Below are 55844 nucleotides of genomic sequence, written 5' to 3'. Positions count from 1 at the left end.
GGCGCTGGCGGGCGGCCTGCTGTGGTCGCTCAACGCGACCCGCATGGGCCGCGCGATGCGCGCCGTGTCGATCGATCACGAAGCCGCGATGCTGCAAGGCATTCCCTACAACACGATCGCGTTTCGCGGCTTCGTCGTCGCGACGGCGCTCGGCGCGATCGCGGGTGCGCTGATCGCACCGGTCTCGATCGTGTCGCCGGAGTTCGGCGAAAGCTATCTCGTGAAAGGCTTCATCGCGGTGGTCATCGGCGGTCTCGGCTCAGTGCCCGGCGCGATTCTCGGCAGCGTGTTCATCGCGCTCATCGAAAGCTTTGGCGGCTACTACTTCGATCCGTCGAGCGCGAATCTCGCGATCTTCGTGCTCGTCATGCTGGTCCTGCTGGTGCGTCCCAAAGGAGTGCTCGGTCATGCGTGACAAGTCTTTCGCGCTGTGCGCGCTCGCGTTGCTGGCGATCAGCGCCGCGAGTCTTCTCGCCGGCAACGGCTATGCGGCCAATCTCGTCGTGTGGTGCGCGATTGCGGCCTTGAACGCGTCCAGCCTGCGCTTCGTGTTGCTGATGGGCGAACTGAACTTCGCCACGGCGGCGTTCTTCGGCATCGGCGCCTACGCGGCGGGCGTGTCCACGACGCTGTGGGACTTGCCCTTCGCGATCGCGCTGCTGGCGAGCGGCGTGCTCGCCTGTGCAATCGGCGCGGTCTTCGGCTTCATCACGCTGCGCACCAAGGGACCGTACTTCCTGCTGATCGGCTTCGCCTTCTCGGAAGTGATGCGCATCGTCTATACGCGCTCGGACTGGCTGGGCGGCAACTCGGGCATGGTCGGCATCTTCCCGCCGGCCGCGTTCGGCGCCGGCTTTCCCGCGTTCGTCGTGTTCGTCGCCGGGTTGCTGATGCTCGCGCTGTTCGTGCTCGAAACCTCGCAGTTCGGCAAGCTGCTGATCGCCGTGCGCGACAACGAGAGCGTGGTGCGCTCGGTCGGCATCCGCGTGCATGCGGTGAAGATCGCGTGCTTCTGCATCTCGTGCTTCGTCACGGGCATCGCGGGATCGCTGCATGCGTTCGCCAACAATGTCATCAGCCCGCTCGATTTCGGCTTTCTGTTGTCGACGCTGGCGCTCGCCTATCTGAAGGTCGGCGGCGAGCATCACCCGCTCGGGCCGGTGGCGGGCGCGGTGCTGCTGGTGTTGCTCGGCAGCGTGACGCTCAGCTTCGGCGCGAGCGAGCATATCTTCTACGGCGCGGCGATCGTCCTCGCGATGCTGCTGCTGCCCGGCGGCATCATGGGCTTCGTGCAGGGCGGCATCACGCGCGCGAAGTCACGCCGCGCGGCGCTCATTCGCTCGAACGGAGGCGCATGATGCAGAGTTCCGCCACCCGACCCTTGCTGGAAGCGCGCGACATCGCGCGGCGTTTCGGCGGACTGCTCGCGGTCTCCGACCTGAGCTTCGAGATTCGCGAACGCGAAGTGCTGGGCCTGATAGGACCGAACGGCGCCGGCAAGAGCACGACCTTCAATCTGATCAGCGGCTTCATCGCGCCGACGCGCGGCACGCTCGTCATCGAGGGCGAGAACGTCACCGGCAAGTCGCCGGAACGCATCAACCGCAAAGGCCTTGCGCGCACCTTCCAGCACGGCAGCCTGATGCGCAGCATGAGCGTGGCCGACAACATCCTCATCGCCACGCTCGGTGCGGTGCCGCGTGCGCAGCGCCTGGAGCGGGTGCGCGAGACCGCGCGTCTGCTCGGGCTGCAAGGCAAGCTCGACGACATCGCCGGCACCTTGCCGCACGGCCTGCAACGGCTCGTGAGCATTGCGATCGCGTTCGCGTCGCGGCCGCGCATCCTGTGCCTCGACGAGCCGCTCACCGGTCTGAACCAGACGGAAGTCGCCGCCACACTTGAGGTGTTCGAGCGCATCCGCGACGAGTTCGGCAGTTCGGTGCTGCTGGTCGAGCACAACATGAAGGCGGTGATGCAGGTCTGCGACCGCATCGTCGTGCTGCATCACGGACGCATGCTGGCGACCGGCACGCCGCAGGACATTCGCCGCGACCCGCGCGTCATCGAAGCGTATCTCGGAGCCGAGCATGCACATTGAGACCAGGCAGGACGACATCGTGCTGGACGTGTCCGGCGTATCGATCAGTTACGGCGCGGTGCCGGCCGTGCGCGGCGCGAGTTTCCAGGTGCGCGGCGGGCAGATCGTGACGCTGATCGGCGCGAACGGCGCGGGCAAGTCGACGCTGATGAAATACATCGCGGGACTCGTGCCGGCGCAGGCGGGCAGTCTGACGCTGCACGGCGAGACGCTGGACGCGGCCTCGGCGGATGCGCGGGTGCGGCGCGGACTGTGTCTGGTGCCGGAAGGGCGACGCCTGTTCGGCAGCATGACGGTGCGCGAGAACCTCGAACTGGGCGCGTATTGCCGCGACGACGCCCGCGCGGTCAGCGCCGATCTCGAACGCTGTATGGGCTATTTCCCCGATCTGGTCGCGAAGCTCGGCGCGCCCGCCGGCACGTTGAGCGGCGGCCAGCAGCAGATGGTGGCGGTGGCGCGCGCGCTGATGGCCGCGCCGCGCGTATTGCTGCTCGACGAACCGACCATCGGACTCGCGCCCGCCGTGGTCGAGCAGATCGCGCGGGTGATTCACGTAATCCGCGATTCGGGCGTGGATGTCCTGCTGGTCGAGCAGAACGCGGAGGTCGCGCTGCGCATCGCGGATCACGCCTATGTGCTGGAGGGCGGCGGAGTCGTGCAGCATGGCGACGCACGCACGCTCGCCGGCGATGAGCGGGTCCAGCGCGCCTATCTGGGCATGTAGGAGAAGCGTGCTTGCGGGATAACCGGGCGAAGGATCGCCCGGATGGCTCAGGCGATCACACGATCTTCCGCGAGCGCAACTCGGCGACCTTCTGCGCGTCGAGGCCCAGTCCCATCAGAATCTCATCGGTGTGTTCTCCGGTGAGCGGCGGCCGCGTGTGGATTTCCGGAGGCGTGCGGGACAGCGACACCGGCGTGGCGAAGATGGGCACCTTCTTCGGCGCGCCGGGATAGTCCATCCAGCGGATCACGTCGGCGGCGCGGACCGTCTCGTCTTCCAGCACCTGACGCGGCGAGTTGACCGGGCTGGCCGGAATGCGCGCCTGCTCGAGCGCGCTCAGCGCCTCGGCCTGGGTCTTGTCCATGCACCACTGGCTCATCAGGTCGCTGAGCACCTCGCCATTGATGCCGCGCTGCGTATCGTCGGCGAAACGCGGGTCGTCGAGCAGCTCCGGGCGGCCTATCAGGTGCGTCCAGCGCTTGAACATCGCGCGGCCGATGACCTGGGTGATGAACCATCCGTCGGTGGCCTTGAAGATGTCGGAAGGGGCGTAGCTGGACGCGCGGTTCAGCGTGGGCTGACGATCCAGGCCAAGCAAAGCTTCCTCGATCAGCGCGCCGCTGGCCATGTTGAGCCCCGTGCACAGCAGCGACGCGCTCACTTCCTGACCCATGCCGCTGCGCTGGCGCTCGTACAGGGCCAGCATGACGCCGAGCGCGCAGGAAAAGGCCGTGGCGAAGTCGACCACGGGCACCATGGCCTTCTGCGGCCGGTCGGGCGTACCCGCGATGTACACCGCGCCGCTCAGCGCCTGGCCCACGCCATCGAACCCGACGCGGTCGCGCACGGCACGGCTGTTGCCGAACGCGTTGGAGGCGACGAGGATGATGTCGGGCTTGATCTCGCACAGGCTGTCATAGTCGAGCCCCAGGCTCTTGAGCGTGCGCGGCGGCATGTTGGCGATCACGACATCGGCATCGGCGACCAGCTTGCGCACGATCTCGCGTCCCTCCGGACTATCGAGGTCGAGCGTCATGGAGCGCTTGTTGCGATTGACCTGCAGGAACAGCGCGCCTTCACCCTGTGCGGTCACGGGCACGATGAAGCGGTCCTCGCCGCCGCCCACGCGGTCGATGCGGATGACGTCGGCGCCATAGTCGGCCAGCAGCGCCGAGCAGAACGGTCCGGCGATGAAGCGTCCGAAATCCAGGACCTTGATGCCGTCGAGTACTTTCATGTTCTTGTCCAGGTGTAAGTCGTTGGCGCGCGATCGAGGTTCGAACCCGTAGCGGTTCCGGCTGCGCTCCATGCACGCGCATTCGTCGGCGTTCGAGCGGACCCGGCATTGCCGGCGCGTGGCCCGGTTGCGAACCTGCCCGTTCCCAAGGTCAGGCGTCGTCCGGGTCAGGCCGAAGTCGCCGCCGCGCGCACATCGTCGAGCGCGGCAGGATTGTCCAGCGACGACAGATCGCCCGGCGGCAGCCCGCAATACACGCTGCGGAGCACCCGCCGCATGATCTTGGAGCTGCGGGTCTTGGGCAGCTGCGCGATCGAATGCACCTGACCGGGCCTGAAGGGGCGTCCGAGGCGCTTGCCGACATGGTCGGCCACGAGCGCCTCCAGATTCGCGCCCGCGATGCTCGCGCCGGGCCGCGCCACGACGAACACCACGAGCTTCTGGCCCTTGTCGGCATCGGCCACGCCGATCGCGGCGGCTTCGGCCGCGTCGGGCAGTTCCAGCACGACTTCCTCGACTTCGGCGGGACCCAGGCGCTTGCCGGCGACCTTGAGCGTGTCGTCGGAGCGGCCCATCATGAAGTAGTTGCCGTCGGGCGTGCGCAAAGCCAGATCGCCGTGCACCCAGAGCCCCGGAATGGTCTGCCAGTAGGTTTCCAGATAGCGCTGGTCGTCGCGCCAGAACGATTGCGTCATGCCGAGGAAGGGCGCCCGCAGCACCAGTTCGCCGACTTCGCCGGTCACGCTCCGGCCTTCGGCGTCCACCACGTCCGCCGCGACGCCGGGCGAAACGGTGTTGAAGCCGCTCGGCGGAATCGGACGGATTGGCACGCTGGCAAGCAGCGCGCCGGACGCTTCGGTGCCGCCCGTGTAGTTGATGACGGGCGCCGTGCCGTCGCCGAAACGCTGCATGAACCAGCTGCAATGCTCGGGCGCGATGCTTTCGCCCGCGGTGATCAGCAGGCGGACCGTCGAGCGGTCGCCCTGGAGCGCGACGTCCTCGTTGCTGGCCATCCCGCGGATCAGCGTGGGCGCTGAGCCGAAGTGCGTGATCCTGTGCCGTTCGACGACGCGCGCCATGCGCGACCAGTCGGGATAATCGGGGGCGCCGTCGTAGCACACCAGCGTCGCGCCGCGCAGCAGCGCACAGCCGAGCACCAGCGAGCCCGCGATCCAGCCCATGTCGGCGGGCCAGCAATAGACGTCGCCGGGATGCACGTCGAAATGGATCAGCGAGTCGTGCGCCACCTTGATCGGAAAGCTGCCATGCGTGTGCACCACGCCCTTGGGCCGGCCCGTGGTGCCCGAGGTATAGATCACCATGAACGGCGTATCGGGCGTGACGGTCACCGGCGCTTCGCCCAGGCCTTGCGCCCGCGTCGCGGTGTCCTGCCAGTCGAGATCGCGCGGATCCTGCGCCGTGTCGCCTTCCGCCCGTTTCCAGATCACGTGTTCGAGCAGCGGCAACGCGCGCCACGCATCGCGCAGCGCGCCTTCCACGTTCACGCGCCGGCTGCGCCGCGCGAAGCCCGTGGTCGCGATCACCATGCGCGCCTCGGCGGCCGACAGGCGCGCGATGATCGCATCGACGCCGAAGCCGCTGAACAGCGGCACGACCAGCGCGCCCAGATGCACGATGGCCAGCAGCGAGACCGTCGCCTCGACGCCGTTTTCCATCAGCAGGCCGACACGGTCGCCCTGTCTGACGCCGTGTTGCGCGAGACCCGCGGCGAAATCGCGCGTGCGTTCTTCCAGTTGGGCATAGGTCAGCGTGCCCACGCTGCCGTCCTCGTGCTCCGCCACCACGGCCCTCTGCTGCGCGGTGGAAGGCTCGCGGCCCCATGCGTAGATCGTGTTGACCCAGTTGAGCCTGCCGCCGGGGAACCAGCTCGGAAACTGCGGTCCGCGCGACAGGTCCGCATAGCCGGTGGGCGGCACGTCCCAGGCGATCGCGCATTCGCGCATCACGATGGTCCAGTAGCGCTCGGGCTCCTCGATCGATACGCGCATCAGTTCGTCATACGAAGACACGTCGAGCGCGCGCATCAGCTTCACGATGCCGGCGTTCTGCAACTCGCGCTCACCCGGATGCCAGACCTTGCCGGTTTCGACATTGCTCATGATCGGTCTCCTGGGTGGCTGCGAGCCGGCCTGCACGAGAGGGAGAGGGGAGGGGTCATCCGGTAATCGACTGGGAGCGGCATGATGAAGGTGACGTCATTGGATCCGAGTTCGTACGATGTGACGGCGCCGGTTGTGGGTCAACCTGTGCGAAGACTCTGTTCCGTACCTTGGTAAGGCCGCGGTTCGTGCCGGATGCGGTACGCCGACGGGTTCGCGCATCGGTCTCATTCCAGAATACGGAACATTTGCACGCTTTGCTTTGACTCGTTTCCGTGCGGCGCGTGTAATGCCCTGCATGAGATGAATGCTTGTCGCGTGCCGCCTGGCTGCCCGGCGCGCCGCGATGAACGATCGGTCCATGCCATTCGGGGTCGCTCATGGAATCGGGACAACACGGAGCAATCGATGCCGCCGCAGGTCAACCTGACAGCGTCGCCCTTGTTCGGGCAGGAAGACGCGAGCTGGTACCACGCTTCGATCGGAGACAGCGGCGCGGCGGACGGCGGTCCGGCATCGCGAGGCATGGTCGTGCCGCTGGCGCGGAGCCTGGCGATCCTCGCCGCCTTTTCACCCCACGAGCCCTGGCTGGGCAATCAGGAACTGGTGATCGAAACCGGCATTCCCGCGCCGACGGTTTCGCGGCTCACGCGTTCGCTCGTCGCGCTCGGCTATCTGCATCACTCCACGCAGCGCCGCAAGTATCGGCTGGCGGCGCCGGTGCTGTCGCTCGGTTACGCGGCGATCGCGCATTCCAGCGTGCAACTGCTCGCGCAACTCGAAATGCAGGCGTTCGCGAACACCAACGGCACGCATGTGATGCTCGGCACGCGGGACCGGCTCGAGGTGATCGTACTGGAGAGCTGCGCGGGCAAGCCAGCCTCGATCGACCTGACGCTGTACGCGGGGACGCGGCTCGGCATCGCGTCGTCGCCGATGGGCTGGGCCTTGCTGGCGGCCTTGCCCGAGCTCGAACGCTTCTATCTGCTCGGCAATATCGAACGCCGTGCGGGACGTGACTGGCCCGGCCTGCGCCGCCGCATCAGCAAGGGCATCTCGCAGGTGCAGAACCTCGGCTATTGCGTGTCGCTCGGCGAATGGGAACCGGACCTGACGATTCTCGCCGTGCCGCTGGTGCTGCATGACCAGACGCCGCTGGTGCTCGCCTGTGTCGGGCACAGCGTCCGGCTGGGGCGTGCGCGCGTCGAACGGGAACTCGGACCGCGGCTGGTCGCGGCCGCGCGGCATCTGCAGGAACAGGCGGTCGTCATCGAATGACGCGGACCCGGGATACACGGGAGCGAGTGGACGGGGCGCCGGTTGCCGTCATCGGATGCCCGGGCAGACACTTCGTTTTTCCAAAGGAGACGTGAAATGGCAAGGCTGGAAGGTAAGGTTGCGTTCGTGACCGGCGCGGGTGGCGGCATCGGCACGGAGATCTGCAAGCTTTTCATCGCCGAGGGCGCGCGCGTGCTCGCCGGCGACATTCACGCGCATCTCTCGGAAGCGGCGGCCGATGCCAGCGGCGGCGGCGACCGGATCATTCCGGTGCGCCTCGACGTCACCGACAAACAGAACGTCTGCGACGGCCTCGCACGCGCGGCGCAGGCGTTCGGCAAGATCGATGTCCTGTGCAATGCCGCGGGCGGATCGACGCCCGCCGACGCACGCGTGACCGAGGCGCCGGAAGATGAGTTCTGGCGCGCCATCAAGCTCGACTTGTTCGGCACGTTTCTCGTGTGCAAATACGGCATTCCTTATCTGCAGAAGACGGGCGGCGGCTCCATCATCAATTTCTCGTCGATGGTCGCGCTGATGGCGCTGGCCGAGCGCGACTGCTACACGGCGGCGAAGGGCGGCGTCCATGCGCTGACCCGGTCGATGGCGCTGGAATATGCGCCGGCGCGCATCCGCATCAACGCGATCGCGCCAGGGCTGACGCTCTCCGAGCGCGTGCGGCATCTGGTCGACGAGCGCGAGGAACTGCGCAAACTGGCAGCCGATTGCCTGCTCGGTCCGTGCGAGCCGGTGGACATGGCGCATGTCGCCGTCTATCTGGCATCGGACGAGTCATGCCGCACCACCGGACAGATCATTCCGGTGGACAGCGGCGTCACCATCTATTGACCGGATGACCGGCATTCGCGGGCGGCCTGTCGAAGTACGGAACAACGTGCGCGGCGTGCGGCCATGGCCTGCGCATCCGGCGTTCAATGCCGGAGGCGGCCGCGCTTCCCGACGGCTGTCACGCTCGCGAACAAAACGGGGGAGACGGGAATCACCATGGACATGAAACTTGCAAACCGGCGCGTCCTGATCACCGGCGCATCGCAGGGCATCGGCGAAGGGCTCGCCCGGGCATTCGCCGCCGAGGGCTGCCACCTCGCGTTGACGGCACGTTCCGCCGACAAGCTGGACACACTGGCAGCCGCCCTGCGCGATGCGCACGGCGTGCAGGTGGAGGTGCTCGCACTGGATATGACTCAGTCCGGCGCGATCGCGGAACTCGCGGCCTTCGCGGGAGACGTCGACGTCCTCGTGAACAACGCCGGCGCGATTCCCGGCGGCACGCTCTGGGATGTGGATGAAGACGCGTGGCGGCGGGGCTGGGAATTGAAGGTGTTCGGCTACGTCAACCTCACGCGTGTGATCTACACGCGCATGAAGGAGCGGGGCGGCGGCGTGATCCTGAACAACATCGGCAACGGCGGCCAGAACTTCGACTTCAACTACATCGCGGGCTCGACCGGCAATGCCGCGCTCATGGCCTTCACCTGCGCGCTGGGTGGCCGCAGCCTGGAGGACGGGATCCGTGTCGTGGGCGTCAATCCCGGTCCGGTGAGCACCGAGCGGATCGCCAAGGTGCTGAGAAGTCATGCGCAACGGCTGCTCGGCGACGCAGCGCGGTCCGCCGAACTGATGGCGGCTTATCCGCTCGGGCGTGCCGCGACGGTGGAGGAAATCGCTGACCTGTTCGTCTATCTCGCGTCGCCCCGCTCGGGTTACACGAGCGGCACGATCTTCACGGTGGACGGCGGCATTACCTCGAAACGGTCGGTGGCCTGAGCTTCGGATCATCGCGGGCCAATCACCCTTCTCGTGAACCGATGGAGATGCTCCATGCGCCATCCTGATGTCGGTCAGGCCGGTGTCACGCCGGATGTGGACGTGATAATCGTCGGGGCGGGATTCGCGGGCCTCTATGCGCTGTACCGGTTCCGCAAGCTGGGCTTGCGGGTGCGGGCGTTCGAAGCGGGCAGCGGCATCGGCGGCACGTGGTTCTGGAACCGCTATCCCGGCGCGCGCTGCGACGTGGACAGTCTCGAGTATTCGTATTCGTTCTCCGACGACCTTCAGCAGGAATGGGACTGGCCGGACCGCTTCTCCACCCAGGCCGACATTCTTCGCTACATCCATCACGTCGCCGATCGTTTCGATCTGCGCCGCGACATTCAACTGGACACGCGCGTGCAGTCGGCGGCCTTCGACGCGTCCGGCAACCGCTGGCGCATCACCACCGCCGAAGGGCAGACCACCACCGCGCGCTTCTGCGTGATGGCGACGGGCAATCTGTCGCTGCCGCGGGTTCCGGACTTCGCGGGACTGGAGTCCTTCAAGGGCGACTGGCATCACACGGGCCGCTGGCCGAACCGACCGGTCGATTTCACGGGACGCCGGGTCGGCGTGATCGGCACCGGCTCTTCGGGCATCCAGCTTATTCCGATCATCGCGCAGCAGGCGAGCGAGCTGATCGTGTTCCAGCGCACCGCCAACTTCACGCTGCCGGCGCGCAACCGTGCGCTGTCGGCCGACGAACGCGACCGGCACAAGACGCGCTACGGATTCTGGCGTGCCGAGGCGCAGAACACGCCGTTCGGCATAGCAGGACATCCGGCGCCGACGAAGAACGCGCTCGACGACACAGCCGAAGCGCGTCTCGCGAAGTTCGAAGAGAAATGGCGCAACGGCGGCAGCATCAGCTTTCTGTATTCGTACACGGACCTGCTCACCAGCAAGGCCGCGAACGATACGGCCGCCGAATTCGTGCGCGGCAAGATCCGCAGCACGGTGAAGGATCCGGCGACCGCCGAGTTGCTCGTGCCGAAGGATCATCCGATCGGCGCGCGGCGCCTGTGTCTCGATACGGGCTACTACGAGACGTTCAACCGGCCGAACGTGAAGCTGGTCGATACGAAGTCGGCGCCGATCGTCGCGATCACGGAAACGGGCGTGCAGACCGCCGCGGCCACTTACGCGCTCGATACGATCGTGTTCGCGACCGGTTTCGACGCCATCACCGGCGCGCTCGCGGATATCGACATTCGCGGGCGCGACGGCCTGACCCTCAGGCAGAAATGGGCGCACGGGCCGCGCACCTATCTCGGGCTAATGACGGCCGGATTCCCGAACCTGTTCATCGTGACGGGGCCGGGCAGCCCGTCCGTGAAGGCGAACATGGTGTGCGCCATTGAGCAGCACCTGAACTGGATCGCCGGATGCGTCGCGATGCTCGACGCGCGCGGAAGCCGGACGATCGAGCCGGATGCGGACGCGGAAACGCGCTGGATCGAGCATGTCAACGAAACGGCCGATGCCACGCTGTATCCGCTGGCGGAGTCGTGGTACACGGGCGCGAACGTGCCGGGCAAGCCGCGCGTGTTCATGCCGTACGTGGGCGGCTATCACCGGTACAAGGCGATCTGCGAGGAAGTCGTGCGCGACGGCTATCGCGGCTTCGTCATCTCCGGCTTGCCGACGCTGGCGGTGTGAGCGTCATGGCGCTCGATCCCGACATTGCCGCGGTTTTGAAGACGCTCGAATCCGCGCCGCCGATGGAGACGCTCTCCGTCGACGCACTGCGCGCGAGTCTCGCCTTTCCGCCGCTCGAACGGCGCACGCCGGTGGGCGAGTCGGTCGCCCTGTCCATCGCGCTTGACGGCCGCGTGCTGGCCGCGCGGCTGTACCGGCCGCAGCGTGCGCGAAGCCAGGGCATCACGGTGTTCTTTCACGGCGGCGGTTTCGTGATCGGCAACCTCGACACGCACGATCACGTCTGCCGCGACCTGTGCATCGGCAGCGGCGCGGCCGTGATCGCCATCGACTACCGGCTCGCGCCCGAGCATCGCTTTCCCGCCGCCGTTCACGATTGCCTCGACGCAGTGCGCTGGGTCGAACGCCATGCGAATGCGCTCTCGGTCGATCCGGCGCGCATCGTCGTGGCAGGCGATAGTGCCGGCGGCAATCTCGCCGCGGTGACGGCGCTGCGTATCCGCGACGAAGGCGGGCCCGGGTTGCGCGCGCAGGTGCTGGTCTATCCGGTGACCGGCTACCACACGCCGCCGACGCCTTCCTATCTCGACAACCAGTCTGGCTATTCGCTGACGCGCGCGGCGATGATCCGCTTCTGGGCCGACTATCTCGCCGACGAAATGGACGCAGCGGACCCGCATGCTTGTCCCTTGCGTGCGACATCGCTCGCGGGCGTGCCGCGGGCGCTGGTCGTCACCGCCGAATTCGATCCGCTGCGCGACGAAGGTGAGGCCTACGCGCGCCGCCTTTCGGAGGCGGGCGTGGCAACCACGCTATGGCGTCACGACGGCCTGATTCACGGCTTTCTCCGCATGGGCGCCGTGTGCGCGCGGGCGCAGCAGGCGCTGCTCGACATCGCGGCGTGGATCCATGAAGCACAGCGGTAAGCGCTCAGGCTACGGCTCGTGGCGCACGTCGCGCAATTCCGTTTCGAGTTCGAGCGCAGCCTGTTTGAGCGCCGGCACGACGCGCTGCCTGACGGCGTCGATATCGCGCTGGAACCGGATTGCGCCGCAACTCAGCGACATCGGCACGGCTTCGCGGCCGATGCGGACCGGCAAGGCAATGCCATAGGCATCGCGCTGGAACTGGCCGAACGACATGCACACGCCGTTGCTGCGCAGATCGTCGAAGGCGCTGTCGATTTCGCTGCGTAGGCCTTCACGCTGCGGGCCCGCGGCCTCCAGCAGACGGGCCACATAGTGCTGCCGCTGCGGTTCGGACAGCCCCCAGAGCCATGCGCGCCCGATCGCGGTGAGGCCCATCGGCAGCAACGAACCGACGCCCAGCCGCAACGTGGCAATGCGCGCACTCGTGCGATGCGCGACATACAGCATGTCGAGCCCGTTGGGTGCAGCGAGCGCGACGGAGACGTCGAGCCGGTCGGCGAGCCGCTGCATCAGCGGATGCGCGAGCCGCGTGACGGGATTGCTCACCAGATATGCATGACCGATGCCGAACACGCCGCTCGCCAGTTCGAAGCGGGAACCGCCCGCGACACGACGAAGATAGCCGAGCTGTATCAGGGTCGAGGTCAGGCGCGAGACGGCTGATCGGGACATGCGGGTGCGCTGCGCCAGCTCGCCGTTGTTCAGCGGCGCACGTTCGGCGTGGAACGCGCGCAGGATCTGCAGGCCGCGATCCAGCGTGAGCGTGACGGGCGTGACGGGCGCGTGCGTCATCGTGAGCGGGCGGATTCAGACCGGCACCGGTACGCGGCCACGCAAGGTCTCGGCGATCGCGACGAGCCGCGGCCCCAGTTCGCGTTCGAGCCGCGCTTGCGCGAGACGGGCGGTGCGGCCGACGCAGCCCAGCACGAGCGGCGGCCGATCGGGCAGCGGCACCGGCGCGGCGACGCACGCGAGCTCCGGCTCCCATTCGCCGTGCAGCATGCCGAAGCCCAGTTCGCGCACCTGGGCGATCTTTTCGTGGGTCCGGCGGCCGATGGTCGGCCAGTTGTCGTCGGGGCGCCGTTCGAGTTCACCCAGCAGATACGCGCGTTCCGAATCCGGAAGCGCGGCGAGCAGCGCCCATCCCATCAGCGAATACGCGATATGCATGCGCATGCCGGGCCGCAGCCGCAGATCGAGCACCGCGCGGCTGCCGATCCGCGTATCCAGAATGAGAATGTCGAGCCGGTCGCGCGTGCCGAGCAGCACATAGGTATCGGTGGCTTGAGCGAGCTTCTGCATTTCAATGCCGGCGAGCCGCAGCAGATCGGGATCGGCGATGGCCGCGTAGCCGAGCGCCAGCGACGCGGCAGCCAGCGAATACTTGCGGCTTGCCTTGTCCTGATGCAGGTAGCCGAGCGCGAGCAGCGACTTCAGGAGGCGCAGCACGGTCGGCGCCGGAATGCCGGTGGCCTGTGCGATTTCCAGATTGCCCAGCCACGGCTTGTCAGGGGTGAACTCGGCAAGAATCGAGAGCCCGCGCACGAGCGGCGTCACCATCGCGCCGCCCGGCGCGCGTTCGCCGCGCGGCATTTTGGGCCACGCGGTGTCGAGGCCATGCGGACCGTTATCGGACCGGGCATCGACGTGAGTCGGCAAGGATCTGCCGGGTTGCATGCGGGTCTCCGTCGTTGGTTTGCTGTTGAGGCGCCAGGGCCGGCGCGGTGCGCTGAGTATCCCGGATGGTACAACTGCCGTGCCGGAGGCAACGCTGGGGCATGCCCGGGGTGCCGGCGGCGTCAGCGGGCCGGGCGCGCAGTCACGCTGCGAAGCCGGTCGCAGATGAAGCGAAGGCCGTCGCGGCTGCCGGGCAGCACGCCGATCATCATCAGGAAGCCATGCATCTGGCCTTGCGCGCGAAGATGATGAACCCGCACGCCGGCCTGTTCCAGCCGCAGTGCATAGGCCTCGCCCTCGTCGCGCAGCACGTCGTGCTCGGCGGTGACGACGATCGCCTCCGGCAGGCCGGAAAGATCCGGCTCGCGCAACGGCGCGGCGAGACTCGACGCCCGGGCGGATCCGGCCGGCGCGTAGTGCTTCCAGTAGGCCAGCATCGCGTCGCGCGTCGTCAGCAACTGGTTATCCGGCGCGACATACGAAGGTCGATCGAAATCGCAATCCGTCACGGGGTAGACGAGCAGCTGGGCGGCAATCGACACCGTCCGCTCGCGGCGCGCAAGCAGCGTCACCGCGATCGCGAGGTTCCCGCCCGCGCTGTCCCCGCCGACCAGCAAGGGCAGCTCGGCGCCGAGCAGCGCGGCCTGTTGTGCGGCGAGCCAGCGCACGGCCTGCCAGGCGTCGTCGACCGGTCCCGGGAACGGATGTTCCGGCGCCTTGCGATACTCGACGAGCGCCACCGCGACGCCCGCGCCCGCGGCGATCTCGCGGCACAGCGGCGTGAATTCGTCGATCCCGCCGACGACCCAGCCGCCGCCGTGGAAATACACCAGTAGCGCGTGAGGCGCTTCGGCGGGCACGAACAGGCGGGCGCGGAGCGTGCCGCCATCGACCGGGATCTCGAGCGGCACGGTCGCGCGCACCTCGGCGCCGGCGGACAGCAGCGTGCTGATGCGTGCGAACGCGCTGCGCGCTTCGTCCGGCGTCAGCAGATGGCGCGGCTTCGTCGCCGCCGCGGCGAGCGTGTCGACGAACGCGCGGGTTTCGATGTCGAGGCTCATGACGTTCGTCTCCTGATCGATTGCGTCTATCGTTGCGGCTGCAATCCGGCCAGCACGGTCTCCACGCCGCCGAACAGGTTCCAGCCCAGCGTGGCGCTCGCACCCGCATCGACGACGAGGTTCGTGCCGGTGATCGCCGCGGCGGCATCGGACAGCAGAAAGGCAATCGGCCCGGCCAGTTCGCCCGGCGAGATCACGCGACCGAGCGCCGTCTGCCGCGCCATGACGGCGGGATCGCGCTCGCCGCGCGCATAGCTGGCTTCGATCACCGGTGTGCGCACGGGCCCCGGCGAAACGGCATTCACGCGCACGCCTTGCCGCCCGAGATAGACGGCCAGCGCGCCCGCCAGGTTGATCATCGCGGCCTTCGACGGGCCGTACGCGAGGTGCGGCGTCGGCATCATGCCGGCGAGCGACGCAATCATCACGATGCTGCCGCGTTCGCGCGACGCCATGCGCAATCCGACGAGGCGGCTCACCGCATAAGCGCCGCGCGCGTTGATATCGAGGATCGCGTCCCAGACCGGCGCATCGACCTGCGCCGGACCTTGCGCCGGCGGAATCACGCCCGCCGCGAAGACGAGCCCGTCGATGTCGCCGCATTCGTGTTCGATGGTAGCGATGCACGATTCGATGGCAGCGACGTCGCCGACGTCGAGCCGGTAAGCCCGTCCGCCGGTTTCGGCGGCCACGCGTCCGGCGGCGTCCGCGTCCCGGTCGACGACGATCGGCGTCCAGTCCGCCGCGAGCGCCGCGCAGCACGCCGCGCCGATCCCGCCGGCGCCGCCCACTACGAGCGCGTTTCTGCGCAATGTCATGAATCCTCCTGCAGGGTGTCGTGTTCGTCCGGAAACCGGCCCGTCAGATCAAGCCGATTTCCGCCCTTGCCGCGAACACCGGATCGTGCGGATCACGGCGGCCGAGCGTCCAGGCCGGATCGAGCGAGTTGTCGGCGGCATCGACGAGTTGCGACTCGATGGCATCGAACACGGTACGGCGCTGCGCGATCCGCCAATCCTCGTTGCGCTTCTCGAAGCGGTCGACATAACGTCCCGACACCTGAACCCGGCTGTTCTGCGCGCTCCCGGCGTGCTGCGCGGCCAGCATCGACCGGTGCGCGCCGGCGTCCGGCGTCAGTTCCAGCCGCGCGATGAAATACGTTTCGACCGCGGCGACGGTATCGGACGCGAATTCCACGAGGCAGTTGCCGAGAAAGTGCGTCGATTTGAGGAGGCTCGGCGCATCGTGACGTTGCCTGACCCAGGCGATGAACGCGTCCCGCGTGCCTTCGAAGTCCGCATGATCGTCGCGGGCATCCTCGAAGAAGGCGGCGCGGACGAGCTCCCAGTCCCGACGATCCACGCCGCGTGCGTAGCGCAGCAGCACGTCGCGAATCAGATCCTTGTCGATCAGGCGTTGCAGGGCAGTGGACACGGCATCGCACTCCTTGGGGTTGGATGACATCCACGATGCCGAGCCGGCCAGTGCCGCGTCAACGCCCGCGACGCGAGTCTGCCGTACTTTGAAACGGGCGGCGGCTGCACGGAACGGCGACGGGCCTGACATGCCTGAACCCGGCTCCGTACCGATTTCAATGTACGGGATAAGGTTCACGTCCCGATTGATGCCTGCCGCCGTGCGGCGATTCAATGGACTCCTGCGAAGAACGATTCATTTCCCAGGAGACGATTCAGATGAACCCACACTCGAACGACGTACTGGACGCCGTCGTCGTCGGCGCCGGTTTTGCCGGGCTGTATGCGATCAAGCGTCTCACCGATGCGGGCTTCCGCATCCAGGCTTTCGAGTCCGGCGACGGCATCGGCGGCACGTGGTACTGGAATCGCTATCCCGGCGCGCGCGTGGATCTCGAGTGCTGGGACTATTCGTATTCGTTTTCGCCCGAGCTTCAGGACGAATGGGACTGGCCGGAGCGCTATCCGACGTCGGCGGAATTGATGCGCTATCTGAATCACGTCGCCGATCGTTTCGACTTGCGCCGGCACGTCCGCTTCAATACGAAAGTCGAAGCCGCCGAATTCGACGAGCAGCGCAATATCTGGCGCGTGACGACCTCCGACGGAAAGGTCACGCATGCGCGCTTCTTCGTGCCCGCGACGGGCGTGCTGTCGGTGCCGAAGCCGCCCGAGATTCCGGGGATCGGCACGTTCGCCGGCGAAAGCCATCACACGGGCCGCTGGCCGCATCACGAGGTGAATTTCGAGGGCAAGCGCGTCGGCGTGATCGGCACGGGCTCGTCGGGCATTCAGGTGATTCAGGCGCTCGCCGGAGAGTGCCGGCATCTGACGGTGTTTCAACGCACCGCCGTCTATGTGGTGCCGGCGAAGAATCATCCGCTGACGCCGGAGATGCGCGCCCGCGTGCGCGCGATCTATGCGGAACGCCGCGCGGTCAGCCGTCTTACGCGCTTCGGCATTGCGGTGCCGTTTCCGGTCGAATCGGCGCTCGACGCGACGCCGCAGGAGCGCCTGAAGAAGTACGAGAACGCATGGGAGAACAGCCAGTTGCTCGGTTTTCGCATGTGTTATGGCGACATCCTGTCGAACGAGGCCGCGAACGAGACGGTCGCCGAGTTCATTCGCGGCAAGATCGGCGAGACCGTGAAGGATCCGCAGGTCGCGGCGAAGCTGATGCCGCGCGGTTTTCCGTTCGGCACCAAGCGGCCGTGCCTCGGCGACACCTACTACGGCGTCTATAACCGCGCCGACGTGACGCTGGTCGACCTGAAGCAGACGCCGATCGATCGCGTGGTGCCGGAAGGCATCGTGACGAACCACGGCCTGCACGAACTCGACGTGCTGATCTACGCGACCGGATACGATGCGCTGACCGGCGCGCTCACGCGTATCGACGTGCGCGGCATCGATGGGCGCACGCTGACCGACAAGTGGTCGGGCGGCGCGAAAACCTATCTCGGCCTGATGACGAGCGGCTTTCCGAACCTGTTCACGGTGACGGGGCCGGGCAGTCCGGGGCCGCTCGCGAACATGTCGATGAGCATCGAGCAGCATGTGGACTGGATCACGCGCTGCATGATCGACCTGCGCAAACTGGGCGTCGAACGCATCGACGCCGATGCGCAGGCCGAAGAGGACTGGATGCAGCACGTTCAGGAGGTTGTCGCGAAGACGCTCTATCTGAAAGCGAACTCGTGGTATGTCGGGGCGAATGTTCCGGGCAAGCCGCATGTTTTCCTGCCCTATCTCGGCGGCCACGGCACCTATCGCAAGAAGTGCGACGACGTCGCGGCGGCCGGCTATACGGGCTTTCTGCTGAGCCGCGCCAGCACGCGTGAAACCGACGCGCGCAGTGCCATGGTCTGAGACGGAGCGATCCCGCCGGCGGGATCGTTCCCGCCGCGCGACGCCGTTCAGGCGGTAATGCTGCCTTTCTCGATCATGTATCGGCGGTTGCAGATCAGGTCGGTGAACTTCACATTCTGTTCCGCGATGAGCATCGCCACGCCGCGTTCGAGCAGCCGGCGCAATGCGTCGGCCAGCCGCAGCACGATGATCGGCGCCAGGCCTTCGGTGGGTTCGTCGAGCAGCAGGAGTTTCGGCTCGAGCAGCATCGCGCGGCCCATGGCCACCATCTGGCGCTCACCGCCCGACAGCTTGCCGGCGTTGCGTTCGCGCAGTTTCTTCAGCTCCGGGAACAGCTCGAAGACCGGCAGCAGGTCGTTCCCGGACGGTCTCGTCAGGCCTATCGCCAGATTCTCCGCGACGGTCAGATTCTTGAAGAGCCGTCCGCCGCTCGGAACGATCGCAATGCCGCCCTGAACGCGGCGATGCAAGGGAAGGGCGGCGAGTTCGTGACCTTCCAGAAGAATGGAACCCTTCGTGCTGTCGATCAGCCCTGCAATCGACGAGATGAAAGTGGTCTTGCCCGCGCCATTGCGGCCGACCAGCCCGACCACTTCGCCGGCCTCGATGCTGACATTGGCATTCCGTACGATCGTCACGTTGCCGTAGCCGGCGTCGAGTCCGCGAACCTGGAACATCGGCTCAGAGATTTTCACCAAAGTAGACCTCGCGGACGCGCTCGTTTGCCCTGACTTCGGCCGGGCTGCCGTTCATGATCACTTCGCCCGCCGCCAGCACGACGATCCGCGTGGCGAAGCTGAACACGATACTCATGTCGTGTTCGACGAAGAGAATGGGGATATCGTTCTTGCGCGTGATCGCGCTGATATGTTCCAGGCACTCCGCCGATTCCGCTACGCCCATGCCGGCCGTCGGTTCGTCCAGAAGCAGGATTCTCGGGTTCGACGACAGGGCGACCGCCAGTTCCAGCGAACGTTGATCGCCGTGAGAGAGCTTGCCAGCCGGAAGATGCATGCGATCGGCGAGACCCACTTCCTCAAGCAGCGCCGCCGCATGATCGCGATGCCGGCGCACCGCGAGGCCGAACGGATGCCAGGCCTGACGTTTCGCGAGCGCGATGCCGAGCTGCACGTTTTCGAGCGCGCTCAGCGTCCCGAACACGCTGCTGACCTGGAACGAGCGCGCCAGGCCCAGGCGCACCCGCCGCCAGGGCGGCATGCGGGTCACGTCCTTGCCGAAGATGCGGACCGTGCCGCTGTCCGGAATCTTGCGCCCCGTGAGCAGATCGAAGAAGGTGGTCTTGCCCGCGCCGTTCGGACCGATGATCGCCACCACCTCGCCGCTGTGGATATCGATCGAGGCGCCGCGCACCGCCGTGAAGGTGCTGAAGGACTTGGTCAGACTGTCGGCGGACAGAACCGGCTGCGCGAGTGCGGAAGTCATGCGCGCACCTCGTCGCGTGCAACCCGCCGTGAAGTCTTCAGCCTCGTGAAGACCACGCGCAGGGCGGCGCCGATGCCTTCCGGCAGGAACACCGCGCAGCAGATGACGATCAGCCCCACGGCCAGATCCGCGTGATCCGAATAGCGCTGGATGTTGGAACGGGCCAGTTCCAGCAGGATGGCGCCGGTGATCGGACCGAGGAAGGTCGAGCGGCCGCCGAGCGCCACCATCACCAGCAGTTCGGTTCCCGTGGTCCACGAGACGATGTTCGGCTCGACCGAGCGGTTGATCGCCGCGGCGACGATGCCGAGCAAGCCGCCGATCACGCCCGTGATGACGAACGCGCTGAACTCGTAGAGCCGCGGATTGCCGCCCAGCGAGGCCACCCGGTCGGCGTTGTCGCGCACGGCTCGCAAGGTCGCGCCGAACGGCGACGCCAGCAGCACCAGCAGCGCGAGGCAGATGGCGGTCGTGCTGCACACGACGAGCAGGTATTGCGCGGCTTCGCTGTCGAGCCAGGCCGGGATCAGGATGCCGACGAGGCCGTCGTCGCCTCCTGTCAGGTTGTAGTTGCGCGCCGCGAGGACATAGAACACCTGCGCGATCGCCAGGGTGAGCAGGGCGAAGAACAGCGAGCGCGCCCGCAACGCGACGGCGCCGGCGAGACAGGCCAGCACCAGCGAGATCGGGACGACGAGCAGGGCGGCCTGCCCGAACGGAATATCGAACTTGATGTTGGCGATCGCGACCGTATAAGCGCCGATTCCCAGGAACATGCCCTGGCCGACGGAGATCAGTCCCGCGTTGCCGATCAGCAGGTTCAGGGACATCGCGGCGCCGGCGAAGAGTGCGACGCGGGCGATGGAATGCAGCCGCACTTCGGGAATGACCAGCACCAGCGCGGCGCAGAACGCGCCAATGGCGAGGATGAGCACGATCTGCCGGAGGGAGAGGCGTTCCACGGGGCGTTCCTCAATGCTGAATGATGGTGCGAAGTCCGGAAGGCTTGACGACGAGAACCAGCACCATGAGTGCGAAGACGACGATTTCGCTGCCCTGGTCGATGAAGATCGTCGACACCGCTTCCGCGACGCCGACAACGATGGCGGCCGTCAGCGCGCCCCACACTGAGCCGAGTCCGCCGATGACGATGATCGCGAAGGCGATCACGACCATCTGGACATCGAGGGTGGCATTGACGGCGCCCCGGGGCGCGGCGACGACACCCGCGACCCCGGCAAGCAGGGCCGAAAGCGCCATGACCTTGGTGCGCAGCACTTTCACATCGACGCCGACTGCACCGAGCATGGCCGGATCGTCGACGGCCGCCCGGATCAGCCTGCCGGTCCGGCTCCTGGCGAGCAGATACCAGAGTCCGCAGGAGACGATGGCCGTCACCACGATCACGGCCACCTGATACTGCGCGATGCGAATCCCGCCGACTTCGACAAAGCCGCGCAGCAGATCGGGCGCCGCGACCGAGCGGGGCAGGGAGCCGAACATCCAGCGGATCAGGTTGTTGATGACGAGAACCAGCCCGAACGTCAGAAGCAGCTGCCCCCAGATGCCGCCCGCATAGACTCGTCTGAAGAGCGAGACTTCCAGCGCGGCGCTGAGCACCACCATGATCACGGGCACGACCAGCAGCGCGACGGGCAGCCCGAGGTTCGGGCCGAGCTGCATCACGATGGTGGTGGCGGAGAACGCCGCGATCATGAAGAACGACCCGTGCGCGAGATTGACGACGCCGAGCGCGCCCCAGACCAGCGTGAGCCCCGACGCGACGAGGAAGTACAGCGCGCCGGTGGCGATACCGGTCAGGATTTGAGCGAAGAACAATTGCAGGGACATCGGCCGCTCCTCGTCGAGTCGTGATTACTTGCCGCGCATGGATCGCAGGGCCTCTTCGGTCGGACGGACCGTCTGGCCGGGGATGATGTCCGTGATGTTCAATACGGGCTGACCGAATGCGGGATCCTGCGCAACGGTGCCGATATAGATCGGCACCTCGGCCTGATGATCGAACTTGCCGATGCGGAACGCGCCTCGTACCGACTGGAATTCGCCGTCGTCGAGCGTCTTGATGACGTCGGCCGGTTCGATCGATTTCGCCCGGGTCGCGGCTTGCGCCCATGTCATCACGCAGTCGTAGGCCAGCGTCGTCCAGTCGGACGGGTACGAGCCGTACACCTTCTTGTAGCCTTCGATATAGGCCTTGCTCTCCGGCGACGACGTGAGGAGCAGATTGGCCGGCGCTCTCTGGAAGCCTTCGGTGCCGACCGCGGCATCCGCGCCGAGGGCTTTCAGCGTGTTGCCGTCATAGAGCGCCATGAACTTGTTGTCGATCTGCTTGAAAAAGCCCAGCGCACGGGCCTGCTTCGTGAAAGTGATGAGATCGGAGCCGAACAGGAAGGTCCAAACGTAGTCCGGCTTGGCCGCCAGAATCTTGTTCAGCGACGCGGAGTAGTCCGTCGCCCCGAACTTCGGATATTCCTCGACGACGATCTCGGCCTTCGGATTGAGTTCCTTGATCGACTGCTTGAAGCGGTTCGCGCCCGAGCGCCCGCCGGCGTAGTCCGCCGAGACCACGGCGTAGCGCACGTACGGCTTCTTGGCGAGGCGCGCGGCGAGGGCGCGCGCTTCCATGTACGAACTCGCGCCGATCTGGAACACGTAGGGATGGAAGTCCTTGATCGTGATGTCGTCCGAGTTGGCCGAGTTGGCGCACATCGGCACCTTGAAGCGGGCCGCCACAGCCTTGCTCACGGCGATGGCGCTCGCGGACGATTGTGGCGAAGTCAGGAATTTGGCGCCGTCGCGCACGAGGCTGGTCGCCTGATCGACGGCGCGCTGCGGATTGGTGCCGTTGTCCTGATAGCGCAGATCCAGCTTCTGGCCGAGCACCCCGCCGCGATCGTTCACCACCTTCACCGCGTATTGCGTGCCGTTGAGGACGTCGCGTCCGACATCGGCGGCGGCGCCGCTCAGGTCGAAGGAACCTGCAATCGGGATCGTGCCTTCGGCGCGCACCAGGTTCGGAGACGCGAATCCGCCCATCACCGTCAGCATCGTGAAACATGCAATGCGCATCCTGCTCATGGTGTCCCCTTCCTTTTCTTGTTCAAGCTCTCGTACGCAGCAGCGTCGACGCTATCGGTTGTGCAGCGAGCTTTCCGTCACGGTCCGGAACACATGAGCATCCGGGTGAACGCATTACATAGGCGAAGCCGGCGACAGACAACACACGGTGCGCAACTGTTCCGCGATGCGAAAGTGCGCCCGATGCCGCTACGTCACGCGGCGGACTTCCGCTCCGCCGCGTTCCTCGATCAGCTTGAGAATCGACGAGAAGTCCCGCTCGCCCCAGCCTTTCTGCGCGGCCTCGTCCCAGATCTGCGCGGCGGCCTGCATGACCCGGGCCGGCACGCCCAGCGTGGTGGCCTCGTCGAGGCCGAGATGGACGTCCTTCTCGACGATCGAAAGTCGTGCGCCGAAGTCGAAGCTGCGCGGCAGCGCCACGCGAGCCAGGATGTCGTCCGCCGAGGCGCTGTGTCCGGTTCCGGCGCGCAGCACCTCGAACATGACGGCCGCGTCGAGCCCGGCCTTGGCGCCCATCACGAGGCCCTCGGATGCGGCGACGAGATTGGTGGCCATCAGCGTGTTGTTGATGAGCTTCATGAGCTGCGCCTGGCCGGGCCGGTCGCCGAGCACGTAGACCTGCTTGCCGATGCGCGCGAGCCACGGCGTGACCTGCGCGACAGCCTGCGCCGGACCTGCGGCCATCATCGCGAGCCTGCCTTCGCGCGCGGCCGGCGGGCCGCCGCTGATCGGCGCGTCGACGGTCTGGATGGATCGTGCGGCCAATCCATCGGCAATCGATTCGATGCAGGTCTTGCCGATCGTCGACATCTCGACATGGACGCGGATCGCGCTGCCCTGCGCGACGCCTTCCGGACCCAGCGCGACCGCTTCGGCGACTTCGCGGCTCGGCAGGCAGGCGAACACGATCGCGGCGGCGTCGGCGACCTGGCGCGGTGAATCATGTGCGATGGCGCCCCGGGCGACCAAGCGGCTGGCCGCCGCCGGAGAAGGGTCGTGGATATGCAGGGCGACATCGTCGGCGAGGAGGCGCTCGGCCATCGAGCCACCCATCTGACCGAGCCCGATGAAGCCAATTGCTGTCTTGTTCGGCATGGGAATCCTGATTCTGGATGCGCGTCGTGTGCTGCCGGGGGGCTGCGGGGCCGCAGGGCCGCACGTTCGGTTGATCCGGCGGAACTCAGTCCGGGTAGTAGTGCATCTCGAGCAGGACGCATCCGCCCTCGGAGCGGATCGGTCCGTGGGGTGTGCCGGGCGGCCGGCGCACGAATGCCTGTTCGGTGAACGTGCCGAAGGCCGCAGCCTGCCGGATGCCGTGGACATCGCCGGAGAGCAGGAACGTCTCTTCGAAGTAATCGTGAACCAGCGGGTCCCGGGTTTCGACGCCCGGGGCGAACCGCACGAGGCGCGTGCGCCGGCCCTTTTTGCCTGGTTCGTCGAAATCGCTGGCGAGCGTGAGCACTTCGACGCCTTCGAAGCCGGCCAGGGGTTTCCACCCGGTGGAATCGATGAGGCGGAGGGTATCGGTGCTATTGCCTGGCGTATCCATGTTCCTTCCTGTTACGCGTGTTCGATCCGGTTCATCGCGCGTTGGCCGTGACCGCGCTTGCGCTGACATCGCCGCGCGGGCTTGAAATGCCTGATCTGCTGTGTCGATGGTAGGAAGGAGCGGAAATCGCGGTCAACCGGGCGGCACGATGAGTTCCGTACATTGGAAGCTGGCGCGGTCGCGGGGGGAAAGGACGAACCGCTGCGTCGGCCTTGTCCGGAAGTCGACATCTTCCGCCGTTGTCCGCGCTCATATGACGCCGGACAATTGAGTCCGTGATCGAGTGGTTCGCGGCCACGTCCATGCCCGATGTGCGGCTTGGAGCAACGTCCTCCGGAGCCGAGCTGAAGATTCAACAGGAGTATTCGATGTCCGTATCACGCACGCCAGGATTTTGTGCCCTTTGCAAGTCGCGTTGCGGATCAGTCATGGTGACGGAAAACGGGAAATTCATCGGACAGGAGCCGAATCCCGAACACCCGACCGGCGTGGCCTTGTGCGTGAAAGCTTCACGCGTGATCACCGATCGGCCGTGAGACAACTTCTCGAAGACAGTGTGCAAGGCTTCTCTCGTCGTCGGTGAAGTCGAGCCGGCCATTCACTGCGCCAGATCGGCAGCGGCCATCTCGATGATCCAGTCGACGAACGTCCTGATCGCCACAGTGGCACGGCCTTTGGGATAGACAATCGAAACCGGCACCGGACGGCATCGTGCCTGTGCGAGCACTTCCTTCAACCGCCCGCTTTGCAGAAACGGCGCTACCGCGAACTCCGAGACCTGGATCAGACCGAGTCCTTCGAGACCGCACTGAACGTAAGCCTCGGTGTCATTGATCGAGAAGCGGCTGCGGAGCGTCATGCTCATATCCTTGCCGTCCACGCTGAAGCGCCAGTCGAGCGGCCGGCCGGTCGCGTTCGACAGGTAGTTGACGATACGGTGAGCGCTCAGCGCGGCCACGGACTCCGGCTCGCCATATCGCTTCAGATAGCGAGGCGCAGCGCAGGTCAGCCAGGCGAGCCTGCCTAACGGTCGCGCGATGAGACCCGAGTCCGCGAGCGACCCGGTGCGAATCACGCAATCGATACCTTCGTGGATGAGATCGGAAGGACGATCGCTTAAGCCGAGCACCAGCTCGATGTCGGGAAAGCGAGTTTCGAACTCATGCAGGCGAGGCAACACGATTGAACGGCCGATGACCCCCGGCATATCCACCCGAACCCGCCCGCGTGGTCCGGCGGCGGTTGCCGAGAGCTGGCTTTCCGAGTCGGCGACCTCGGCCAGAATGCTCTGGCAGGAAGCCAGGTAGCGCGCGCCCGCCTCGGTGAGGCTGAGACTTCTCGTGCTTCGGCGCAGCAGGGCGGTGCCGAGATGCGCTTCGAGATTCTTCACGATCGTCGTCACCGATGATCGTGGCATCGCCAGCGTTTCCGCCGCCTTGCTGAAGCTTCGTGCTTCGACGACTCTCACGAACGTTGCCATTGCCAGAAGTTTGTCCATGAGCGGTCTGCGCAGCGAATGCCGATAACGCTTCCATGTTACCAACCCTGCGCGCTGCTCGCGCCATCGCTTTCTGTATTCACACGCGACGAACAATGAATAGCGCTTGCACACCTACACTCCGAAGCGTTCAAGGCTCATCTTCATGCGATGTCATGCGTCGCGGAGCCGTTTTCACCACGTCACGTATTCTCATCAGGTAATGCATATGTCGAACGACAACTCGATTCTTGTTCTGGGCGCCGGCGAACTTGGCATGGCGATGCTGCGAAGTCTCTCCGGGCAGATCGGGCACGCGGACAATGTCTCGCTCGCCGTGTTGCTACGTCCCTCGACGATCGCGTCCGACAATCCAGGCAAACAGAAGGACATAGCCGAATTGCGCGACCTGGGTCTCGAATTCGTTGCGGCGAATCTCGCCACGCAAACGCGCGCCGAACTCGCCGCCATCTTTCGCCGGTTCGATACGGTCATCTCATGCACAGGCTTCGCAGGCGGCCCGGGCGTGCAGCTCAAGATTGCGCACGCGACGCTGGATGCCGGCGTCAGGCGGTATTTCCCGTGGCAGTTCGGCGTGGACTACGACATCATCGGCAGGGGCAGCGCCCAGGATCTGTTCGATGAACAACTCGATGTGCGCGACCTTCTGCGCGGCCAGTCGCAAACCGAGTGGGTGATTGTTTCGACGGGCATGTTCACGAGCTTTCTGTTCGAGAAGTCGTTCGGTGTCGTCGATCTGGATACGCATACCGTGAACGCGCTCGGAAGCCTGGACAATGCGGTGACCGTGACCACCGCCGATGACATCGCCGCGCTGACTACGGAGATCCTTTTTGCGACGCCGTCGATCTCGAATCGCGTCGTGCATGTCGCGGGCGATACGGTGACGTATCGAGAGGTAGCGGATACGGTTGACCGGCTGCTGGGCATCAAGGTCCAGCGCAAGGAATGGACCGTGCCGGAACTCGAGCGGCAGCTGGACGAGGCGCCACATGATGGATTGCGAAAGTACCGCGTGGTGTTTGCTCAGGGGCGCGGGGTGGCGTGGGACAAGCGACAGACGTTCAATGCGCAGCGCGGTATCCGGGTGACGTCGCTGGAAGAGTGGGTCAGGGAGACGATGACGGAGGTATGAGGCGTACGTGGGAATGCGTGGAGCGCCGGTCGTAAATGAAAAGCAGCTTATAGCGTTGTCACTCCGCGCTGTCCGGATGTCGGGTTTGTTCTTCAGGTTGGTCTCGCGCGGCCGAAGGATCGGGCTTGAACGAAGCGGGGCGCCTCGCCCCGATGTGTGCGGTAGGTGCCTGCCGATGCGCCGATTGTCCCGCTCGGCCTGGAGCGCCTGCGCCAACTCCAACGCATGACCCAGTTGACGCTCAACACCTTCGACATGCGCGCCGAAGGGAAAACCGGTCTGCCCTTCCGCGAATGAGCCTTGATGGGAAGCGTGTCACGCGACCGGCAATCCCTGGCGGAAGCGCCGCATTCGCGTCGCGCCCGTAATCCGGACAGCACCGGGTGACAGTCGCTTGTGGAAGAAAGTCGTCCCACAAAGCTTGCCATCAGGCGTGTAGCCGCAGTCTGGCACTTCGCCGACCCGCTGCCAGCCCGCGCGTTCGTAAAGTCGTTCTGCGTCGCTGCCTGTCTCCGTATCGAGCAGCAGGACCGATTTGGCAGCCTCGCGCGCGACATCTTCGACTGCCGCCAGCAAGCTCGCAGCGACGCCTTGCCTTCTCGCATCGCGACGCACCAGCATCTTCGAAACATCCGCGCGCTGGGGTTGATTCTCAGGAAAAGAGGTAATCAACTGCACGGTACCGACGATTCGGCCATCGAGATCTTCCGCAATCAGCAAGACTCGCTCGCCGCGAGCCACATTGCTCGCGGCCCGCTTCCAGAACTCGATTGCCTTGTGCCTGGCAAGCGGCAACATGAAGCTGACTGCCGCCCCGCCTTCAACGCAGTCGATCAGGACATCGGCAAGAGGTTCGACATAGGCCGTGACTTCGTCCGTTGAGAGCATTCTCACGCGTGCTGCACCACTCATCCTGGACTCCTCGAATTCATCAATGACGTCGGGCTTTCAATGGAAGCGACGCGGCGAGTAGGGCGCCGGATCGATGGACGGCTGTCTGGACGTAATGAGATCGGCCAGCATGCGCCCGCTCGGCGGTGCCGCAGTCATCCCGTAGGTCCCATGCCCGAAGCAAAGCCAGAGTCCCGGCTGTTCGCCTGCCGCGCCGATCGCCGGCAGACTGTCCGGCGTCGACGGCCGCTGTCCGGTCCAGATTCGATGCGGCGCTTCGATCAGTGCGGGGAACAGTTCCCGCGCCTGCTGCAGCGCGTGCAACGCGCGCTGTTCGTTCGGCATGCCGTCGACGCCGCCGAATTCGACGCTGCCCGCGATGCGCAGGCCGTCGAGCATCGGCGTCAGGCCGATCGCGCGACCACGATGAATGAAAGGCACACCGATCTTCACCCGTTCGGTGTCGACCATCACGTGATAGCCGCGCTGGCTCTCGAGCGGAATGCGGATGCCGAGCGGCGCCAGCAGCTGCATAGACCATACGCCGCCCGCCACCACGACGTCGCGTGCGCGGTGATTGCCTGTCGAGGTGAGGATCAGCCATTCGCCGTTTTTGGGAATCAGCTTCAGCACCTTCTCCCGATGAAACGTCCCGCCGTGCTCGACGATCCGTTCGGCTAGCGCGCGATTGAGTTCCGCCGGGCTCACGGTATGTGCGTTCCCTTTCTTCAAAACGCCGAACCGCACCGCTGCGTCTATTCCCGGATAAAGACGCTCGATGTCGGCGCGAGAGAGGGTCTCGACGTTCAACCCGTAGCGCTCGGTCAACTGCCGCTCGACGTCGGCGGCCGATCCCTGCGGCGGTACGTCGCTGAGAATCGCCTCGCCATCCTCTCGAATGTAGCGGCAATAAAGCTCGTCTCCGAGCAGGCGACGCCATTCGATCAGCGCAGGGGCATGCAATGCGTGCAGGCTCTTCGCGAGGGTCGTCATGCGGTCGATCTGGCCGGCTCGCAGCCACTGGATGAACCACGGCAAAGCCTGTGGCGCATAGGCCGGATGGATGGTGAGCGGACCAAGCGGGTCGCGCAGCCAGCCCGGCACCTTGCGCAGCATGCCGGGTTGCGCGCCCGGCATGAAGCTGTCAGGCGAGATGAAGCCGCCGTTGCCGAACGACGCGGCGCCCGGCGACGGCAACGGATCGACGATCGCGACCTTGCGTCCAAGCAATTGCAGATTGCGCGCCACAGACAGTCCGGCGACGCCGCCGCCGATTACCATCACTGTATCGACCATTGCAAGAAGCCCCGTTCCAAAGCTGTAAGTGCGGCCATCAGGCCAGCAGCCGATCGAGGAACGATCGGGTTCTGTCCGTCTGCGGATTCGAAAAGATCTGCCCGGGCGATCCGTCCTCGATGATGCGGCCACCGTCCATCACGACCACGCGATCGGCGACCTCGCGCGCGAAGCCCATCTCGTGCGTGACGACCACCATCGTCATGCCGGACTTCGCGAGGTCCTGCATCACCTTCAGTACTTCGCCGACCAGTTCCGGATCGAGCGCCGAAGTCGGTTCGTCGAACAGCATGATCTTCGGCTGCATCGTCAGCGCCCGCGCGATGGCGACGCGCTGCTGCTGGCCACCCGACAATTGCGACGGATAATGCTGCGCCTTGTCGGCGAGACCGACCCGCTCCAGCAGCGTGAGCGCGTCTTTCTCGACGCGCGCCTTCGAGCGCTTCAACACGACCTGCGGCGCGAGGCACAGGTTTTCGAGCGCGGTCATGTGCGGAAAAAGATCGAAATGCTGGAACACCATGCCGATGTCGCGACGCCGCAAACACACTTCGCTCGGCTTGAGCTCGTAGATCCGGTTGCCGTCCTGCCGATAACCGACCAGTTCTCCATCGACGAAAAGGCGTCCGGCGTTCACGTGTTCGAGGTGGTTCATGCAACGCAGCAGCGTCGACTTGCCCGAGCCGGACGGACCGATGATGCAGACCACCTCGCCCTGATGGACGCGCAGGTTGATGCCGCTCAGCACTTCGAAGGCGCCGTAATGCTTGCCGACCTCGCGTGCCTCGACCATCACCTTGCGGCGCTGCGCAGCGGCGTCGGTGTCTGGAATGGCATTCATCATTTCTCCTTCTTCATCACTTTCACCGACTTGTTCAGACGCTTCTCGATCCGGCTCTGGACCAGCGTCAGCACGGTCGTGATCGCGCCGTACCAGATCACCGCCACCATCAGCAGGGGAATCTGCTCGAAGGTGCGCGCGTAGATCACCTGCACGGTCGTGAGCAGTTCGGTATAGGCGATCACGCTGACGAGCGAAGTCGCCTTGACCATCGAGATCACTTCGTTGCTGAGCGGCGGGATCACCACGCGCATCGCTTGCGGAAAGATGATGTGACGCATTGCGCGCAACGGTGTCATGCCGAGCGCGAGCGCCGCGCGGCTCTGTCCCGCCGACACCGACAGGATCCCCGATCGCACGATCTCCGAGACGTACGCGGCCTGCGCGAGACCGAGGCCGATCACGGCCGCCGCCATCTGCGTGATGACCTTGTTGGTGGCGATCAGCTTGATCGACGGGCCGAACGGAATGCCGATGGACAAGGTCGGCACCAGCGCAGAGAAGAAGTAGATGAAGAGGATCATCACGAGCGGCGGAATGCCACGGAAGATCCACGTGAAGCCGGCGCTCGACCACGACAGCAGCGGATTCTCGGATAACCGCATGATCGCCAGCAGGATCCCCAGACCGATGCCGACGATCTCGGCGAGCACCGTCAGCAGCAGCGTGTTGCCGACGCCCGCCAGAATCGGCGCGCTGAACAGATAGTCGAGCACGGTGCGCCATTCCCAGCGCGGATTGGTGATCAGCAGATCGGCGATCGAGAGCAGCACGAACAGCATCAGCGCCGCGCACAGCCAGCGGCCCGGATGGCGCAGAGGCACGACCGTGAATTCTTCCGGCGGCGACGCCTGCGGGCGCGTATCAGGCGGCACGGTCGGCGGCGCTTCGGCGGCGCGTGCTCCCGCGCCATACGTTGATTGATTTCCCATGATGGCGGTGCGCGTCAGAGCCACGCGTCGTTGATGCTGATCTTGTCGGCTCGCGTATCGCCTTGTCCCCACTTGTCGAGGATCTGCCGATATTTGCCGTTGGCCTGCAGTTGATCGAGCGCCGCCTTGACGGCGTCACGCAACTGCGTGTTCTGTTTGCCGACCGCATAACCGAGCAACGCGATGATGCGCATGTCGCCGACCTGTTCAAGCGCGTTCGGATACTGCTTGACCGCGTACGCGACCTGGGCGGTGTCGCCGGACCATACGTCGGCGCGGCCCGAGCGCAACGCCAGCACGGCGCCGGATGCATCGGTGAACGTCTGGATGTCGAGGGCGCTGCCTTGCGTCTTGCATTTGGCCTGCTGCGCCGACAGCTCGCGTTCCTGGAAGGTGCCGCGCACCGCCGCGACGGTCTTGCCGCACAGGCTCGACAAACCTTTGATGCCCCCGCCGCTGCCTTTCGGCGCCGCCATGCCGACACCCGCTTTCACGTAGTCGACAAAATCGACTTGCGACTGGCGCGCTTTCAGATCGCCGATCGAACCGACCGCGAGATCCGCGCGGCCTGCGGCGATCGACGGAATCAGGCTGTCGAAGGTGCCGGACGTGAGCTCGAGCTTCACGCCGAGCGCATCGGCGACCGCCTGCGTCAGATCGATTTCCATGCCTTCGAGCGTACGTGCGTCCTTGCCCGCATAGATCATCGGGGGACTGTTCGGCGACGCGATCACGCGCAGCGTGCCGGCCTCGCGAACCGATTGCGGCAGCGTTTTCGTCAGCGCGGTATCCGCGTGCGCGGACATCGCGACGGCTTGGCTCAGCGCAACCATCAGCGCCTGCATGACGAGCTTCGAGCACCCCTTCATGGCATTTCTCTCCTTTCGATCCGCAAAGTTTGCCCGCCTGACGGCGGCGCCGAACTCAGCCCAGGTTCGCGTTGACGACGATTTCGATCCGCATGCCTTCCAGCATCAGTTGCTTGACGACGACCGTCGCGCGCGCGGGATACGGATCGGCGAAGGTCTCGGTCCAGATCGCGTGCATCGGCGCCCAGTCGGCGGGATCGGTCAGATAGACCTGCACCAGCATCACGTCGGCGAGCGTGCCGCCGGCCGCCTGCATTGCGCGGTCGAGCTTGTGAAATACCTGGCGTACCTGAGTCTCGATGCCGCCGTCGACCAGCGTGCCGGTCGCGCTGTCAGTCGGGGTCTGCACGGTCAGGACCTGGCCGCCCTTGCGGACCACGCCGGAGATCGGGTGACCGGGGCGTTTCGGTCCGACGTCGATGCTTTCGAACATGTTGTCTCCGTAAGTTATTCTTTAGCGCATAGGGTCAGGCATGCATCAATCTGCGCGTAATCCCTTATGAATCAGGGACCAGCGAGTGAGTAAGCGCACCTTATCACTCCGATTTTGCCGGCGGAACTGCGATTTTCGTTATGCTGGCATGCGTTTGGTTATAGGAGGTGGACTTGAAGCGTGGGCAATTGCAGTTGAAGCACGTGGCGGCGTTTCGCGCGGTGATCACCGGCGGCAGCGCCTCGGCGGCAGCGCGCGCGCTGGGGCTGTCGCAGCCCGCGGTCAGCAAGATCATTGCGCAGGCGGAGGACTACGCGGGCATCCGCCTGTTCGACCGGCAGCTCGGACGGCTGATCCCGACGCCGCTGGCCTACCAGCTGTACAACGAGACCAACGTGCTGTTCTCGACCATCGATCACATCGATCAGATCGTCTCGCGCGTGATCAACAGCGAAGTGCAGCCGATCGCCCTTGGCTCGGTGCCGCTGATCGCGGTGTCGCTGCTGCCGAAGGTGCTGCCCGACTGGCAACGCCGCACCGGGCGGTCGATTCTGATCTACACCTATGACACGCCGAATCTGCTGAACGTCCTGGCGACGCGGCGGCTGGAGATCGGCGTCGCGGTCGGGGGGCAGCCGAGTCACGGGCTCGAGACTGCCGCGCTGATCCGCAGCCCGATCTACAGTGCGATGCCGAAGGACCATCCGCTCGCGCAACGGCCGCTGATCCGCGCGAGCGATCTGGATGGCGTCGATTACGTCAGTCTCTCGCGAGTCGAGAGCGCGCAGGCGGGCATCGACCGAATGTTCCTGGTCGAGAACGCGCGGCCCAACGAAGTGATGCAGGCGCCGCTGATGGCGGCGGCGATCCGGATGGCCGAGGAGGGCGTCGGTGTGACCCTCACCGACGTGTTCGGAATGGACGTCGCCCGACGCGACCGGCTGGTGTATCGGCGCTTCGAACCGGCAATCTTCTTCGATTACTTCGCGGTGTGGCCCAAGGATCGGGAAGCGGATTTCGATCGTGACGAGCTGATCGCGCTATTGCGGCAAGCTGCGAGAGGCATGCTCGAGGATGCTGAGAGACTCGTCGATGCGGTTTGACGAAAGTCGTTCAGCCCCCACGGCTCCTAAAGAATGAATGCCTAACGCCGATCAGGAAACGACTCGTTCGCGAGACGAACGAGTTCCCCGGAAGCGTACGCAGCGAACGTTTCGATCAGCGCGAAGGGCCGCGCGATCTTCGGCCGGATCAGCCAGATTTCGAATTCCATCTTCGGCTCGAATGCGCATACGACGAAGTCCGCTCCGGCATTGTTGTAGACGCTGATCGGATCCACCACTGCAACACCCATGCCGTTCGCAACGAAGGCGCAGGCAGTCTCGGACTGACCGACTTCGATCTGAATACGCCGCTGCACATCCGCTTCCTCGAAGATCCTGTCTATCTGGAAGCGCGAATGGTCCTGCGGCCCGAGCGCGACAAAAGCCTCGCCATCCAGATCCTTTGCGCGAATGAGCCGCCGCGCAGCAAGTCGATGCCCCTTCGGCAGAATGCAGACCCCCCGCAAGGTGCACACATAGGTGCTGTTGAGTTCGGGCCGATCGCCCGGCAATACGCTGAAGCCGAGATCGACCTGTTGCGTCGCGATCGCGTCGAGAAGCGAGTTCGACCGCATGCTCTCGACGCTGAACTTCACATCGGGCCGATCCTTGCAAAACGTCGTGACGATTCCTGGCAGCACGCGCCGCGTGAGCACCGGAAACGACGCGATGCTGAGCGCCCCCCACGACTGGTCGCGCAGCGCCTTGGCGACGCCCGCCACGCGCCCGACGCCGATGAACATGCGCTGCACCTCGGCATAGAGCACCTCTGCCTCGCGGGTAGGACGCATTTTCGTGCCAGCGCGCGTGAACAGGGAAAACCCGCAATTGCTTTCGAGCTGTGCGATCAACTGGCTCACCGCCGGCTGCGATACGCCCAGCAGACCGGCCGCTGCGGTCAGGCTTCCGGCGGACATGGCGGCCTGGAACGCCTCAAGTTGACGAACATTCATGACTCGATGCCTGCATAAGCCAGCCTTATAAACAGTGAATTTTGTCCTATTTGACTATTATAGGACGCGATCGAAGAATAGCCTCATGCCAGACGCTGTTCACCGCGTTGAACGGCTGACGCGTTTCACCTGTTTCTTCTTATGGAGATGTTCATGTCGAAGCGTTCGTGGTGGGTCGTTCTGATGATGCTCGCGCTCGGCTTCGGCTGGCTTTCCGGCGTGGCGCGCGCCGATCAGCTCGACATGGTCAAGGCACGCGGCAAGCTCGTCGTCGGCATCCGCAATGACTACGTGCCCTTCGGTTATCTCGACAGCAAGGGCCAGTTGATCGGCTTCGAAGTGGATCTGGCGAAGTTCGTCGCCAAGGACATGTTCGGCTCCGACACGGCGATCGAATTTGTGCCGGTCGTGGCGTCGAACCGGATCGAACTGCTCAACGCGGGCCGTATCGACGTGATCTTCGCCACGCTCGGCAAGAACCCGGACCGCGCGAAGGTGATCGACTTCACGGACCCGTACTACATGATGGCCGGCATGGTGCTGCTCGCGCCGAAGACAACGACCATCGGCAAATGGGAAGACCTCAAGGGCCGCAAGGTGTGCGGCAGCCAGGGCAACATGTATAACCGTGCACTGCAGGAGAAGCTCGGCGCGGACACGGTGCTCTTCACCGGCACGGCGCAGATGTACAAGGCGTTCCAGGACAACCGGTGCGAGGCGATTGCCTACGACGGTCCGAATCTCACGCTGAAGGTCAACGAAGACGGCTGGAAGGACAAGGACAAGATCGCGCTCGATGCCTACGAATTCGTGCCCATCGTCGGCGGCGTGCGCAAGAACGAACCGAAGTTCCTCGCCGCGCTGAATCAGTCGATCAAGCGGGCGGAAACGGCCGGCGTGCTCGTCAACGCGGAAAAGACCTACAACATGGGCACGAGCAAGTTCGTAACCGAGCAGCAGGCGTCCGCGAAGTAATCGCGTGCGCCGACCCGGACCACATGCGCAAGGGACGCCCATGAGTCTCGACTTCACCTGGCTGGCCGATCCGCTGTATCAGACCTGGCTCGTGCGCGGCGTAGGCACGACGGTCGCGATGTGCGTGTGTGCGATCGCGCTGATGTTCGTGATCGGCATCGTCGGCGCGGCAGTGATTTATTTCCGCATGCCGCTGCTGGAAACGCTGACCACCATCGTCGTCGAGTTATTGCGCAACACACCGCCGCTCGTGCAGTTGTTCGTGCTGTATTTCACGTTGTCGGAGCTGGGCCTGTCGCTGCGCAATCTGGCGACCGGTCAGCAGATTCCGGTATTCAGCGGCTTCACATGCATGGTGCTGTCGCTCGCGCTCTATAACGGCGCGATCGCGGTGGAGATCGTGCGCTCCGGCCTGCATGCGGTGCCGCAAGCGACCGTCGATGCCGCGCGCAGCCTCGGCTATTCGCGGCTGCGCACCTTCTGGCATATCCAGTTGCCGATGGCGATGCGCCTGTCCATGGTGCCGATGACCAACAACATCGTGAGTCTGATCAAGACGTCGTCGCAGGCCGCGTTCGTCGCGGTCGCCGACGTGATGTACTACGCCACGCAGATCACGCTCGACAACTTCCGCAATCTGGAAGTGATGCTGGTGGTGTGGGTCTGTTATCTGATCCTGGCTTCGTTTGCGTCGATGGTGGCGGGGCGCATCGGGCGCGCGGTGCGGATTCCGGGGTACGGCCTATGAACGCGACGACCACGCTCAAACCGCTGGCGCCCGCACGCGGCATGCAGCCGGAGACCCGTGCGTTCGTGTACGGCATGATCGGCGTGCCGTTGTTGCTGCTGGCGGCGCTCGTCGGCTGCTACGGCCGCGCGAGCGGCGATGCCTTCGCGCTGCTCGCATCGCGCAGCGCGTTGCTGCTCACCGGCGCGCCCGGCACCGGACTCGCGGGCGGCTTCTGCGCGAACATCCTGATGAGCCTCGCGGCGATGGGCGTGTCGCTCTGCACCGGCGTGCTGCTGTGCGTCGGCACGATTTCGAACACGCGCGCGGTGCGCTTCGTCGCGCTCGGCATCGTCAATCTGCTGCGCAACACGCCCTGGCTGATCGCGCTTTACGCGATGCTGTATCTGCTGCCGTTCTACGTGCCGGCATTCGGCATGGTGATTCCGTTCTCGCCGTTCGTGAAGGCCGTGGTCGGGCTCTCGCTGCCGGTGACGGCGAACGTCGCGGAAGTCATGCGTGGCGGCATCGAGGCGATACCAGGCGGACAGTGGGAATCAGCGCGCGCGCTCGGCTATCGCAAGAACCAGATCCTGCGTTACGTGGTCGTGCCCCAGGCCATTCCGCTGATCCTGCCCAACATGATGACGGTGTATGCGGGCCTTTTCATCGGCACGAGTCTCGCGGTGGTGACGGGGACCTCCGATGTCCTCTCGGTAGCCAACACGATCACCGCGAGCGACGGTTCGAACTATGCAACGGCGGTGCAGCTCTATGTGCTGCTGCTGTTCTTCCTCTTCAGTTTTCCGCTTGCGACCTTGAGCCGTCGCCTTGAACGACAGATCCGGGAGAAGCAATGAACGTGATCCAGCAACACGCGCCGCTGATCGAACTGGTCGACGTGCACAAGGCGTTCGGCGGCACCGACGTGCTCAAGGGCGTCTCGATGACGATCCGGAAAGGGCAGACGGCCTGCATCATCGGGCCGTCGGGCTCGGGAAAGTCGACGCTGCTGCGTTGTTTGAACGGCCTGATTCCGGTGGATCGCGGCACGCTTCGCGTCGGTTCGTTCGCGGTCGACCAACTGAAGCGCGACCGGGACCTCGTGCCGCTGCGGCATCAGGTGTCGATGGTGTTCCAGCAGTACAACCTGTTTCCGCATCGCACGGTGCTCGAAAACATCATGATGGCGCCGATGCAAGTGCTGCATCAGCCGCGCGACGAAGTGAGGCAACGCGCGCTCGACCTGCTCGCGCGGGTGCGCCTGACCGGCAAGGAGAGCGCGTATCCGGCGCAGTTGTCGGGCGGGCAGCAGCAGCGCGTCGCGATTGCGCGCGCGCTGGCGATGCAGCCCGCGATCATCCTGTTCGACGAAGTGACAGCCGCGCTCGACCCCGAAATGGTGAGCGAAGTGCTTGCCGTGATCCGGGATCTGAGCCGTGACGGCATGACCTGCGTGCTGGTCACGCATGAAATGCGCTTTGCAGAAGAAGTGGCCGACGTCGTGTTCTTTACCGACCGCGGCACCATCGTCGAATCCGGTGCGCCGGCCGACATCTTTCACGAGCCGCGCGATGCGCGCCTCAGAAGCTTTCTCGGCAAGATCCTGTCGCGCACGGCGGCGTGAATCAAACGGAGGAGAAGTGTCAAAACCACTCAAGGTACTGGTGCCCGACGCGCATCTGCGCGATCTCGATGTCGAACGGGGCGTGACCGGCGCGCTCATCGACTATCAGGTCTTCGACGAGACCGACGCCGCGGCGATTCCCGACGACGCCTGGGCTTCATGCGATGCGATCCTCGTCTGGCATCGCATGAAGATCACGCGTGACGTGGTGAGCCGTCTGGCGCGTTGCCGGATGATCGTGCGCGTGGGGGTCGGTTTCGACAACGTCGATACGGCGGCCTGCCGCGAACGCGGCATTCCGGTGTCGAACGTACCGAACTACGGCACTACGGAGGTGGCCGATCACGCGATCGCCATGATGCTGTTCCTGGCGCGCGGACTCGGCTCATACGAGGCGCGCCTGAAGGCCGATCCCGCACGCTGTTTCGTCGCGGAGAACGTGCCGGTCGTGCGGCGTCTGCGCGGGGGCACCTTCGGCGCGATCGGCATGGGGCGGATCGGCACGGCGATCGCACGGCGCGCAGCGGCACATGACATGCATGTGGTCTATTACGATCCGCATCTGCCGGAAGGGCACGAGCTCGGTGTCGGCTACGAGCGTGTCGATTCGCTCGATGCGCTGCTTGCGCGCGCCGACGTGGTCAGCCTGCACGTCCCGCTGTCCGACGAAACGCGCTTCATGATCGGCGACGCGCAGTTCCAGGCGATGAAGCCGAACGCGATCTTCATCAACATCGCACGCGGCAAGCTGGTGGACGTGGACGCGGTCTATCGCGCGCTGCGCGCCGGACATCTCGCGGCGGCCGGTCTCGACGTGCTGCCGTCCGAACCGCCGGTGCCGCTGCCGCCGCTGCTCGACGCGTGGCGCAACGACGAGCCCTGGCTCGCGGGGCGTCTCGTGATCACGCCGCACGCCGCGTTCTATTCCGAAGCCGGCTATCTCGACATGCGCACGTTCTCCGCGCAGATGCTAGTCGACTATCTGGTGCACGGACGCTTGCGCAACAACGTCAACCCGGGCTGGCGCGACGCCGTGCCCGCATCACACCGGTAAAGCGACCGCCATGGCCTATCACCAGCTCGATGTGAACTTCAAACAACTGTCTGACGCCGTGCTCGCGCAGTGGCGGCTCATCCCGCCGGCCGTCGCGTCCGATTGCATGAACCGCACGCAGGTGATGGCGTCGGTCATCAAGCCGATCTTCGCGGGCGCGCGGCTATGCGGTCAGGCGCGCACCATCGCCACGATGGTCGGGGATTGCGGGCCGATCTGCAACGTGATCGGCAGCGCGCGGCCCGGCGAGGTGCTCGTCGTGGACGCGGGCGGCGCGGAAGACATCGCCGTGTGGGGCGGCGTGATGGCCGAGGAAGCGGTGCATCGCCGGCTCGGCGGCGCGGTGGTCGACGGCGCGGTGCGCGATGTCGCGGACATGCGGCGCCTGAAGTTCAACATGTTCTGCCGCTCGGTCGTGCCGCGCGGCCCGCATCACGGTTTTGGCGGCACGGTGGATGCGACCATCGCGGCGGCGGGCGCGCCCGTCAGCCCCGGCGATATCGTGCTCGGTGACGACGACGGCGTGGTCATCGTACCGCTGGCAATCGCCGACCAGGTTCTCGAAGCGGCGCAGGCTCATCTGTTGAAGGAGGCGAAGTGGATCGATGGCATTCGGGGCGGGGTGTCGATCAGCGAGATGTTCTCGCTGCCGCAGGCCCGGACGAGCGAGCCGCAGCGCTAGCGCAGATGCACGCACGCCGCGTCGAGGCGCCGGACCTGCCGGCGAGTCTGCGCGACGTGCTGTGCCTGAACGACTTCGCGGCGCTCGCGAAACGTCGCCTGCCCGCGGCGATGTATGCGTATGTGTCCGGCTGGTCCGAGGACGGCGCGGCGCATCGGCGCAATCTGCGCGGCTTCGAGTCGCGGGCGTTCGTGCCGCGCGTGCTGGTCGACATCGAGCGGCGTGACACGCGCACCACCCTGTTCGGCGTCGAGTATGAAAGTCCGTTCGGCATTGCGCCGATGGGCTTCAGCCGGATGGCCGCCGCTCACGGCGACGAAGTGCTCGCCCGCGCCGCCGCCGCTGCGGGCGTGCCGTTCATCCTGAGCGGCGCGTCGCTGACGCCGCTGGAGACCGTGCGCGCGGCGGGCCCGACGAGCTGGTTCCAGGCCTACATTCCGGGCGATGCCGCGCGCATCGATCCGATGCTCGATCGCGTTGCGCAAGCGGGCTTCGATACGCTCGTCATCAATGTCGATACAGCGGTGCACGGCCAGCATGAGTACGCGGAGAAACACGGTTTCCGGTCGCCCGTGAGGCCCGGCGCGCGGCTGGCATGGCAGGCGCTGACGCGGCTGTCGTGGTGCTGGCGCGTGCTTGGCGAGAGCGTGCTCAGGCGCCGTCCGTTGCGCTTCGAGAACATGGACGCGGTCGCTGGGCCGCCGGTGTTCTCGCGCTCGCTCGTGCGCGACATCGGACGGCGCGGCGCGCTGTCGTGGGCGCATCTGGAGCACATTCGCCGGCGCTGGAACGGACGCATCGTGCTCAAGGGCGTCATGTCCGCCGCCGACGCGGTGATCGCGGAACAAGCCGGGATCGACGGGATCATCGTGTCGAATCATGGCGGACGGCAAGTGGATTGCGCGGTCGGTTCGCTCGATGCGCTGGAGGCGATCGCCGCCCGTGTCGACACGCTGACGCTCCTGTACGACGGCGGCGTGCGGCGCGGCTCGGACGTGCTGAAGGCGCTGCATGGCGGGGCACGCTTCGTGTTCGTCGGCCGGCCGATGTTGCTGGCCGCCGCCGCCGCCGATGCAGCCGGCATCGCGCACGCGCTCGCGATCCTGAAGCGCGAGATCAGCACGAACATGGGATTGCTCGGCATCAACCGCATCGACGAGGTCGCCCGGCTCGAACTGTTGCGCGACCGGGGCGGCGCGCTTTGATCTTTCACGACGCATCGTGCGTCATCATGAGGTCCCGGATGGACAAGCCAATACGCGTACTCACGCCCACCTGCACGCTGGGCTATGGATTCGCCGACGAAGCATTTGAACGCGCGATGTCGATGCGGCCCGACGTGATCGCCGTCGACGCCGGATCGACCGATCCCGGCCCGCATTACCTCGGCTCGGGCGAAGCGCTGGTGTCGGAAATCAGCATTCGCCGCGAACTCACGACGATGATCGTGGCGGCCAGGCGGGCGGGGATTCCGGTGATCGTCGGCAGCGCGGGCGGTGCGGGCACACGCGCGCACGTGGACGAAGTGGTGCGCATCGTGCGCGGCATCGTCGCGGAGCAGGCGCTGAGTCTGCGTCTCGCGTGGATATACGCCGATATTCCCGCGGGCGTCGTTGCCGATGCCGTGGGCCTGGGCGAGGTGCGCGACTTCGAGGCGGGCTGGGAACTGAGCGCCGAGGGGGCGCGAGCGAGCCACGCGATCGTCGCGCAGATGGGACACGAGCCGATCGTCGAGGCGCTTGCGGCCGGCGCGGACGTGATCATCGCGGGCCGCGCGTGCGATGACTCGGTGATCGCCGCGTTCCCGATCTGGAAGGGCGCCGATCCGGGGCTGGCCATCCACATGGGCAAGATTCTCGAATGCGGCGCGTTTTCCGCCGAGCCGCACGGCACGGACGTGATGATGGGCACCATCGACGCAACGGGTTTCACGCTGGAACCGGGCGGGCTGAACCGGCGCGCGTCGCTCACGTCCGTGGCGGCGCACACGCTGTATGAACGCGAGAACCCGTTTTTGCAGGCGGGGCCGGGACATGAACTCGATCTGTCAACATGCGATTTCGTGCAGATCAGCGAACGCGAAGTGCGCGTGACGGGGTCGCGGTTCATTGAGGCGGACGATTACTGGGTCAAGCTCGAAGGCGCGCGGCGGCGCGGTTACCGGAGCATCACCGTGGCGGGCGTGCGCTGCCCGACGATGGTCGCGCGCATCGACACGCTGCTCGCGGATGCGAAAGCCGCCGCGCTCGCGTATTTCGACGCGCCCGACCTCGATGTTCAGTTCCACGTCTACGGCCGCGACGGCGTGATGCGCGGACTCGAACCCGTGCGAAAAACGACGAGCCACGAACTCGGTCTCGTGATCGAAGCGGTCGCGCACGAGCAGTCGCTCGCGCATGCGGCGGCCCATTTCATCAGCGGGACGCTGTTGCACGTGAGCTTTCCGGGCATGTACAACACGGCGGGCAATCTCGCGTTTCCGTATTCGCCATCCGAAATCGATGCCGGGCCCGTGTACGAATTTTCCGCGTATCACCTGCTGAAGACTGCGTCGGCGACGGCGCTCTTTCCCGTTCATTTTGAGGCGCTCGCATCATGACAACGGTTCCGCTTTCGTCGCTCGCGACGGTGATCCGCAGCAAGAACGCCGGTCCGTTTCTGCTCACGTTCGACGTGTTGTTCGAGGACGCTGCTCACTTCGATACGGTGTGGGAATCGGGGCGTTTCACCAAGACCGCCATGGCCGAACTGTTCGGCGTGGAGGAGGGCATGATCACGTCGATCTTTGCGGTGCCGCGCGGACAGGCGATCAAGGTGACCATGCGCCGGCAGTTGCCGCAAGGGCGGCTCGGCGAGTCCGACATGTACGGCTGTCAGCAGCACGCGCCGCTGCTGGAGTTTGCGATTCCGGTCGGCCTGGAGGACTGAATCGCTCGGCTGCCGAGCGATCGAACGCCACGAATGAGCGAAGCTCTCAACGCATTCTCATTGGCGAGCGCTTCGGGAAAAAACCTCTCGTACGGCGAGCATCGCATCGACGAGTTGTTCCGCATTCGCAGCCGACAGGCTCAGCTGCGCAAGTCGCTCGCCGAGCGGATCGCTGATCGGATAGCGCGTACCGTCGTCGGCCTCTCCGCGCAGGAACGTGAACCACACCGCGACCGCCAGAGCCAGCCGTTCGAACGGCTGGCCCTGCGCGATACACGCCTGGATCGTCGACAGGATACGGGGCGGCAGCTTCTGGCTGCCATCCATCGCAATCTGCGCGCAGCGATGCTTCAGCGCCGGATTCGCATAACGGTCGAGCAGCGCATCGCGATAGGCGAGCAAGTCGAACGAGGCCGGCACGTCGAGCGTCGGCGCAATCTCATGCGTCATCATCGCGTGGATCAGCGTGCGCAGCGGCGCGTGGCTGACGGCGTCGCTGACAGTTTCGAAGCCCGCGAGCATCGACAGATACGTAAGCGTCGAGTGGGTCGCGTTCAGCATGCGCAGCTTGGCGATCTCGAAGGGCGCGACGTCATCCACCAGTTGCGCGCCCGCGACTTCCCACGCCGGACGTCCGGCAGCAAATCGACCGCTCGGATCGATCTCGGACGACCGCGTCGGGCAGCGATCGGCCAATGCGCCCTGTTCGGAGCCCCCTCGGTCGGGTTCCGGCCGCATCCCGAAGCGGTCACCCACGGATCGACGCCGACCCAACCAAGGCAGATGCTCTCCGCGATACTGGGAGCGGGTCACCGCACGCGGATCTGACAAACTTGTTTATTCTGCACTGGGAAATCGTCGCCGCCGCGACGGCTGTCGCTTCTCGTGGCTATGCGACAGACCATTCACCGTTAGCGAAGGGATTGAGCGAACGAGTGCAGTACGGCGAGTTCGCCGGCTCGCCGTCCCGACTCTGCTACAGGCACTCCTGCGCTTGCTCAGGTAAGGCGCGCGAACTCGCCTTCGGCCAAGAACCACGCCGACATCGTCCGTGCCAGTTCGAGCACGATCTCCGCGTCGGTCCGGCCGGAGGACGCGCGCACGTGGAACGAATGATCCGCGTCGTCCACCACATGCAGCGTGGCGCGTGGGCTCAGCGTGTCGACGACCGACCTCAGCAAGTGGAGCTCGGCCAGCTTGTCGCGCGTGCCCTGCAGGAAGAGCATCGGAACCGTGACGTCTGCCAGGTGCTGTGCCCGCTCCACGCCGGGCGCGCCTGCGGGGTGCAGCGGGAACGCAACAAAAGCAAGGCCGCGTACCCCATCCAGCGGGGCGATGGCCTGGGCCTGGGACGTCATGCGGCCGCCGAACGACTTGCCGCCCGCGAAGAGCGGCAGGGCTGGCAGCCTCCGGCGGGCCTCTGCGACGGCTGCCCGCACGGCAGCATGTGCCACGGTAGGCGAGTCGACCCGCCTGGAGCCGCGCTCCATGTACGGAAACTGGTAGCGCAATGTGGCGACATTGGCCGCAGCAAGCGCGTCGGCCAATGTCGACATGCCGACATGCTGCATGCCCGCCCCGGCACCGTGCGCGAAGACATATACCGCTCGCGCGTCCTCCGGCATTCGGAGCAGCGCGGAGACCTTAGTGCCATCGGATAGTGCCAAGGAAAGCGATTCTGGATCGTCCATCGTATTCAGTTCGTGTCGTTGTGGCGTTTGCGCTGATTCTGCATCAATGAGGCATCGGGACAAGTCTGTGGAGGCCTCCGGCAAGGCATTGGGCAGGTCGAGTTTGCCAGTCTATCCATAGAGCGCGCCCATCGTGAGCGGGGCCGCAGTCGCGAAGTGTCTGTTGACGACCGCGAGCCCGACCTGCGGGCCGCAACGAAAACCGCGCTTTGGGACATCTGCGATATTGTCAGCGAGCTGTTACGACTCGCGCAGGTCATAGGAGAGACGGCCGGCCCGGGCACGCCGCATCGGCGGCCCGCGCACGATCGACAGGCGCCGTCGAGCCACGCACGATCAGACGCGGTTCCGATGCGACGCGCATCCGGTTCGCGCGACTCGCGGGCTGCGCAATCAATTCGCGCAGCAGCGAGACGGCCAGGCTCGCCGCTTCGACGGTCGGCACGGCGACGGTCGTCAGCGGAGGCCGCCATTGTTGCGCCAGCTGGATATCGGTGATGCCCACCACGGAAAGATCCTGCGGCACGGCGCGGCCGATATCGGCGGCGGCGTCGATGGCGCCGAGCGCCGGAAGATCGTTGGTCGCGAAAATCGCCGATATGCCGGGGTCGCGATCGAGCAGCGCGAGCGCCGCAGCGTATCCGCCCTGCACGGTGTCGGGCGCGTGCAGCACGTTCCCCGCGGCGATGTCGAGACCGGCGCGGCGCATGGCATCGGCGAAACCGTCGTAGCGCGATGCATGAATGCCCATCGGCTTGCTGCCGACGATTGCGCCGATTCGCTCATGTCCCAGTCCGATCAGATGTTCGCCGGCAAGCCTTCCCGCCAGCTCGAAGTCGACGGCGACGCACGGCAGCGCGGGCGGATCGGCGGGCCGCTCCCACATGCACAGCACGACAGGCGTGCCGCCGGCCTGCGTGCGATGCAGGTCGTCGAAATCGAGATTGGCGTTCATCACGAGCACGCCCTCCGACAGCGTTCCCGCGATCTGTTCGAGGTACGCGCGGCCCGTCAGCGGATCTTCATTGGTATTGCAGATGATCACGAAATGCCCGCTCTCGCGCGCGGCCCGTTCGACAGCCAACGCGAACTCCGGATAAAACGGATTGGCGATGCTGGATACCATCAGCGCCAGGGTCGGCGCGCGTCCCTCCGCGAGCGCGCGCGCCGCGAGGTGAGGGCGATAATTCAGTGCGGCGACCGCTTCCAGGACGCGCCGGCGCGTTTCCTCGCCGACGCGCCCGCGATTGCGCAGCACGTTCGACACCGTCGCGGCCGTGACGCCTGCGTGCTTCGCAACCTGGCTGAGCGTGGACATGATTCAGAGGGCGAGGTCAGTATCTGGGAGACATGTTCAGCATTTGCATCGTTCAGGAAGGCCATGCACTATGCGCGAAACACCAGAACGATTTGACGGAGACAAGCCTTACGTATGCTGCACTCGCAGCAATTTTTTTCGTACGCAAGGTTAAGCGCTTAATCTCCGTGCCGGACCGATTAAATCACGGAGTTCATGCAATGGCGAGTGTTTCGTTGCGAGGCGTGCAGAAAGCGTACGGGAATAATGCATCCGTGATCCGCGATGTCGATCTCGACATCGGTGAGAGCGAGTTCTGCGTGTTCCTTGGCCCCTCGGGCTGCGGCAAGTCCACACTGCTGCGCATGATCGCGGGTCTCGAGGACCTGAGCGATGGCGACCTGATGATCGGCGGACGCGTGGTCAACGACGTGCCCGCAGCCGAGCGCGGCGTGGCGATGGTGTTTCAGAGCTACGCGCTGTTCCCGCACATGAGCGTCTACGAGAACATGTCGTTCGGCCTGAAGCTGGCCAAAAAATCCAAATCCGAAATCGACACGCGCGTGCGCGAGGCCGCACGCGTGCTCCAGCTGGACGCGCTGCTCGAACGCAAGCCGCGCGAGCTGTCGGGCGGACAACGGCAACGCGTCGCGATCGGCCGCGCCATCGTGCGCGAACCCGGCGTGTTTCTGTTCGATGAGCCGCTGTCCAATCTTGACGCCACCTTGCGCGGTCAGACGCGCATCGAGATCGCACGTCTGCACAAGCAGTTCGCCAGGGCGAGCGTGGTCTACGTGACGCACGATCAGACCGAAGCGATGACGCTCGCCGACAAGATCGTGCTGCTGCACGCCGGCGCCGACACCGCGCGCCACGGCAGCATCGCGCAGGTGGGCGCGCCGCTCGAGCTGTATCACCGGCCCGCGAGCCGCTTCGTCGCGGGCTTCATCGGCTCGCCGCGCATGAACTTCCTGGCTGCGACCGTCAGCGCGATCGACGCGCAAGGCGTCACGGCGACGCTCGTGCAGACGGGCGAAGCGGTGCGTGTCGCCGTCGTTGGAACCGGCTTGCAAGAGAACGAGCCGGTGACGGTCGGCGTGCGTCCCGAGCATCTGGAACTGTCGGCAGGCGATGCGCGGGACGCGGGCAGCACGCTCACGCGCGCGGTCTCGCTGACCGAACATCTCGGCGAACACAGCTACGTGCATCTCGAACAGCCTGACGGTGGCGTGCTGATTGCCAAGGTGCCGGGCAATGTGCACGTTGACCGCGGACAGCGCGTGAGCTTCGTGGCGCACCCGGACGTCTGCCATCTTTTTACCCAGGATGATTTCTCCGTGAAACCGCTCGCCGCCGTCGCCCACACCCTATAAGGAAAACTGATGCGTCTCGGAGTCTGCTATTACCCCGAACACTGGCCGGAAACAATGTGGGAGGATGACGCGCGCCGCATGAAGGCGCTCGGCATCGAACAGGTGCGGATCGCGGAGTTCGCGTGGAGCCGCATGGAGCCGTCGCCGGGCGAATACGACTGGGGCTGGCTGGACCGCGCGATCGACGTGCTCGGCGCGGCGGGATTGAAGGTCGTGATGTGCACGCCGACGGCAACGCCGCCCAAATGGCTGATCGACCGGCATCCGGACGTGCTGCCCGTCGGCGCCGATGGGCGTCCGCGCGCGTTCGGCTCGCGGCGTCATTACGATTTCTCGTCGCCGTCGTACTTCGAGGCGTCGCGCGCGATCTGCACGGCGGTGGCGAAGCGCTATGGCCAGCATTCGTCGGTCGCGTTCTGGCAGACGGACAACGAGTACGGATGCCACAACACCGTGGTCAGCTATTCGCCGGCGGCCGTGCAGCGTTTTCGTCAGTGGCTCAAGGCGCGCTACGGCAGCGTCGATGCGCTCAATCGCGCCTGGGGCTCCGTGTTCTGGAGCATGGAATATCGCAGCTTCGACGAGATCGATGCGCCCATCGCCACCGTGACGGAAGCGCATCCGTCGCATCGCCTCGACTATCAGCGCTTCGCCTCCGATGAAGTCGCGCGCTACAACCGCATGCAGGTGGAGATCATCCGCGCGCATTCGCCGGGGCGGCCTGTCGCGCACAACTTCATGCAGCTTTTCACGGAGTTCGATCACTACGACGTCGCGGCCGATCTCGATATCGCCACGTGGGACAGCTATCCGCTCGGCGCGCTGGAAGAGCAGTGGTACGCGCCGGAAGTGAAGGCGAAATATCTGCGCACGGGTCATCCAGATTTTGCATCGTTCAATCACGATGTGTATCGCGGCATGTCGGAGCTGCCGTTCTGGGTGATGGAGCAGCAACCCGGCCCGGTCAACTGGGCGCACTGGAATCCGTCGCCGCTGCCGGGCATGGTGCGCCTGTGGTCGTGGGAAGCGTTCGCGCACGGCGCGGGCTGCGTGTCGTACTTCAGATGGCGGCAGGTGCCGTTTGCGCAGGAGCAGATGCACGCCGGGCTGAACACGCCCGATAACCGGCTCGATGTGGGCGGCAGCGAGGCGCATCGCGTCGCGGAAGAAATCGCCCGCGTCGAAGCGCACGCCGATGCCAACGCGCCTGTGCACGGCAAGATCGCACTCATCTGGGATTACACAGCAAAGTGGCTGTTCGCGATTCACCCGCAAGGCGCGGACTTTTTCTATCCGCGCTTTGCGTTCGAGTATTACTCGGCGCTGCGCTCGCTCGGCTTCGACGTGGATATCGTGTCCGCGCACGCACCGCTCGACGGCTACGCGATGATCGTCGTGCCGCCGCTGCCCATCGTCCCCGATGACTTCGCCGCGCGGCTGATGGCATCGGGCGCGCATGTCGTGTTCGGGCCGCGCTGCGGATCGAAGACCGAGAGCGTGCAGATTCCGTCCAACCTGCCGCCGGGTTCGCTGTCCTCGATTCTTCCCGTGCGCGTATGGCGCGTCGAATCGATGCGGCCGAACGTGACGGAAGCCGTGGAGGGCGGTCATGCGCGTCATTGGCGCGACTTGATCGAACCGGCGCAAGCGACGGTACACGTGCGCTTCGCGGACGAACATCCCGCTTATGTCCAGGCGGACAAGGTGCATTACTTCACGAGCCTGTTCGACGAAGCGCTCACGCAAACGCTCTTCGCCCGCATTGCAAAAGAAGCGGGTCTGGCGCCGAGGCCGCTTGCGGACGGCATCCGCGTGAGCCACCGTGGCGGGCTGACTTACGTCTTCAATTATTCGAACGATCCCTACACCATCGACGATATTGGCGGCGACCGTTTCATCATCGGTTCGCGTGAAGTGGAGCCGCAGGGCGTGGCGATTTATCGAGCTTGACAAGCGAAGGCCGTACAAAAAGCACAGCATCATCAGGAGACAAGACATGACAGCAGGCAGCCTCAAGACACGCATGCGCATCGCCGCAACGGCGTTCGCGCTGGCGATGGGCGTGACATCGTTCACCACGAGCGCGGCGCAGGCCGCGACGATGACCATCAACATCGCGTTCAAGGGCGCGAGCCAGCGCGCGGTATGGCAGGAAGTCGTCGATGCCTTCAAGAAGGCGCATCCCGACGTCGACGTAAAAGTGTCGTTCATCGACGAGGAAGCGTACAAGGTGCAACTGCCCGGCTGGCTGTCGACGGTCGCGCCCGATATCGTCAACTGGCACAACGGCGAGCGCATGGCGTACTACGCGCGGCGCGGCCTGTTCGAAGACCTGAGCGGCGACTGGAAGAAGAACGGCTGGGACGGCATGTATGCATCGACCAAGGAATCGTCGAGCTACAACGGCAAGCAGTATGCCGCGCCCACGGTGTATTACTCGTGGGGTTTGTTCTATCGCAAGGATTTGTTTCAGAAGGCCGGCATCACGGAAGAGCCGAAGACCTGGGACCAGTTGATGGACGCGTGCAAGAAGCTGAAAGCAGCGGGCGTGACGCCGTTCGCCGTCGGCGGGCGCGATGCGTGGACGCTCGCCGGCTGGTTCGATTATCTCGATCTGCGTCTGAACGGCAATGCATTTCATCAGCAGCTGATGGCGGGCAACGTGCCCTACACGGATCCGCGCGTGAAGAAGGTTTATCTCGCGTGGAAGCAGTTGCTCGACGATAAGGATTTCATCGACAACTCGCTGTCCTACGATCTCGATGCCGCACAGCCCTTCCTGTTCCAGGGCAAGGCCGCGATGATGCTGATGGGCACGTTCATCACGGGCGGCTTCCCCGCGAACGTGAAGCCGGAGATGGGCTACTTCCAGTTCCCGATCATCGACCCGAAAGTGCCGACCGCCGAAGACGGTCCGGTGGAGTCGCTGCACATTCCTGCGAAGGCCAGGAACAAGGCCGATGCCCACGCGTTTCTCGCCTTCGTGGAAACGCCGGAAATGGGCGCGAAACTCGCGCAAGGGCTGGGGTCGCTTTCGGCGAACAGCAAGTCGCCCGAGCCGGACGATCCCATTTCGAAGATCGGCTTCCAGATCCTGTCGAACACGAAGGGCGGCATTGCGCAGTTCTATGATCGCGACATGACCAAGGAAATGGCCGACGAAGGCATGAAGGGCATGCAGCAGTTCGTGTCCGATCCTTCGAAGCTCGACAGTATCCTGGCCCAGCTCGAACAGACGCGCAAGCGCATCTACAAGAAGTAAGGTCGAAGGCAAGCCGGCGCGCGACGGCTCGATGCCGCGCGCCGCTGCCGCCGCGAAGAAAGGAGAAGGAGAGCCGTCGTGCCGCATTTCGCCACCCGTCAGGACGTCAACGCGCAGCCGCGCGAGCCGGATGCGTCCCCGCCACGTTCGCCACGTTCGCCGCATTCTCGAACGAAGCGGCGCGGACCGTCGCCGACGGCGCGCAGGCAACGCAAGGCAGCGGTGCTGTTTCTCGCGCCCGCGTGCGTCATGGTCGCCGTCTACGTCATATGGCCGATTCTTTCGTCGATCCGGCTCAGCTTCTACAACTGGGACGGCATGACGGAACCGACCTTCGTCGGCCTGGACAATTTCATCGAACTGTTTCAGGCGCCGACCTTCTATACCGCGCTGAAGAACAACATCATCTGGCTCGCGCTGTTTCTCCTTGCGCCGCCGATGGGTCTGGCCGTCGCGCTCTATCTGAATCAGGCGGTGGCGGGCATACGCATCGTCAAGTCGCTGTTCTTTGCGCCGTTCGTGCTGTCGGGCGTGGTCGTGGGGCTGATCTTCTCGTGGTTCTACGATCCGACCTTCGGTCTGCTGGCGGTGATACTCGGACACGGCGTGCCGGTGCTCGGCGACGCGCGCTATGCGACGTTCGGCATCGTCTTCGCGGCGCTGTGGCCGCAAACCGCTTACTGCATGATCCTGTATCTGACGGGCCTGACGGCGCTCAACAGCGAGCAACTGGAAGCGGCGCGCATGGAAGGCGCGAAGGGCTGGACGATGCTCTGGCATGTCGTGTTGCCGCAATTGCGCCCCGTGACCTTCATGGCGATCGTCGTGACCGTGATCGGCGCGCTGCGCAGCTTCGATCTGATCTCGGTGATGACGGGCGGCGGTCCCTTCGAAAGCTCGACGGTGCTCGCGTACTACATGTACGACCAGGCCATCAAGTATTACCGGATCGGTTATTCGGCGTCGATTGCGGTGGTGCTGTTCGCGATCATGCTCGTGTATATCGTCTTTCACTTGCGGCGCATGCTGCGCAACGAAATCTGAGGAGCGAGCATGTATCCGATGCCCGTGCAGAAGTGGAAGCCGCTCAGCCGGCGTCTGTATAAACTCTCGCTTCCCATCGCGCTTCTGATCTGGCTATTGCCCATGATCGCCGTGCTGGTGACGTCGGTGCGTTCGAGCGAGGAACTCAGTCTCGGCAATTACTGGGGCTGGCCGCAACACATCTCGCTCGTGGCCAACTATCGAGAGGCGCTCACCGCGTCGCCGATGCTGCACTACTTCATGAACAGTGTGCTCATTACCGTGCCGGCGGTGCTCGGCGCGATCGCGCTCGCTGCGATGGCGGGCTTCGCACTCGCGATCTATCGTTTTCCCGGCAACACGGCGCTGTTCGCCACGTTCGTCGCGGGCAATTTCGTGCCCATCCAGATTCTGATGATTCCGGTGCGCGATCTCTCGCTGAGCCTCGGATTGTTCAATACGGTGGGCGCGCTGATCCTGTTCCATCTATCGTTTCAGACCGGATTTTGCACGCTGTTTCTCCGCAATTTCATCAGCCAGTTACCGTTCGAGTTGATCGAGGCGGCCCGCATCGAAGGCGCGAGCGAATGGACGGTGTTCACACGTATCGTGCTGCCGCTGATTCGTCCGGCGCTCGCGGCGCTTACGGTCCTCGTCTTCACGTTCGTCTGGAACGATTATTTCTGGGCTTTGTGTCTCACCCAAGGCGACGATGCCGCGCCGATCACGGTCGGTGTCGCAGCCTTGAAGGGCCAGTGGACGACGGCGTGGAATCTCGTGTCGGCGGGTTCGATCCTGGCGGCGCTGCCGTCGGTGGCGATGTTCTTCGCGATGCAGAAGCATTTCGTCGCTGGATTGACGTTCGGGGCGACGAAGGGGTGAGCGGGAGCATCATCCTCCAGGTTGTCATTCTCACCTAAGCATCTCTCGTTAGTCTGTGGATCTTGTTTGTCTATCCCATTCGAGGTGAATCATGATTCGCAGATGGCCTATGCTTTTGACGGTTCTCGGTGCGTGCCTGCTGATGACGGCATGCGCCACCCCGGCCCAGCGCGCCACTCAAAAGGACGATCTTTTGTCAGCCGCCGGGTTCCACATCGTCCCGGTCACGACGGACCAACAGCGCCAACAGCTGAAAACCTTGCCGCCGAATCGCGTGGTCCAGAAGATCAAGGACGGCAAGCCAATCTTCGTGTACGCAGACCCTTATGCGTGTGGGTGCTTGTACATCGGCGACGAAACTGCATGGGATACGTTCAAGCGCGACCAACTACAACAGAGCTTCCTCGATCAGGAACGCATGAACGCCGAAATGAACGAGAACGCAGCCTGGAACTGGGGCTTGTGGGGGCCTGGCTGGTGGGCGTATTGAGGGGTGCGGGCGCGGGTCAAACATGCAGCGGTTGTTACTTCACACGAGCGTCGAATAGAAAACCCGCGTAGGACGCGGGTTCAATCCTGGTGGGCAACTTGATTCTCTCCCAAGTTAAGTGCCAGCGCTGTCCCGAAGACGCATCAGCAGTTGAGCGTTTCAAGAAGCACGATGCTTGTGTGGTCGCATGCAGTGATCGACAGCGCCGCCTCGTTGCGTACCGCCGCGCCATCGCGCGGCGCGAGACAGACATCGTTCACTCGTATGTGCCCGGTCATGGGCACGAGATAGGCCTGCGCATCTTTCGCCAAAGCGCGCGCAAGGCATTGTCCATTGCGCATGTCCGCGACCAGCAGGCGGGCATCGGCATCGATCGGCAGGGCGCCAGCGTCAATGTCAGCGGATGCACCGCTCGCAACGATGACGAAGCCTGCCTCAGGCTGGCCCAGACCAAAACTTCGCCTGGCCCATCGCGGTTGAGCGTCGCAAGTGCGCGGCGTCAACCAGATCTGAAACAGTTGCGCAGGCTCGTTTTCTTCGTTGCGCTCGGCATGCCGAATACCGCGTCCGGCGCTCATCACCTGGACATTGCCTGCCTCGATGCGACCCGTGTTGCCGAAGCTGTCCTCGTGCGTGATCGCGCCGGAGCGCACCAGGCTCACGATCTCGACGTTCGCGTGCGCGTGCATGCCAAAGCCTGACCGCGGCGCGAACGTATCGTCGTTCCAGATATGCAGCGCGCCGAGCGCCGAGTGCTCCGGCCGACCGATCTCGCCAAAGCGAAAATGCAGTCGTGCGTCGAGCCAGTCTCGCTCGATACGCCCGAGCGTTTCGAATGGGCGGTGCTGGATCATGGCCTTCTTCTTCAGATGCGTGTAGCAAGGCAGCCTCGCCTTGCCACACCAGGAAGCCGCCTCAGACTTGCGCCTGACCGCCGTCGACGAACAACTCTGCGCCGTTCACGAAGCTCGCGTCGTCGGATGCCAGGAACAGCGCCGCGGCAGCGATCTCGTTCGGGTCGCCCACACGGCCCAGCGGGATGCGCGACGCGAGGTAATCCAGCAAGCCTTGTTGCTGGGTAGCGTCCGGCCCGGCAAGCTCGACCAGACCGGGCGTTTTCGTCGCGCCAGGACTGATGGTGTTGACGCGGATGCCGCGGTCCTTCAGGTCGAGAATCCAGCTGCGCGCGAAGTTGCGGATCGCGGCCTTGGATGCCGAATAGACGCTGAACGCCGCCGTGCCTTCGATGGTCGTCGTCGACCCGGCGAGAATGACCGATGCGCCTTTCGACAGAAGCGGCAACGCCTTCTGCACGGTAAAGAGCGTGCCTTTCACGTTGCGGTCGAACGTGTCGTGGTAGTGCGCTTCGGTGATTTCGCCGAGGGGGATCATCGCGCCGCCGCCTGCATTGGCGAACAGCACGTCCAGCCGGCCTTGCTCGTCACGGATCTGCGCATACAGCGCATCCAGCTGTTCCAGCTTCGACGAATCGACGCGTACGCCCGTGGCGTTGCCGACTTCCACGACGGCCGCATCGAGTTCAGCCTGGCGACGGCCGGTGATATACACATGCGCGCCTTCTGCCGCGAAGCGCCTGGCCGTCGCGAGGCCAATGCCGCTGGTGCCGCCGGTGACGAGAGCGATCTTGCCTTCGAGCTTGCCTGCCATGGTGTTTCTCCTTGAGCGTTCAGTTGAGTGCTTCGTTGAAGCGATGTGAGAAGAATATCGACGCACCGATCTTTTCGAAATAGAATCGCCTGCAAACCATCATTGCAAAAATGAAATGAACCGATTCCCGGATTTCGAAGGGCTGGCGATGTTTGCCAAGGTGGCCGAGGAGGGCTCTTTTGCAGCGGCGGCTCGGGCCATGGGCGTGTCGGTCGCTACTGTCTCGCGGGGTGTCGCGCGGCTGGAAGAGCGGCTGGGCGCGCGGCTGTTCAATCGGACCTCGCGGCAACTTGCGCTCACCGAGTTCGGCGGAACGATCGCCGGGAAAGCCGGAGACATCTACCGGCAAGCCGAGGAAGCGGAAAACGCGGCCCGTGAGATGTCGGTTCAGCCGCGTGGCCTCGTGCGTCTGGCCGTGCCCATGTCGTTCGGCTTGCGCTGGGTCGCGCCGTTATTGCCGGGCTTCTTCGAGGCCTGTCCGGAGGTGTCGATCGACCTGCATCTGTCCGATGCCACGGTCGATATCGTGGCGCAAGGCTTTGATGCGGCGTTGAGAATCGCCGCATTGCCAGACTCGTCGCTGGTGGCCAGACGCCTGTGTCCGATGGCGCAACTGGTCGTCGCGTCTCCCCGGTATTTGCAGCAACACGGCCGTCCGATGCATCCTCGTGAGCTCGTCGACCGGCCATGTCTGTCTTATGCCTACCGCGCGCGCAGCGATGTGTGGCGATTCGTGAACGATGCAGGCGACGAAGAGCCGATTACGCCCGTTGGTCCGCTGCGGGTAACGAACTCCGACGCGCTGCTGCCCATGCTGCTCGAAGGGCTCGCCATAGCAGAACTGCCGGAGTTCATCGCGGGTGAATATCTGGCGGACGGGCGCCTGGAAACGATTCTGACGGACTGGCACCTGACGAGAGGCGGACTGTTTTTCGTGACGCCGTCGGCGCGCGCGCGACCGGCCAAGGTCACAGCGCTGGCCGAGTACTTCGCGCAGCATCTGTCTGCGCCGGTCTGGAATCAGGTGGTGTAGGGGGCGGAACGAACGAACCGGGTGGCGAGTGTTCATGGAGACCATCGGCCAACGAATAAAGCGACTACGCGTCAAAAAATTGCATCGTTCGCTGTGTGCCGAGTAGCAAGGGCAGAGGATGAGGTCGGACTTGGCGCCATGCTTCGAGTCGGGGGCAGGCGATTACCGCTGGGCCGGGCGCTACAATAAGGTGAAGATTCCGCTTGCCTGCACTGACCGGTTCCACATTTCCAACGGCGCCCGCATGCTGAAAATTCTCGGAAAAGCATCGTCAATCAACGTCCGCAAGGTGCTCTGGGTGTGTGCGGAGTTGCAACTTCCCTTTGAACAAGAGGACTGGGGAACGGGGTTTCGATCAACCAACACGCCGGAATTCCTTGCCTTGAATCCCAATGGCCTCGTCCCGGTCATCCGGGACGGAGACTTCGTTCTTTGGGAGTCGAACTCGATTATCCGTTACCTTGCATCACGATATGGCGGCCAGTATCTCTATCCATCTGACGCGCTGGCACGAGCGCGGATTGATCAATGGATGGACTGGCAGTCTACGGACCTGAATCGCTCATGGAGTTACGCGTTCCTGGGTTTGGTCAGGCGATCCGCCTCTCACCAGGAGCCGGACCACATAACCGAGTCGATCAGGAACTGGACCAAGCACATGCACATACTGAATAGTCAGATCGAAATGACAGATGCCTTTGTCGCCGGGACAGACTTTTCGCTCGCGGACGTTGCCATAGGACTGTCGGTGAACCGTTGGTTCGGTACTCCCTTCGAACATCCACATTTTCCGGCCGTGTCGAGATATTTTGAACGCTTGGCTGGATGTCGTGGGTTTGCGAGTTATTGCAAGAATGGGTTGCCATGACTGTCGGCGGCAGGTCTGAATGAGCTGGAGTTCTATTGCCGCTTTCGGGAAGCGCGACTGGCCGCTTGGGGTCGGACTTCGAAAAATTATGTCACGGCTAAATACAAATGTCCGATGTCTGGCTCATTAGAAATGTCAGGGTTTAAGCCTTGCCAATCTCTTCAGATCATTATCTCCCCACCGCGGCTGCCCGCTCTTCGGCGCAACCCAACACAGCCGCGTTGAGTCGCTCCAGGGTCAGTTCGCGCTGCGTGCGCGTGCC

57 protein-coding genes and 1 pseudogene (1 of these 58 only partly in view) are annotated in these 55844 nt (G+C 64.9%); 31 read left to right on the top strand and 27 right to left on the bottom strand.

Annotation, left to right across the window (positions count from 1 at the left end):
• The 4 genes in view from QCE69_RS10465 to QCE69_RS10450 are tightly spaced (each overlapping or abutting the next) and all read left to right on the top strand, a layout consistent with a single transcriptional unit that may run on beyond the window.
• Positions 1 to 415, top strand: partial view of a branched-chain amino acid ABC transporter permease gene (locus tag QCE69_RS10465; protein ID WP_309917702.1) — the end only. It extends 461 nt beyond the left edge of the window; the window shows 415 of its 876 coding nt (coding positions 462-876); its start codon lies off the left edge, out of view; its stop codon occupies positions 413 to 415.
• Complete coding sequence (locus tag QCE69_RS10460; protein ID WP_309930584.1) at positions 408 to 1358, top strand: branched-chain amino acid ABC transporter permease; 951 nt, start codon at positions 408 to 410, stop codon at positions 1356 to 1358. The genes QCE69_RS10465 and QCE69_RS10460 overlap by 8 nt, the downstream gene beginning before the upstream one ends.
• The gene (locus QCE69_RS10455) at positions 1355 to 2098 is read left to right on the top strand and encodes an ABC transporter ATP-binding protein (RefSeq protein WP_309930582.1); all 744 of its coding nucleotides are present in this window, start codon (positions 1355 to 1357) and stop codon (positions 2096 to 2098) included. Before QCE69_RS10460 ends, QCE69_RS10455 begins: the two co-directional genes overlap by 4 nt.
• On the top strand, positions 2088 to 2822 hold the full coding sequence (locus QCE69_RS10450; protein WP_309917693.1) for an ABC transporter ATP-binding protein: 735 nt from the start codon (positions 2088 to 2090) through the stop codon (positions 2820 to 2822). Before QCE69_RS10455 ends, QCE69_RS10450 begins: the two co-directional genes overlap by 11 nt.
• Before the next feature lie 55 nt (positions 2823 to 2877).
• Here QCE69_RS10450 and QCE69_RS10445 read toward each other — a convergent pair whose 3' ends face one another.
• Together QCE69_RS10445 and QCE69_RS10440 are read right to left on the bottom strand one after the other, a co-directional pair.
• The gene (locus QCE69_RS10445; RefSeq protein WP_309917690.1) at positions 2878 to 4059 is read right to left on the bottom strand and encodes a CoA transferase; all 1182 of its coding nucleotides are present in this window, start codon (positions 4057 to 4059) and stop codon (positions 2878 to 2880) included.
• A gap of 167 nt (positions 4060 to 4226) precedes the next feature.
• The gene (locus tag QCE69_RS10440) at positions 4227 to 6179 is read right to left on the bottom strand and encodes an AMP-binding protein (protein WP_404987836.1); all 1953 of its coding nucleotides are present in this window, start codon (positions 6177 to 6179) and stop codon (positions 4227 to 4229) included.
• Between the two features lie 408 nt (positions 6180 to 6587).
• Here QCE69_RS10440 and QCE69_RS10435 point away from each other — a divergent pair, with 408 nt between their 5' ends.
• The 5 genes from QCE69_RS10435 to QCE69_RS10415 all read left to right on the top strand — a co-directional run bounded on the left by QCE69_RS10435 (position 6588) and on the right by QCE69_RS10415 (position 11875).
• The gene (locus tag QCE69_RS10435) at positions 6588 to 7457 is read left to right on the top strand and encodes a helix-turn-helix domain-containing protein (protein ID WP_309917688.1); all 870 of its coding nucleotides are present in this window, start codon (positions 6588 to 6590) and stop codon (positions 7455 to 7457) included.
• Between the two features lie 96 nt (positions 7458 to 7553).
• Complete coding sequence (locus QCE69_RS10430) at positions 7554 to 8306, top strand: SDR family oxidoreductase (protein WP_309917685.1); 753 nt, start codon at positions 7554 to 7556, stop codon at positions 8304 to 8306.
• A 156-nt stretch (positions 8307 to 8462) separates the two neighbouring features.
• A complete protein-coding gene (locus QCE69_RS10425; RefSeq protein ID WP_309930580.1) occupies positions 8463 to 9245 on the top strand; it encodes an SDR family oxidoreductase in 783 nt (260 codons plus the stop codon).
• Positions 9246 to 9299: 54 nt separating this feature from the next.
• Positions 9300 to 10949, top strand: coding sequence for an NAD(P)/FAD-dependent oxidoreductase (locus tag QCE69_RS10420; RefSeq protein ID WP_309930579.1), 1650 nt, complete (start codon positions 9300 to 9302; stop codon positions 10947 to 10949).
• Positions 10950 to 10954: 5 nt separating this feature from the next.
• Positions 10955 to 11875, top strand: a complete 921-nt coding sequence (locus QCE69_RS10415) for an alpha/beta hydrolase (protein ID WP_309930576.1) — start codon at positions 10955 to 10957, stop codon at positions 11873 to 11875.
• Between the two features lie 9 nt (positions 11876 to 11884).
• Here the strand turns inward: QCE69_RS10415 and QCE69_RS10410 are convergent, their stop codons facing one another.
• The 5 genes from QCE69_RS10410 to QCE69_RS10390 all read right to left on the bottom strand — a co-directional run bounded on the left by QCE69_RS10410 (position 11885) and on the right by QCE69_RS10390 (position 16050).
• Positions 11885 to 12670, bottom strand: a complete 786-nt coding sequence (locus QCE69_RS10410) for an IclR family transcriptional regulator (protein ID WP_309930575.1) — start codon at positions 12668 to 12670, stop codon at positions 11885 to 11887.
• Positions 12671 to 12685: 15 nt separating this feature from the next.
• On the bottom strand, positions 12686 to 13555 hold the full coding sequence (locus QCE69_RS10405) for an IclR family transcriptional regulator (RefSeq protein ID WP_309930573.1): 870 nt from the start codon (positions 13553 to 13555) through the stop codon (positions 12686 to 12688).
• Between the two features lie 122 nt (positions 13556 to 13677).
• Entirely contained in the window at positions 13678 to 14616 is a 939-nt protein-coding gene (locus QCE69_RS10400) for an alpha/beta hydrolase (RefSeq protein ID WP_309930572.1), read from the bottom strand.
• Between the two features lie 26 nt (positions 14617 to 14642).
• A complete protein-coding gene (locus QCE69_RS10395) occupies positions 14643 to 15434 on the bottom strand; it encodes an SDR family oxidoreductase (protein WP_309917663.1) in 792 nt (263 codons plus the stop codon).
• Positions 15435 to 15477: 43 nt separating this feature from the next.
• On the bottom strand, positions 15478 to 16050 hold the full coding sequence (locus QCE69_RS10390; RefSeq protein WP_309930571.1) for a nuclear transport factor 2 family protein: 573 nt from the start codon (positions 16048 to 16050) through the stop codon (positions 15478 to 15480).
• A gap of 260 nt (positions 16051 to 16310) precedes the next feature.
• Here QCE69_RS10390 and QCE69_RS10385 point away from each other — a divergent pair, with 260 nt between their 5' ends.
• Positions 16311 to 17960, top strand: a complete 1650-nt coding sequence (locus QCE69_RS10385) for an NAD(P)/FAD-dependent oxidoreductase (RefSeq protein WP_309930569.1) — start codon at positions 16311 to 16313, stop codon at positions 17958 to 17960.
• Positions 17961 to 18007: 47 nt separating this feature from the next.
• Here QCE69_RS10385 and QCE69_RS10380 read toward each other — a convergent pair whose 3' ends face one another.
• The 7 genes from QCE69_RS10380 to QCE69_RS10350 form a co-directional block, all read right to left on the bottom strand.
• On the bottom strand, positions 18008 to 18655 hold the full coding sequence (locus tag QCE69_RS10380; protein ID WP_309917655.1) for an ATP-binding cassette domain-containing protein: 648 nt from the start codon (positions 18653 to 18655) through the stop codon (positions 18008 to 18010).
• Complete coding sequence (locus QCE69_RS10375) at positions 18642 to 19403, bottom strand: ABC transporter ATP-binding protein (RefSeq protein WP_309917651.1); 762 nt, start codon at positions 19401 to 19403, stop codon at positions 18642 to 18644. Before QCE69_RS10375 ends, QCE69_RS10380 begins: the two co-directional genes overlap by 14 nt.
• Positions 19400 to 20365 carry a branched-chain amino acid ABC transporter permease gene (locus tag QCE69_RS10370; RefSeq protein WP_309917649.1) on the bottom strand — a complete coding sequence of 322 codons (966 nt, stop codon included), beginning with the start codon at positions 20363 to 20365 and terminating at the stop codon, positions 19400 to 19402. The genes QCE69_RS10375 and QCE69_RS10370 overlap by 4 nt, the downstream gene beginning before the upstream one ends.
• 10 nt (positions 20366 to 20375) lie before the next feature.
• A complete protein-coding gene (locus tag QCE69_RS10365; RefSeq protein ID WP_309917646.1) occupies positions 20376 to 21254 on the bottom strand; it encodes a branched-chain amino acid ABC transporter permease in 879 nt (292 codons plus the stop codon).
• A gap of 24 nt (positions 21255 to 21278) precedes the next feature.
• Entirely contained in the window at positions 21279 to 22502 is a 1224-nt protein-coding gene (locus QCE69_RS10360) for an ABC transporter substrate-binding protein (protein WP_309917643.1), read from the bottom strand.
• Positions 22503 to 22691: 189 nt separating this feature from the next.
• Entirely contained in the window at positions 22692 to 23597 is a 906-nt protein-coding gene (locus QCE69_RS10355; protein ID WP_309930567.1) for an NAD(P)-dependent oxidoreductase, read from the bottom strand.
• An 85-nt stretch (positions 23598 to 23682) separates the two neighbouring features.
• Positions 23683 to 24051 carry a cupin domain-containing protein gene (locus QCE69_RS10350; RefSeq protein ID WP_309930565.1) on the bottom strand — a complete coding sequence of 123 codons (369 nt, stop codon included), beginning with the start codon at positions 24049 to 24051 and terminating at the stop codon, positions 23683 to 23685.
• Positions 24052 to 24326: 275 nt separating this feature from the next.
• On the opposite strand from QCE69_RS10350, the gene QCE69_RS10345 reads away from it, so the two are divergent.
• Positions 24327 to 24587, top strand: coding sequence for a hypothetical protein (locus QCE69_RS10345; protein WP_309930563.1), 261 nt, complete (start codon positions 24327 to 24329; stop codon positions 24585 to 24587).
• A 62-nt stretch (positions 24588 to 24649) separates the two neighbouring features.
• Here the strand turns inward: QCE69_RS10345 and QCE69_RS10340 are convergent, their stop codons facing one another.
• Positions 24650 to 25663, bottom strand: a complete 1014-nt coding sequence (locus QCE69_RS10340) for a LysR family transcriptional regulator (protein WP_309930561.1) — start codon at positions 25661 to 25663, stop codon at positions 24650 to 24652.
• 94 nt (positions 25664 to 25757) lie between these two features.
• Between QCE69_RS10340 and QCE69_RS10335 the strand changes: the two genes are divergently transcribed.
• Positions 25758 to 26684, top strand: coding sequence for an aromatic alcohol reductase (locus QCE69_RS10335; RefSeq protein WP_309930559.1), 927 nt, complete (start codon positions 25758 to 25760; stop codon positions 26682 to 26684).
• Positions 26685 to 26849: 165 nt separating this feature from the next.
• Positions 26850 to 26981: a hypothetical protein gene (locus QCE69_RS10330; RefSeq protein ID WP_309917628.1), complete on the top strand. Its 132-nt coding sequence runs from the start codon at positions 26850 to 26852 to the stop codon at positions 26979 to 26981.
• Positions 26982 to 27071: 90 nt separating this feature from the next.
• Here the strand turns inward: QCE69_RS10330 and QCE69_RS10325 are convergent.
• The 6 genes and pseudogenes from QCE69_RS10325 to QCE69_RS10300 form a co-directional block, all read right to left on the bottom strand.
• A pseudogene (locus QCE69_RS10325) lies at positions 27072 to 27596 on the bottom strand (GNAT family N-acetyltransferase); the annotation flags it as partial.
• A gap of 36 nt (positions 27597 to 27632) precedes the next feature.
• Positions 27633 to 28871 carry an FAD-binding oxidoreductase gene (locus QCE69_RS10320; RefSeq protein ID WP_309930557.1) on the bottom strand — a complete coding sequence of 413 codons (1239 nt, stop codon included), beginning with the start codon at positions 28869 to 28871 and terminating at the stop codon, positions 27633 to 27635.
• Positions 28872 to 28908: 37 nt separating this feature from the next.
• Positions 28909 to 29664: an amino acid ABC transporter ATP-binding protein gene (locus QCE69_RS10315; protein ID WP_409021203.1), complete on the bottom strand. Its 756-nt coding sequence runs from the start codon at positions 29662 to 29664 to the stop codon at positions 28909 to 28911.
• Positions 29665 to 29711: 47 nt separating this feature from the next.
• Positions 29712 to 30644 (bottom strand): amino acid ABC transporter permease, encoded by a 933-nt coding sequence (locus QCE69_RS10310; protein ID WP_309930553.1) that lies wholly within the window; start codon positions 30642 to 30644, stop codon positions 29712 to 29714.
• A 14-nt stretch (positions 30645 to 30658) separates the two neighbouring features.
• Positions 30659 to 31513: an ABC transporter substrate-binding protein gene (locus QCE69_RS10305; RefSeq protein ID WP_309917614.1), complete on the bottom strand. Its 855-nt coding sequence runs from the start codon at positions 31511 to 31513 to the stop codon at positions 30659 to 30661.
• Between the two features lie 55 nt (positions 31514 to 31568).
• Entirely contained in the window at positions 31569 to 31946 is a 378-nt protein-coding gene (locus tag QCE69_RS10300; RefSeq protein ID WP_309917610.1) for a RidA family protein, read from the bottom strand.
• A gap of 173 nt (positions 31947 to 32119) precedes the next feature.
• Here QCE69_RS10300 and QCE69_RS10295 point away from each other — a divergent pair, with 173 nt between their 5' ends.
• Entirely contained in the window at positions 32120 to 33049 is a 930-nt protein-coding gene (locus QCE69_RS10295) for a LysR family transcriptional regulator (protein ID WP_309930551.1), read from the top strand.
• A 41-nt stretch (positions 33050 to 33090) separates the two neighbouring features.
• On the opposite strand, the gene QCE69_RS10290 is transcribed toward QCE69_RS10295, so the two are convergent.
• Positions 33091 to 34002, bottom strand: coding sequence for a LysR substrate-binding domain-containing protein (locus QCE69_RS10290; RefSeq protein WP_309917603.1), 912 nt, complete (start codon positions 34000 to 34002; stop codon positions 33091 to 33093).
• A gap of 153 nt (positions 34003 to 34155) precedes the next feature.
• Here QCE69_RS10290 and QCE69_RS10285 point away from each other — a divergent pair, with 153 nt between their 5' ends.
• The 9 genes from QCE69_RS10285 to QCE69_RS10245 are packed head-to-tail and all read left to right on the top strand — an operon-like array spanning position 34156 to position 41995.
• A complete protein-coding gene (locus QCE69_RS10285) occupies positions 34156 to 34977 on the top strand; it encodes a transporter substrate-binding domain-containing protein (RefSeq protein ID WP_309917599.1) in 822 nt (273 codons plus the stop codon).
• Between the two features lie 40 nt (positions 34978 to 35017).
• Entirely contained in the window at positions 35018 to 35725 is a 708-nt protein-coding gene (locus QCE69_RS10280) for an amino acid ABC transporter permease (RefSeq protein WP_309917596.1), read from the top strand.
• Positions 35722 to 36564 carry an ABC transporter permease subunit gene (locus tag QCE69_RS10275; protein WP_309930549.1) on the top strand — a complete coding sequence of 281 codons (843 nt, stop codon included), beginning with the start codon at positions 35722 to 35724 and terminating at the stop codon, positions 36562 to 36564. Before QCE69_RS10280 ends, QCE69_RS10275 begins: the two co-directional genes overlap by 4 nt.
• Positions 36561 to 37331, top strand: coding sequence for an amino acid ABC transporter ATP-binding protein (locus tag QCE69_RS10270; RefSeq protein WP_309930547.1), 771 nt, complete (start codon positions 36561 to 36563; stop codon positions 37329 to 37331). The genes QCE69_RS10275 and QCE69_RS10270 overlap by 4 nt, the downstream gene beginning before the upstream one ends.
• Positions 37332 to 37347: 16 nt before the next feature.
• A complete protein-coding gene (locus tag QCE69_RS10265; RefSeq protein WP_309930546.1) occupies positions 37348 to 38385 on the top strand; it encodes a C-terminal binding protein in 1038 nt (345 codons plus the stop codon).
• Positions 38386 to 38395: 10 nt separating this feature from the next.
• Complete coding sequence (locus tag QCE69_RS10260; protein WP_309813006.1) at positions 38396 to 39067, top strand: RraA family protein; 672 nt, start codon at positions 38396 to 38398, stop codon at positions 39065 to 39067.
• Between the two features lie 5 nt (positions 39068 to 39072).
• Entirely contained in the window at positions 39073 to 40272 is a 1200-nt protein-coding gene (locus QCE69_RS10255) for an alpha-hydroxy acid oxidase (RefSeq protein ID WP_309930545.1), read from the top strand.
• Between the two features lie 38 nt (positions 40273 to 40310).
• The gene (locus tag QCE69_RS10250) at positions 40311 to 41666 is read left to right on the top strand and encodes an acyclic terpene utilization AtuA family protein (protein WP_309930543.1); all 1356 of its coding nucleotides are present in this window, start codon (positions 40311 to 40313) and stop codon (positions 41664 to 41666) included.
• On the top strand, positions 41663 to 41995 hold the full coding sequence (locus QCE69_RS10245; protein WP_309930541.1) for a DUF4387 domain-containing protein: 333 nt from the start codon (positions 41663 to 41665) through the stop codon (positions 41993 to 41995). The genes QCE69_RS10250 and QCE69_RS10245 overlap by 4 nt, the downstream gene beginning before the upstream one ends.
• Before the next feature lie 57 nt (positions 41996 to 42052).
• Here QCE69_RS10245 and QCE69_RS10240 read toward each other — a convergent pair whose 3' ends face one another.
• From QCE69_RS10240 to QCE69_RS10230, 3 genes are all read right to left on the bottom strand, one after another.
• Positions 42053 to 42691: a hypothetical protein gene (locus QCE69_RS10240; protein WP_409021177.1), complete on the bottom strand. Its 639-nt coding sequence runs from the start codon at positions 42689 to 42691 to the stop codon at positions 42053 to 42055.
• Positions 42692 to 42993: 302 nt separating this feature from the next.
• Entirely contained in the window at positions 42994 to 43686 is a 693-nt protein-coding gene (locus tag QCE69_RS10235) for an alpha/beta family hydrolase (protein WP_309917575.1), read from the bottom strand.
• 256 nt (positions 43687 to 43942) lie between these two features.
• Positions 43943 to 45004, bottom strand: a complete 1062-nt coding sequence (locus QCE69_RS10230; protein WP_309917572.1) for a LacI family DNA-binding transcriptional regulator — start codon at positions 45002 to 45004, stop codon at positions 43943 to 43945.
• Between the two features lie 200 nt (positions 45005 to 45204).
• Here QCE69_RS10230 and QCE69_RS10225 point away from each other — a divergent pair, with 200 nt between their 5' ends.
• The 6 genes from QCE69_RS10225 to QCE69_RS10200 all read left to right on the top strand — a co-directional run bounded on the left by QCE69_RS10225 (position 45205) and on the right by QCE69_RS10200 (position 52013).
• A complete protein-coding gene (locus tag QCE69_RS10225; RefSeq protein WP_309930539.1) occupies positions 45205 to 46356 on the top strand; it encodes a sn-glycerol-3-phosphate ABC transporter ATP-binding protein UgpC in 1152 nt (383 codons plus the stop codon).
• Between the two features lie 9 nt (positions 46357 to 46365).
• Positions 46366 to 48306 carry a beta-galactosidase gene (locus QCE69_RS10220; protein WP_309930538.1) on the top strand — a complete coding sequence of 647 codons (1941 nt, stop codon included), beginning with the start codon at positions 46366 to 46368 and terminating at the stop codon, positions 48304 to 48306.
• A 73-nt stretch (positions 48307 to 48379) separates the two neighbouring features.
• On the top strand, positions 48380 to 49618 hold the full coding sequence (locus QCE69_RS10215; RefSeq protein ID WP_409017852.1) for an ABC transporter substrate-binding protein: 1239 nt from the start codon (positions 48380 to 48382) through the stop codon (positions 49616 to 49618).
• A 78-nt stretch (positions 49619 to 49696) separates the two neighbouring features.
• Entirely contained in the window at positions 49697 to 50662 is a 966-nt protein-coding gene (locus tag QCE69_RS10210; RefSeq protein WP_309930537.1) for a sugar ABC transporter permease, read from the top strand.
• Between the two features lie 9 nt (positions 50663 to 50671).
• Positions 50672 to 51523 carry a carbohydrate ABC transporter permease gene (locus QCE69_RS10205; RefSeq protein ID WP_309917560.1) on the top strand — a complete coding sequence of 284 codons (852 nt, stop codon included), beginning with the start codon at positions 50672 to 50674 and terminating at the stop codon, positions 51521 to 51523.
• Between the two features lie 91 nt (positions 51524 to 51614).
• Complete coding sequence (locus QCE69_RS10200) at positions 51615 to 52013, top strand: hypothetical protein (RefSeq protein ID WP_309930536.1); 399 nt, start codon at positions 51615 to 51617, stop codon at positions 52011 to 52013.
• Positions 52014 to 52156: 143 nt separating this feature from the next.
• Here the strand turns inward: QCE69_RS10200 and QCE69_RS10195 are convergent, their stop codons facing one another.
• Both QCE69_RS10195 and QCE69_RS10190 read right to left on the bottom strand, forming a co-directional pair.
• Complete coding sequence (locus QCE69_RS10195) at positions 52157 to 52867, bottom strand: pirin family protein (protein WP_309930534.1); 711 nt, start codon at positions 52865 to 52867, stop codon at positions 52157 to 52159.
• 61 nt (positions 52868 to 52928) lie between these two features.
• Entirely contained in the window at positions 52929 to 53681 is a 753-nt protein-coding gene (locus QCE69_RS10190; RefSeq protein ID WP_309927968.1) for an SDR family oxidoreductase, read from the bottom strand.
• A 115-nt stretch (positions 53682 to 53796) separates the two neighbouring features.
• Here QCE69_RS10190 and QCE69_RS10185 point away from each other — a divergent pair, with 115 nt between their 5' ends.
• Together QCE69_RS10185 and QCE69_RS10180 are read left to right on the top strand one after the other, a co-directional pair.
• Positions 53797 to 54714: a LysR family transcriptional regulator gene (locus QCE69_RS10185; protein WP_309930532.1), complete on the top strand. Its 918-nt coding sequence runs from the start codon at positions 53797 to 53799 to the stop codon at positions 54712 to 54714.
• Between the two features lie 244 nt (positions 54715 to 54958).
• Complete coding sequence (locus tag QCE69_RS10180) at positions 54959 to 55582, top strand: glutathione S-transferase (protein WP_309931621.1); 624 nt, start codon at positions 54959 to 54961, stop codon at positions 55580 to 55582.
• Positions 55583 to 55844 lie beyond the last annotated feature (262 nt).

This window comes from Caballeronia sp. LZ032, assembly GCF_031451315.1.
Taxonomy (GTDB): Bacteria; Pseudomonadota; Gammaproteobacteria; order Burkholderiales; family Burkholderiaceae; genus Caballeronia.
Note: the sequence above shows the minus strand (reverse complement) of the source record. Positions and strands in the feature narration are given on the sequence as shown.

What these genes read in the sequence shown, in the direction of transcription:
- QCE69_RS10410 (WP_309930575.1), bottom strand. Translation starts at nt 12,670, where the DNA reads ATGACGCACGCGCCCGTCACGCCCGTCACGCTCACGCTGGATCGCGGC.
- QCE69_RS10360 (WP_309917643.1), bottom strand. Translation starts at nt 22,502, where the DNA reads ATGAGCAGGATGCGCATTGCATGTTTCACGATGCTGACGGTGATGGGC.
- QCE69_RS10425 (WP_309930580.1), top strand. Translation starts at nt 8,463, where the DNA reads ATGGACATGAAACTTGCAAACCGGCGCGTCCTGATCACCGGCGCATCG.
- QCE69_RS10180 (WP_309931621.1), top strand. Translation starts at nt 54,959, where the DNA reads ATGCTGAAAATTCTCGGAAAAGCATCGTCAATCAACGTCCGCAAGGTG.
- QCE69_RS10225 (WP_309930539.1), top strand. Translation starts at nt 45,205, where the DNA reads ATGGCGAGTGTTTCGTTGCGAGGCGTGCAGAAAGCGTACGGGAATAAT.
- QCE69_RS10230 (WP_309917572.1), bottom strand. Translation starts at nt 45,004, where the DNA reads ATGTCCACGCTCAGCCAGGTTGCGAAGCACGCAGGCGTCACGGCCGCG.
- QCE69_RS10190 (WP_309927968.1), bottom strand. Translation starts at nt 53,681, where the DNA reads ATGGCAGGCAAGCTCGAAGGCAAGATCGCTCTCGTCACCGGCGGCACC.
- QCE69_RS10435 (WP_309917688.1), top strand. Translation starts at nt 6,588, where the DNA reads ATGCCGCCGCAGGTCAACCTGACAGCGTCGCCCTTGTTCGGGCAGGAA.
- QCE69_RS10365 (WP_309917646.1), bottom strand. Translation starts at nt 21,254, where the DNA reads ATGTCCCTGCAATTGTTCTTCGCTCAAATCCTGACCGGTATCGCCACC.
- QCE69_RS10305 (WP_309917614.1), bottom strand. Translation starts at nt 31,513, where the DNA reads ATGAAGGGGTGCTCGAAGCTCGTCATGCAGGCGCTGATGGTTGCGCTG.
- QCE69_RS10375 (WP_309917651.1), bottom strand. Translation starts at nt 19,403, where the DNA reads ATGACTTCCGCACTCGCGCAGCCGGTTCTGTCCGCCGACAGTCTGACC.
- QCE69_RS10300 (WP_309917610.1), bottom strand. Translation starts at nt 31,946, where the DNA reads ATGTTCGAAAGCATCGACGTCGGACCGAAACGCCCCGGTCACCCGATC.
- QCE69_RS10420 (WP_309930579.1), top strand. Translation starts at nt 9,300, where the DNA reads ATGCGCCATCCTGATGTCGGTCAGGCCGGTGTCACGCCGGATGTGGAC.
- QCE69_RS10450 (WP_309917693.1), top strand. Translation starts at nt 2,088, where the DNA reads ATGCACATTGAGACCAGGCAGGACGACATCGTGCTGGACGTGTCCGGC.
- QCE69_RS10185 (WP_309930532.1), top strand. Translation starts at nt 53,797, where the DNA reads ATGAACCGATTCCCGGATTTCGAAGGGCTGGCGATGTTTGCCAAGGTG.
- QCE69_RS10455 (WP_309930582.1), top strand. Translation starts at nt 1,355, where the DNA reads ATGATGCAGAGTTCCGCCACCCGACCCTTGCTGGAAGCGCGCGACATC.
- QCE69_RS10260 (WP_309813006.1), top strand. Translation starts at nt 38,396, where the DNA reads ATGGCCTATCACCAGCTCGATGTGAACTTCAAACAACTGTCTGACGCC.
- QCE69_RS10400 (WP_309930572.1), bottom strand. Translation starts at nt 14,616, where the DNA reads ATGAGCCTCGACATCGAAACCCGCGCGTTCGTCGACACGCTCGCCGCG.
- QCE69_RS10270 (WP_309930547.1), top strand. Translation starts at nt 36,561, where the DNA reads ATGAACGTGATCCAGCAACACGCGCCGCTGATCGAACTGGTCGACGTG.
- QCE69_RS10285 (WP_309917599.1), top strand. Translation starts at nt 34,156, where the DNA reads ATGTCGAAGCGTTCGTGGTGGGTCGTTCTGATGATGCTCGCGCTCGGC.
- QCE69_RS10255 (WP_309930545.1), top strand. Translation starts at nt 39,073, where the DNA reads ATGCACGCACGCCGCGTCGAGGCGCCGGACCTGCCGGCGAGTCTGCGC.
- QCE69_RS10395 (WP_309917663.1), bottom strand. Translation starts at nt 15,434, where the DNA reads ATGACATTGCGCAGAAACGCGCTCGTAGTGGGCGGCGCCGGCGGGATC.
- QCE69_RS10280 (WP_309917596.1), top strand. Translation starts at nt 35,018, where the DNA reads ATGAGTCTCGACTTCACCTGGCTGGCCGATCCGCTGTATCAGACCTGG.
- QCE69_RS10430 (WP_309917685.1), top strand. Translation starts at nt 7,554, where the DNA reads ATGGCAAGGCTGGAAGGTAAGGTTGCGTTCGTGACCGGCGCGGGTGGC.
- QCE69_RS10445 (WP_309917690.1), bottom strand. Translation starts at nt 4,059, where the DNA reads ATGAAAGTACTCGACGGCATCAAGGTCCTGGATTTCGGACGCTTCATC.
- QCE69_RS10315 (WP_409021203.1), bottom strand. Translation starts at nt 29,664, where the DNA reads ATGGTCGAGGCACGCGAGGTCGGCAAGCATTACGGCGCCTTCGAAGTG.
- QCE69_RS10220 (WP_309930538.1), top strand. Translation starts at nt 46,366, where the DNA reads ATGCGTCTCGGAGTCTGCTATTACCCCGAACACTGGCCGGAAACAATG.
- QCE69_RS10335 (WP_309930559.1), top strand. Translation starts at nt 25,758, where the DNA reads ATGTCGAACGACAACTCGATTCTTGTTCTGGGCGCCGGCGAACTTGGC.
- QCE69_RS10460 (WP_309930584.1), top strand. Translation starts at nt 408, where the DNA reads ATGCGTGACAAGTCTTTCGCGCTGTGCGCGCTCGCGTTGCTGGCGATC.
- QCE69_RS10195 (WP_309930534.1), bottom strand. Translation starts at nt 52,867, where the DNA reads ATGATCCAGCACCGCCCATTCGAAACGCTCGGGCGTATCGAGCGAGAC.
- QCE69_RS10405 (WP_309930573.1), bottom strand. Translation starts at nt 13,555, where the DNA reads ATGCAACCCGGCAGATCCTTGCCGACTCACGTCGATGCCCGGTCCGAT.
- QCE69_RS10245 (WP_309930541.1), top strand. Translation starts at nt 41,663, where the DNA reads ATGACAACGGTTCCGCTTTCGTCGCTCGCGACGGTGATCCGCAGCAAG.
- QCE69_RS10350 (WP_309930565.1), bottom strand. Translation starts at nt 24,051, where the DNA reads ATGGATACGCCAGGCAATAGCACCGATACCCTCCGCCTCATCGATTCC.
- QCE69_RS10205 (WP_309917560.1), top strand. Translation starts at nt 50,672, where the DNA reads ATGTATCCGATGCCCGTGCAGAAGTGGAAGCCGCTCAGCCGGCGTCTG.
- QCE69_RS10440 (WP_404987836.1), bottom strand. Translation starts at nt 6,179, where the DNA reads ATGAGCAATGTCGAAACCGGCAAGGTCTGGCATCCGGGTGAGCGCGAG.
- QCE69_RS10275 (WP_309930549.1), top strand. Translation starts at nt 35,722, where the DNA reads ATGAACGCGACGACCACGCTCAAACCGCTGGCGCCCGCACGCGGCATG.
- QCE69_RS10415 (WP_309930576.1), top strand. Translation starts at nt 10,955, where the DNA reads ATGGCGCTCGATCCCGACATTGCCGCGGTTTTGAAGACGCTCGAATCC.
- QCE69_RS10310 (WP_309930553.1), bottom strand. Translation starts at nt 30,644, where the DNA reads ATGGGAAATCAATCAACGTATGGCGCGGGAGCACGCGCCGCCGAAGCG.
- QCE69_RS10320 (WP_309930557.1), bottom strand. Translation starts at nt 28,871, where the DNA reads ATGGTCGATACAGTGATGGTAATCGGCGGCGGCGTCGCCGGACTGTCT.
- QCE69_RS10250 (WP_309930543.1), top strand. Translation starts at nt 40,311, where the DNA reads ATGGACAAGCCAATACGCGTACTCACGCCCACCTGCACGCTGGGCTAT.
- QCE69_RS10235 (WP_309917575.1), bottom strand. Translation starts at nt 43,686, where the DNA reads ATGGACGATCCAGAATCGCTTTCCTTGGCACTATCCGATGGCACTAAG.
- QCE69_RS10290 (WP_309917603.1), bottom strand. Translation starts at nt 34,002, where the DNA reads ATGAATGTTCGTCAACTTGAGGCGTTCCAGGCCGCCATGTCCGCCGGA.
- QCE69_RS10385 (WP_309930569.1), top strand. Translation starts at nt 16,311, where the DNA reads ATGAACCCACACTCGAACGACGTACTGGACGCCGTCGTCGTCGGCGCC.
- QCE69_RS10200 (WP_309930536.1), top strand. Translation starts at nt 51,615, where the DNA reads ATGATTCGCAGATGGCCTATGCTTTTGACGGTTCTCGGTGCGTGCCTG.
- QCE69_RS10355 (WP_309930567.1), bottom strand. Translation starts at nt 23,597, where the DNA reads ATGCCGAACAAGACAGCAATTGGCTTCATCGGGCTCGGTCAGATGGGT.
- QCE69_RS10215 (WP_409017852.1), top strand. Translation starts at nt 48,380, where the DNA reads ATGCGCATCGCCGCAACGGCGTTCGCGCTGGCGATGGGCGTGACATCG.